Genomic DNA, 57,671 nt, shown 5'->3' with positions numbered 1-57,671 from the left:
TCGTACCGGATCCGGACACCGTGCTTCTCGGCGGCGTCGGCCATCGCCCGGGACACCGCGTGGATGCCGCCGCGCGGGAAATAGACCCCGGCCACCGAGTCGAGGTAGGCGATCACGGTGTAGATGGCGAGCGCGTCGTGCGGGGCGAGGCCGGCGTACATGGCTTGGAACGAGAAGATCCGACGGGTGCGGGGATCGGTGAAGAACTGGTCGATCTTCGTCTGCAACCGGCAAAAGGCGCCGGCGGCCATCAGCCGGAGGAGGTTCGCGGTCAGCAGGTCGGTCGGGCCGTCCAGGTTGCGGTCGATGAAATCGTCGCGTTCCAGCTGCCAGAGCCGGCGGGCGTAGTCGACGAACCGCAGGTATCCGTCGGCCTCCCGGGGGCCACAGACCCGCGAGATCTCCCCGGCCATCCGGACCGTGTCGGTATGCACGTCCAGGGTGGACCCGTCCGGGTAGTGCGCCCGGTAGGCCGGATCCAGCGGGACGAAATCGAGCCAGTCGGTCAGTTCTTCACCCACCGCGGCGAGCGCCTCGGCGATGAGGTCGGGCATGGTCAGCACGGTCGGGCCGGTGTCGAACTCGTACCCGTCGAGGCTCAGTCGTCCGGCCCGGCCACCGGGTCCGGACTCGCGCTCCAGGATGGTGACCTGCCGGCCGGCGCCGGCCAGGTGCAGCGCGCAGGCGAGTCCACCGAGCCCGGCACCGACGACCACCACCCGATCGGTCCGTCCAGGAACGGTCCGCACCCGCCACCTCCTCCACGCCGTCCTCATGATGCGCTCTTGGTCACCGTGACCTCGGCAACCGCCTCGCCGGATGGATGTGGCGGGCCGGGAACCGCTTCCTCGGACCCGTGGTCGAGCGTACCCTAGGACCACGAGTTGCGTCGATTGATGCGTCGATCAGTCCAGGAGGGTCGGTGGACACCAGCCTCGGCAGGTCCTACGAGCGCTGCCGTGAGCTGCACAGACGGCATGGCCGGACCTACTATCTCGCGACCCGGCTGCTGCCCGCCTGGAAACGGCGACATGTGCACGCTCTCTACGGCTTCACCCGGTACGCCGACGAGATCGTGGACCAGACCGACGAACTGCCACCGGAGCGCCGGGCCGCCCGGCTCGCCGACTGGTCCGACCGGTTCCTCGCCGGGCTGGCGGGCGCGCCGGTGGACGACCCGCTGCTGCCGGCGGTCCTGCACACCATCGCGGTCTTCGACCTCGACCGGGCGGACTTCGCGGCGTTCCTGCGCAGCATGGCGATGGACCTGACCGTCACCAGCTACCCCCGCTACGCCGACCTGCTCGACTACATGGACGGCTCCGCCGCCGCGATCGGCACCATGATGCTGCCCATCCTGGGCAGCGTCGATCCGGACGCCGCCCGCGAGCCGGCCCGGCAACTCGGCTTCGCCTTCCAGTTGACCAACTTCATCCGGGACGTCGCCGAGGATCTGGAGCGGGGCCGGCTCTACCTGCCCGCCGAGGACCTGGCGACGTTCGACGTCACCCACGCCGACCTGGTCGCCGCCGCCGGGCGGCGGGCCGTCACGCCCCGGATCCGGGAACTGATCGAGTACGAGGTGGATCGCGCCCGGAAGCACTATCTCGCGGCGGCGCCCGGCGTCACCCTGCTGGCCCCCGCCTCGCAGTCCTGCATCCGCACCGCCTACGTGCTGTACGGCGGCATCCTCGACGAGGTGGCCGCCGCCGGGTACGACGTCTTCGCCCGGCGGGCCGTGGTGCCCCGGCGGCGCCGGGCGGCGGTCGTCGCCCGAGCCCTGCTGACCCCGACCGGCACTCCGGTGGTCGTGCCCGGGTCACGGCCCGAGGTGTGGCGCGGCAATTCCTGCGGAGGGACGCCGGACCGCGATCACCGGAGCACCACCCAGCCGACCGCCACCCCTTAGCCGCCGGCTCCACCGAGTCGACGACCGCCGGTTTCACCGAGTCAGCCGCCGCCGGCTCCACCGAGTCGACCGCCGCCGGCTCCACCGAGTCAGCCGCCGCCGGCTCCACCGAGTCGACCGCCGCCGGTTCCACCGAGGCTGTGGATCGCGCGGTCGAGGTCCCGGCCGCACAGCGGCGGCGGCAGGGCGCCGAGCAGGAAGCGGTCCGGGCGTACGACGAGAACGGCTGGACCGCCGCCGAGCGCAGCGGCGCCGTCCTCGATCCACCGGCTGCCCGGCCGGCGCGGCTCCGCCGCCCGATCGGTGGTCAGCGTCACCGCGTCGCGGGCGTCGACCCAGTCCCGCGCCGCCGCGTCCGCCCCGGAGAGGGGATCGCAACCGAGCCCGATCACCGCCCAGCCGGGCCCGAGCAGTTCATCGAGCCGGACCGGCCCGCGGTCGGCGGTCCCCACCAGCGGATTGGGCAGCATCCGACCGCCGTCGGGCAGCTCGCCCCCGGTGCCCTTCGGCAGCGCCGGCCGTGGTCGGCCCTGTCGAGCGGCGCGGGCCGGCACGCCGGGGATCGCGGCCACGGCCCGGATCAGCGACCGGAGTACGGCCGACAGGCCCCGGTTGCGGGTCTGCAACACCCGGCCGACCCCGAGGCTCACCCGGATCAGTTCGGCGATGTGTGGCCGCCGCTCCCGCTCGTACCCGTCGAGCAGCCCGTCGTCGGCGAGCCCACGGAGCACCTCGGCGAGCCGCCAGGCGAGGCTCTGGACGTCCCGGATGCCACTGGCCAGGCCCTGGCCGGCGAACGGCGGCATGAGATGCGCCGCGTCACCGGCGAGCAGGATCCGGCCCCGGCGCCAGTGCGTCGCCTGCCGGGAGTGGAAGGTGAAGACGGTCACCCGGCGGATCCGGATCATGTTCGGGTCGACCCAGTCGGCGACGAGCCGGCGGACGGACTCCGTACCGCTGAGTTCGGCGGAGTCCTCGTCCGGATGCAGCATCCACTCCCAGCGTCGCCAGCCGGGGCTGACCATCGTGACGAGCGGCCGGCGCGGATCGAGCACCATCGAGGTGGACGCCTCGACGTCGGTCTCGTCGGTCTCGGCGTCGACGACCAGCCACGGCACGGCGTACGTCTGGCCGTCGAAGGGCAGGTCGGCGAGGCGTCGTACGGCGCTGGACGCCCCGTCGCAGCCGACGACCCAGCGGGCCCGCACCGTCGTACCGTCGTCGAGCCCCACCCGGACGTGGTCGTCGACCGGTTCGAGGGCGGCCACCGAACGGCCGAGCCGGACCGCCACGGCGGGCAGCTTGTCGATTCCCTCCCGCAGCGCCGCCTCCAACTCCGGCTGGTCGATCAGCGCGGCGGCGGGGAGCCCGAACCCGCTGGCCACCGGCGACATGCTGATCAGCACCCGGTGGTCGGGGCCCAGGAACCGGGAGTGGTGCACCTCGACCGCCCACCGGTCGAGATCGGTGGCCCCCGGCAGGCCGACCAGGATCCGCAGCACCTCGGCGTCGAGCACGGCGGCCCGGGGCAGTGGATACGGTTCGCCACCGGGGTCGACCACCATCGTGGATACGCCCCGTCGGCCCAGCAGCGAGGCCAGGACGGCGCCGACCGGACCGTACCCGGCGACGACCACATCGACATCGACATCGGTCATCGGCAGGCGCCTCCCCGTGGCGTGGGCCGGTCGGCGCCCGCGACGTCGATCCGGCCAGCCCGACCAGCGTAGGCAATGGGGCGCAAGTCCGAAACGCCGTACGCCGATGATCCGATCCACCTGGCCGGTCGGGGGTGGATGAGGAAAGCTGGCGTCATGGCGGAACCAGAGCAGATGCACGTGGATGTCGACGGAACCGTGGGCGCGGACGTGACCGCGGACGTGGACGTCGTGGTGGTCGGATTGGGCGTGGGTGGCGAGGAGACGGCGAACCGGCTCGCCGCCGCCGGTCTGTCGGTCGTCGGCATCGAACACAACCTCGTCGGCGGGGAGTGTCCGTTCTGGGGGTGCGTGCCGAGCAAGATCATGATCCGGGCCGGCAACGCCCTGGCCGAAGCGCGCCGGGTCGACCACCTGGCCGGTCGGGCCCAGGTCGAGCCGGACTTCACCACCGTGGCCAAGCGGATCCGTGAGGAGGCCACCGCCGGCTGGACCGACAACGCCGGGGCCGAACGGTTCACCTCGAAGGGCGGCCGTCTCGTCCGCGGTACCGGCACGCTCGCCGGCCCCGGCCTGGTCCAGGTCGGCGACGACGTCTACCGGGCCAGGGTCGGCGTCGTCCTGGGTACGGGAACCACTCCGGTCATCCCGCCGATACCGGGGCTGGCCGGCACCCCGTACTGGACCAACCGGGAGGCGATGGAGCTGGCCGAGTTGCCCGAATCGCTGGTGGTGCTGGGCGGCGGGGCGATCGGTGTGGAGCTGGCCCAGGTCTTCGCCCGGTTCGGCGTACGGGTCAGCGTGATCGAGGGCGGTGCGCGGGTGCTGGCCCTGGAGGAGCCGGAGTCGTCGGAGCGGGTCGCCGCCGCGCTGCGTGCGGACGGGGTCACGGTGCACACCGGGGCGCATGCCGAGCGGGTCGAGCACGACGGCACCGGCTTCACCGTGCACCTGGCCGGAGGAGACCAGTTCCGCGGCGAACGGCTGCTGGTGGCGACGGGTCGGCGGGCCGTACTGGACACGCTCGGCCTGGAGACCGTCGGGCTGGATCCGACAAAACGGTTCCTGGAGACGGACGACCGGATGCGGGCGGCCGACGGGATCTGGGCGGTCGGCGACCTGACCGGACACGGCGCCTTCACGCACATGGCGATGTACCAGGCCGGGATCGCGATCGACGACATCCTGCGGCAGGCGGGCGTCGGGACCGGTCCGGGCGGTGCCGGCCCGGCCGGCGGCGGCGACGGTGATGGCCGGCGGGCCGACTACCGTGCCCTGCCCCGGGTCACCTTCACCGATCCCGAGGTGGGTGCGGTCGGGCTGACCGAGCGGCAGGCCCGGGACCGGGGACTGAACGTCCGGGTCGGCTTCACCCCGCTCTCCGACTCGACCCGGGGCTGGATCCACGAGGTGGGCGACGAGGGCTTCATCAAACTGGTCGCCGACGCCGACCGTGGGGTGCTGGTCGGCGCGACGTCCGCCGGCCCGGTCGGCGGTGAGGTGCTGAGCGCACTGGTCGTGGCGGTGCACGCCGAGGTCCCGGTGACCACCCTGGCCGGGATGATCTACGCCTATCCGACCTTCCACCGGGCGATTGAGACGGCGGTGCGCGGTTTGTTGCAGTAGCGCGACGAACTTTGGTTCGGTTTTTGCAAGCCCCTGTCGTACGATCGCGGCCGTGACCAGAAGACTCACCGAGGTGGCCCGAAAGGCCGGGGTCAGCGAGGCCACGGTGAGCCGGGTGCTCAACGGCCGGGGCGGCGTCTCCGAGAGCACCCGGGTGGCCGTGCTCACCGCCCTGGACGTGCTCGGCTACGAGCGGCCCAGCAAGCTGCGCGGCGAACGGGCCCGACTGGTCGGGCTCGTCCTTCCGGAACTCCAGAACCCGATCTTCCCCGCCCTGGCCGAGGTGGTCACCGGTTCGCTCGCCCAACGCGGGTTCACCCCGGCACTCTGTGCCCGGACCATCGGTGGAATCTCCGAAATGGACTATGTGGAGATGCTGCTGGACCACCAGGTCTCCGGGGTGATCTTCGCCGGTGGCTCGTACGCCCTGGCCGACGCCCAGCACGACCACTACCGGCGGCTGACCGATCGGGGACTGCCCGTCGTACTGGTCAACGCCGGCGTCGACGAGCTGGGCTTTCCGTGCGTCTCGACCGACGACGCGGTGGCGGTCGAGCAGGCGTACGGGCACCTGCGGTCGCTCGGACACGAGCGGATCGGTCTGGTGCTGGGTCCGGCCGACCACGTGCCGTCGCGCCGGAAGTTGTCCGCGATGGCGAACGTCGCCGGTTGGGCCGAGGGCGAGGAGTGTGTCGAACGCTCCAGCTTCTCGATGGAGGGCGCCCGGGTCGCGGCGAGCAAGCTGATCGAACGTGGTGTGACCGGGGTGATCTGTGCCAGCGACGTCATGGCGCTGGGCACGATCCGGGCCGCCCGCAGGCTGGGCCGGTCGGTGCCCGGGGACGTCTCGGTGGTCGGCTTCGACGACTCGGCCCTGATGACCTGCACCGACCCGCCGCTGACCACCGTCCGGCAGCCAATCGAGATGATGGGTCAGGCCGCGGTGGACCTGCTGGTCAACCAGATCGAGGGTGTCGGGGTGCTCACCGACGAACTGCTCTTCGAACCCGAGCTCGTGGTACGCGGCTCAACCGCGCCGGCACCCGGCCACTGACCGCCGGCACCCGGCCACTGACCACTCTCCTGCCCTCGCGTCGCCGCCGGCCCCGTCCCTCGGCCCGCGCGCTGACCGGCCCTGCCGGTCGGCCTGCCCCGCATCGGCATTCGCACCCTCGCTCGCACCCTCACCCGCGCTGACGCTCACGACTCCCCAGCTCAGTCTGGACGCGGTCGCGGGCTGACCGGCCACTGTCCCGACCCCGGGCGGGCAGACCGCAAGCTCCCGGATTCCCCTGCTCGACGCTCACCGCCACCCGTACCCAGGCTCGCCAGCTCTAGTCGTTATCTTTCAGAGTGCTGTCGGGTTATTGCAGTCTTCCAATCGGGTTTGTATCGTCATCGGCACGAAACAAGACACGCGAGAAACCCCACACCACACTCCCGCGCGCCACCCCAGGGAAGGGTGTCGTCATGAAGAGATCGAGGCCGGGCAGCGCGCTGCGGCTGTCGCCGGGCCAGATGACGGCCGGACCGGCGGTTTGTCGGCGGGCCGCATGAAGGGCTGAGCCGATCGTGGCCGTATCCGGCTGACAGAACCTCACATCCGTGGGGGTCAGGTTCCTCATCCGATCGGTGGTCAACGACGACCGCTTGGACTCCAGCGCGCAGGTGCCGGTGGCATCGACACCGGACCGATCCAGAGAGCAGGTACTCGTGTCCACATCAGAGCGCCCCCGGTGGTGGCGAGACGCGGTGATCTACCAGGTCTATCCCCGCAGCTTCGCCGACGCCAACGGCGACGGCATCGGCGACATCGCCGGCATCCGGAAGCGGCTGGGCTACCTGTCCGAGCTCGGCGTCGACGCGATCTGGTTCGGCCCCTGGTATCCGTCGCCGATGGCCGACGCCGGCTACGACGTTGCCGACTTCCGGGCCATCGAGCCGGTCTTCGGGACGCTCGCCGAGGTGGAGGAGCTGATCACCGAGGCGCACGGACAGGGGCTGCGGATCATCGCCGACCTGGTGCCCAACCACTGCTCGGACCAGCACCCCTGGTTCCAGGCCGCGCTCGCCGGCGGACCGGGCGCACCGGAGCGGGACCTGTTCTGGTTCCGGCCGGGACGCGGTCCGGACGGCGACCAGCCACCGACCGACTGGATCGGCGAGTTCGGCGGCGGGACCTGGACCCGGACCACCAACCCGGACGGTACGGCCGGCGACTGGTACCTGCACCTCTTCGCCGCCCAGCAGCCGGACTTCAACTGGGACCACCCGAAGGTACGCGCCGAGTTCGAGGACATCGTGCGGTTCTGGCTCGACCGGGGAGTCGACGGAATCCGGATCGACTCGGCGGCGCTGCTGCTCAAGGACGCCACCCTGCCCGAGGTCGTCGCCGACGCGCCGCACCCGTTCCACGACCTGGACGGCGTACACGAGATCTACCGGAGCTGGCGGCGGATCGCCGACAGCTACCCGGAACCGCGCGCGTTGATCGGCGAGGTGTGGCTGCCGGACCGGCAGCGATTCGCCAACTACCTCCGCCCGGACGAGATGCACACCGCGTTCAACTTCGACTTTCTCAGCTGTGCCTGGGACGCGGCGGCGCTGCGCGAGAGCATCGACGGAACCCTGGCCGAGCACGCCTCGATCGACGCCCCGGCCACCTGGGTGCTCTCCAACCACGACGTGACCCGGGTGGTAACCCGGTACGGCCGGGCGGACACGACGTTCAGCTTCGCCAGCAAGCGCGAGGGGACGTACACCGATCTGGAACTCGGCACCGTCCGGGCCCGGGCCGCCGCGCTGCTCTCGCTGTCGCTGCCCGGCGCCGCCTACGTCTACCAGGGGGAGGAACTCGGCCTCTGGGAGGTCGAGGACATCCCACCCGCGCTGCGCCAGGACCCGATGTTCCCCCGCTCCGGTTTTGTCGACCCGGGCCGGGACGGGTGCCGGGTACCACTGCCCTGGAGCGGCGACGCGGCACCGTTCGGGTTCAGCCCGGACAACGCGACGGCGGCTCCCTGGCTGCCGCAGCCGGCCGCCTGGAAGGACCAGACCGTGCAGACACAGACCAGCGACCCGCACTCGATGCTGGAGCTGTACCGGCAGGCGATCCGGATCCGCCGCGAACTACCGGCACTCGGCGACGGAACGCTGCACTGGCTGCCGGCCCCGGACGGCGTACTGGCGTTCACCCGCGAACCCGGGTTCGCCTGCGTCGTCAACCTCTCCGACACACCCGTCCCGATCCCGCCGCACCAGCACAAGCTGCTGGCCAGCCGCCCGGTCGACGGGGACCTGCTCCCGCCGGACACCGCCGTCTGGCTCCGCATGTAAGGAAGGGCCCCTTCTTATCGCTTTTTGCATAAGAAGGGGCCCTTTTTAACACTTCAGGCACACGCACGGGGGGACCTGGCCGACTCGACAGAGGGAGAGCACCGCTCATGGCCAACCACCAGCACCGCACCGGCGTACCCACACCCGGTGCCACCACCCCACCCCGCCGCAGCCGAACCAGAGCCGGTCTGGCCGTCCTCGCCAGTACCGCGCTCGCCGCCACCGCCGTCTCGGTGGTCACCCTGACCACGGCCACCCCGGCCGAGGCCGCCGGACTCTCCCCGTTCGACATCGTCGGTCGGGGCGCCACCGTGCCGTTCGTCGAGCACGAGGCGGAGGAGGTCGCGCACAACGGTACGAAGATCGGACCGAACCGCCTCTACGGCACGCTGCCGTCCGAGGCCTCCGGCCGGGAGGCGGTCACCCTCGACGCCGTCGGCGAGTACGTCGAGTTCACCCTCAGCAGGCCGGCGAACGCGATGACGTTCCGGTACAGCCTGCCGGACAACGCCGCCGGCACCGGTCGGGACGCCACCATCGACGTACGGGTGAACGGGTCGCTGCTCAAGGCCGTGCCGGTCACCTCGAAGTACGGCTGGTACTACGGCGGCTACCCGTTCAACAACAACCCGGGCGACACCAACCCGCACCACTTCTACGACGAGACCCGCACCATGTTCGGCTCCACCCTGCCCACCGGTACGAAGATCCGGTTGCAGGTCAACTCGACCGCGCAGTCACCCAGCTTCACCATCGACCTGGCCGACTTCGAGCAGGTCGCCGACCCGATCACGAAGCCGGCCAACGCGATCGACGTGGTCACCGACTTCGGTGCCGACCCGACCGGTGGCACCGACTCGACGGCGCGGTTCCAGCAGGCGGTCGACGCCGGGCGTACCCAGGGCCGGCCGGTCTGGATCCCGCAGGGCAACTTCACGCTCTGGGACCACGTGATCGTCGACCAGGTGACGCTGCGCGGCGCCGGACCGTGGTACTCGGTGCTCGGCGGCCGGCACCCGACCGACCGGTCGAAGGCGGCCGGGGTCTACGGCAAGTGGGCCAACCAGGGCGGCAGCCGTAACGTCACGCTGCGCGACTTCGCGATCATCGGTGACATCCGGGAACGGGTCGACGACCACCAGGTGAACGCGATCGGCGGCGCGCTGTCGGACTCGGTCGTCGACAACGTCTGGATGCAGCACACCAAGTGCGGCGCCTGGATGGACGGCCCGATGAACAACCTGACCATCCGGAACAGCCGGATCCTGGACCAGACCGCGGACGGGGTGAACTTCCACTACGGGGTCACCAACTCGACCGTGACCAACACCTTCGTCCGGAACACCGGTGACGACGGCCTGGCGATGTGGGCCGAGAACACCCCGAACGTCAACAACTCGTTCACCTTCAACACCGTCGGCGTGACGATCCTGGCCAACAACATCGTGTCGTACGGTGGCCGGAACATCACCATCAGCGACAACGTGACCGCCGACTCGGTGACCAACGGCGGCGGGATCCACGTCGCCAACCGCTATCCCGGCGTCAACTCCGGGCAGGGTACGGCGGTCGCCGGCACCTGGACGGTGGCCCGGAACACCCTGATCCGCAACGGCAACAACGACTACAACTGGCGGTTCGGCGTCGGGGCGATGTGGTTCAGCGGTCTGAACGAGCCGATCCAGGGCGCCACGATCAACGTGACCGACACCGACATCCTGGACAGCTCCTACGCGGCGCTGCACTGGATCGAGGGCGCCACCCACGGGGTCAACTTCTCCAACGTCCGGATCGACGGCGCCGGGACGTACGCCCTCCAGGTGCAGTCCCCGGGCTCGGCGAGCTTCACCAATGTCCGGGCCACCGGCATCGCCCAGTCCAACCCGATCCACAACTGTGTCGGCTCCGGCTTCCAGATCAACCAGGGCGCCGGCAACTCGGGCTGGTACACCGCGACACCGTTCTGCGGCCCGTGGCCCGACCCGCAGTGGGGCGGCGGTCCGACCACCCCGCCGAGCACCGGTCCGCCCCCGACGACCCCGCCGACCACCCCACCCACGACCACCCCGCCGCCGACCACGACACCACCGCCGGGCGGAAACCTGGCGCAGGGCCGGAGCATCACCGCGTCGAGCGTCTCCGGGCCGTACGGGCCGACGAACGCCAACGACGGCAACGCCGCGACGTACTGGGAGAGCGCCAACAACACCTTCCCGCAGCAGTTGACCGTGGACCTCGGCGCGGCCGTGAACGCCGGCCGGGTGGTGCTGAAACTGCCGCCGGGCTGGGAGACCCGTACCCAGACGCTCTCGGTGTCGGGTTCGACCGACGGCTCGGCGTACTCGACCCTGGCCGGTCCGGCCGGGTACACCTTCAACCCGGCCACGGGGAACAGCGCGACCGTCACGCTGCCGGCGGGGAACCGCCGGTACGTCCGGCTGACCTTCACCGGCAACACCGGCTGGCCGGCGGGCCAGGTGTCGGAGTTCGAGGTGTACGCCGGCAGCACCGCACCGCCGACCACCCCGCCCCCGACCACCCCACCGCCCACCACTGCGCCCCCGTCCGGCGGGAACCTCGCCGCCGGACGCCCGACGGTGACGACCAGCAGCACCCAGGGGTACGTCGGCGGCAACGTGGTGGACGGCAACGCCAACACGTACTGGGAGAGCGCGAACAACGCCTTCCCACAGTCGGTCACGGTGGATCTCGGCTCGGCCCGGTCGGTCTCCCGGGTCGTGTTGAAGCTGCCGCCGTCGGCGGCCTGGGGCACCCGTACCCAGACCCTGTCGGTGCTCGGCTCCACCGACAACGCCACCTACGTCACGCTGCGACCCTCGGCCGGTCATCAGTTCAACCCGGCGTCCGGTAACACCGCCACGCTGACCTTCCCGGCCGCTTCTCACCGCTACCTACGCCTCACCGTCACCGGCAACACCGGCTGGCCCGCCGCCCAGCTCTCCGAACTCGAGGTCTACCCCTCCTGAAGTGTTAGGAAGGGCCCCTTCTTATGCAAAAAACGATAAGAAGGGGCCCTTCCTTACACCCCAGCTTTTCCAGGGTCGGAGCAGCGGGGGAGGATCGTGGCGTGGGGAAAACTTACGATCGGATCGACGGCCGGCTCCGGTCGTTCATCGACGCGCAGAAGGTCTTCTTCGTGGCGACGGCGCCGCTCTCCGGCGACGGGCATGTGAACCTCTCGCCGAAGGGCCTCGCCGGCTCGCTGGCGGTGCTCGACGAGCAGACCGTGGCGTACCTCGACTTCGGTGGCAGCGGCGCGGAGACCGTGGCGCACCTGCGGGAGAACGGCCGGATCACGCTCATGTGGTGTGCCTTCGAGGGCCCGCCGAACATCGTCCGGGTGCACGGCCGGGGCGAGCCGGTCTTCCGGGACGACCCCCGGTGGCTGGACCTGATCCCGCACTTCCCGGAGCAGGCCGACGCACCGGGGCTGCGGGCGATCATCGTGGTGACGGCCGAGCGGATCGGCGACAGTTGCGGATACTCGGTGCCGTTCATGGAGTACCGCGAGGAGCGGACCCTGCACTCCGACTACTTCGGCCGTAAGACGGACGAGGAGTTCGCCGCGTACTGCGAGCGGAAGGACCACGTCGGCGTCAGCCTCGACGGGCTGCCCGCGCTGCCCCTCCCGTTGCCGCCACTGCCCGCCGCCTGACGGATCGGTCAGCGGGTCGGGTCGGTCACGCCGGTGAGGCGGGTGATGCCGGTGATGCCGAAGAGTTGTAGGCGCCGTGCCGGCCCTCGCCGGACGTGAACCGGGCCACCCCGTCCGACGCGTCGATGGCCAGGGAATTCATCCCGTACGCCAGTTCGGTGCGCATCGCCTCGTCCTCCGGCCGCCCGGCCGAGGCCAGTACGGCCAACCGGTCGTTGCGCAGGCAGGTCTGCGGGAACCCGGCGATCTCGGCAGCCATCGCCTCCGCCGCCGCGCGCGCCTCTCCGGGTGCCACGAGCCGGTTGACCAGCCCCATCTCGTACGCCTCGGTGGCCGGCACGGGACGGCCGGTCAGGATCAGGTCCAGGGCCCGGCTCTCGCCGATCAGCCGGGCCAGCCGTACCGTTCCGCCGTCGATCAACGGGACGCCCCAGCGGCGGCTGAACACCCCGAACACGGCGTCGGACTCGGCGACCCGCAGATCGCACCAGAGGGCCAGTTCCAGCCCGCCCGCGACCGCGTACCCGGAGATGGCGGCGATCACCGGCTTGCCCAGGCGCATCCTGGTCGGGCCCATCGGACCATCGCCCTCTGGCTCGACCCGGTTGCTGCTGGACGTGGTGATGGCCTTCAGGTCGGCGCCGGAGCAGAACGTCCCGCCCTCACCCCAGAGCACGGCGACGGCCGCCCGCTCGTCGCCGTCGAAGTTCCGGAAGGCGTCGGCCAGGGCCCGCGCGGTCGGCCCGTCCACCGCATTGCGGGTTTCCGGCCTGGACAGTACGACCGTCTGCACCGGACCGGATTCCTCGACTCGTACGCCCATCGGACCAGGATGCCCGCCGACACCCCACTCCCGCACCCCCCAAACATCCGCTACCGGCCCTGGGTCAGCCGGCCGGGCGTTTGAGGATCGCGCCCAGCGAGGCCCCGACGACACAGGCGATGCCGAGTAGTTGGAGCCAGCCCAGCGTTTCGTGCAGCAGGGTCACTCCGACCAGCGCGGCGACGGCCGGCTCCAGGCTGAGCAGCACCGCGAACACCCGCGCTGGCATCCGGCGCAGCGCGGCCATCTCCGCCGAGTACGGCAGCACCGACGACAGCAGCGCGACCCCGAGCCCGAGCGTCAGCGTCCACGGGTCGAGCAGCCGCGTACCGCTGTCGGCGATCCCGAAGGGCAGTACGCAGACCGCACCGACCGCCATGCCGAGGGCCAGTCCACGGCCGCTGCCGAGCTGGCTGCTCACCACCTTGCCGAGCAGGACGTAACCGGCCCAGCCCAGCGCGACGACCCCGCACAGCAGCAGTGCCACCCCGTCCAGACCGGCGCCTGCGTTCCCGGCCCCGGCCCCGGGTCCGCCGACGATGCCGGCGAGCAGTGCGACTCCCGCACCGGCGAGTACGACCCAGCCGAGGTCCCGGGTCCGGCGACTGGTGATCAGCGAGACCAGCAGTGGACCCGTGAAGCCGATCGTGACCGCGACGCCGAGCGGCACCCGTTCCAGCGCGGCGTAGAAGGCGAGGTTCATCCCGGCCATCGCCACCCCGAACCCCGCGACGACGCCAGCGGTACGGAGTCCGAGCCGCAGCGTCGGCCGGGCCACCGCGAGCAGCACCAGGGCGCCGAAGCCGAGCCGCAGCGCGGTCGTACCTCCGGAGCTGGTGGCCGTGAAAAGCTGTTTGGCGATGGCCGCGCCGACCTGGGTGGAGACCATGCCGAGCAGCATCAGCAGCGGCGGCGGCACCGCCTCGGGCCCGACGGCGGCGGCCAGCCGGGCCGGCACGGTCGCGGCTGGCCGCGCCGCCGACGGCCCCGAGGCATGGGCGTATGTTCCGAACATGGCGCCCATCCTGCGGGCAGTCCGCCCCCGAGCGCGACCGAGTTAGATCGGATCGAATCCCCGGTGGGATCGGGTGGAGGCGGCGGTCAGCTCAGGTGGAGGCGGCGGTCAGCTCAGGTGGAGGCGGCGGTCAGAGCAGGTGGAAGCCTCGGGGCAGGTCAGGTTGGAACCCGGCGTCAGACCGTGCGGAAGCCCTCGGCGGCCAGGTCCGCCAGTTCGTCGAGGGCCCGACGGGCCTGGGCGGCCGCCACCGGATCGCGCTCGGTCAGCCCGCTGTCCAGGAACTCGTCCTCGTCGAGTCGCAGCACCTGGCTCCGGTCGGCCGACGCCCACAGGTCGAGGTCCAGATCCGGCACCACGAGTACGCCGTCGTGTACCTCGGCCGGCCGGGTCACGTCGCAGTACCAGCCCTTGAACCCACCGGCCGCGTCGTGGACCTCCTTCACCGAGTACCACCGGTCCCGCCAGTAGTGCTCGGTGAAGACGTCACCCGGCTCGAACCGGACGAAGCCCATGTCCCGGGTCACCGGGTCGGACCAGGGCGCGCGGACCACCACATGGACGCCGTCGTCGGAGAGCACCGACGCCGGGTACGACTTGTCGGGGCGCGGCGCCTTGACCAACCGCACCGTGACCGTGTCGCCCGCCGTGAGGGTCCCGCCGCTGCCGTGTCGCATCACGCCGTGCCGCCCGCCTTCCGGTTCTTCGTCGCCGCCGGTTCCTTCCTCGGAGCCGAGGTTATCGCCTGCCCGTACAGGTCAGTGGGCCACCCGCTCGCCGACTTCATCACCTCCGGCAGCTACGACCGGCACATCCGCCGGATGCGGCAGCGCTACCGGCAGCGGCGCAACCTGCTCGTGGACACCCTCGCCGAACACGCTCCACACGTCACGGCCACCGGCATCGCCGCCGGCCTCCACTCAGTCCTGCGTCTGCCGCCCGGGACCGAACGGACCACCGTCAATGCCGCCGCCTGGCTGGGCATCGCCCTCGACGGCCTCGCCACCTTCCGGCACCCGCAGGCCACGGTGCCGGCCGAGGACGCGCTGGTCGTCGGATACGCCACTCCGCCGGACCACGCCTACCGGGCGGCACTGGACGCGCTGCGCCGGGCGCTGCCGCCGCGGCCCTGATCGCCGACGAGCCGCGATCAGGAGACAATCGCGTCCCCTAGGTGCCCAGTTCCGGGTACGTCGGGGGACACGTCCCTGATGTCCGGCTGGTCCGGCCACGGACAGACTGACGGCATGAAGATCAGCAACGGGTGGACCCGTGTCGTCGCCGCACTGGTCGGCGTCGCCCTCGCCGGCACCGTCGTCTCGCCGGCCCTCGCCGGCACGTCCGCCTCCGGCAGTGGTGGCGCCGGCACGTTCGCCTCCGGGAGCGGTGGCGCCGGCCGGCCGAGAGCCGCCGCGTGCACCGGTGAGGGTGTGGACCCGGCCGCGATGGTGGCGGCGATCCGGGGCCTGCCCAGCGCGGAGGCGACCGCCGCCCAGGTACGGGTGACCACCGGCGCCGGCTGCTGGACCGGCCGGTCCGGGGCGCGGGACCTCCGTACCGACGCGCCCGTACCGGCCGACGCGAGATTCCGGATCGGCAGCGTGACCAAGGCCTTCACCGCGACCGTGGTGCTGCAACTCGTCGCGGAGGGTCGGGTCGGCCTCGACGTCCCGGTTCAGCGTTACCTGCCCCGACTGCTGCCCGCCGACTATCCGGCCGTGACCGTACGGCAGCTCCTGGACCACACCAACGGCCTGCCGAGCCCGACCCTGCCGGACACGGTCGAGTGGCAGCTCGCGCACCGGTTCGACCGGTGGACGCCCGAACAGATCGTCCGGGCGGGGCTGCGCAACGAGCGGACGTTCGAGCCGGGGGACAAGCAGCACTACACGAACATGGGCTACATCGTCGCGGGGATGCTGATCGAGCGGATCACCGGCCACTCGTACGCGCACGAGATGCGGGAACGGATCTTCGAGCCGCTCGGACTGCGCGACACCTACGTACCCGGCTCGGATCCCACGATCCGTGGCCCGCACGCACTCGGCTACCAGACCGTCAGCCGGAACGGGCGGACCGCGCTGGTCGACGTGACGAACTGGAGCCAGACGATGACGCCGGCCGCCGGTGACATGATCTCCACCCTCGCCGACCTGGACACCTTCCTGCGCGAGCTGTTCGCCGGCCGGCTGCTGCCCGCCGCCCAGCTCGACGAGATGTTCACGCTGCCGGACGTGTCGGACGTCGACGGCGGGCGGGCTCTCTACAGCATCGGCCTGACCGCGTTTCCGCTGCCGACCGGCGAGGTCCTCTGGGGCAAGTCCGGCGCCCGGTGGGGCTACTCCACCGCCATTGCCGCAAGTCGGGACGGCACCCTCCGGGCGGCCTACTCGGTGAACTCGACCGACGCGAAGGGCGAGACGCAGCCGGCGATCACCGAGAGGATCATCGGGGCGGCGCTGGGCATGCGCTGACCGGCCGGAAGGATGGTGGAGTGCGGGGCGTGGGGCGCCGGATCAGCGCGGTGGCGAGAACGGCCACTCCTCGAACGACGTACACCGGCCGTTCGCGTCGAATCGCATGATCCACAGATCGCGGAACTCCTCCCGGCCGGGCGGGTCGCCGTAGTGGACCTCGATCCGGGCCACCGCGACGTCGCCGTCCACCGCGACGATCTCGCTGGTCATCGTGAACACCTCGTCCGGGCCGTCGCGTTCGGTCTCCCACATCCGGGCGATGGCCGGCAGCCCGACCACCGGATCACGGTACGGACCCTGGAGGTAGCTCGCGTCGACGGAGAAGAGTTCGGCCAGTGGCTCGGCGCCCGGCGTACGCCAGGCTCGTTCGTAGCCCGCGACCCAGTCCCGTACCCGCGCGATGTCCATAAAGGTCCACTGTGCCACGTCGCCCCGCCGCCGACAGCCGGATCAGTCCAGATCGCCCGCGCGAAGCCGCCTTCCCGATCAGGCCGCCTGGTGGCGGCCGGTGGTCCGCCCCTTCGGGCGCATCGGCGGGCTGTCCGTGCCGGAGCCGGTGGCGATGCCGGAGAGCAGGTCCCGGAGCGCGTCGCGGGCATCACGCCGGGGCCGCCAGCCCAACTCCCGCTCGGCCCGGGAGCAGTCCATCAGCGGGACCGCCGCGCTCAGCTCGAACCAGCCCTCGTCGGCGGGTACCAGGCGACTCCGCCAGGCGGCCCGGGTCAGCATCCGCAGCAGGGTCAGCGGCAGCGGCGCCGCCCAGCCGCCCCACTCCGCCGCGACCAGCGGCCCGTCGAGCACCGGCTCGGTGGCGATGTTGAACGCGCCGGTCAGGTCACTGCGCAGGGCCCGCAGGTACGCGTCGGCGACGTCGTCGGCGTGCACCACCTGGACCCGTAGCCGTCGGTGCCGGGGCACCACCGGCAGTCGACCCGAGCGCAACAACAGGGAGACCGGGACGAACCGGCCCAGGAAGTACCGGGTGATCTCGGCGCCGGCGTCGCGCTGGAGGACCAGGGCCTTACGGAGCCGGGTCACCCGCAGTACCGGATAGTCCCGCTCGGCCCCGTCGAGCATGGCCTCCACCGCCGCCTTGTCCACGCTGTATCCGGACCGTCCGACGCCGGTGACCGGCCAGCTCTCGTCGACCCGGTGGTCCTTCGGGCCGGGCGCGTACGTCCCGACCGAGGAGGCGTGGACCAGCTTCGACACGTCGGCGGCCAGCATGGCGTTGAGGACGTGCCGGCTGCCGTTGAGATTGGTCCGGCGGAGTTGGGCCCGCTGGTGACTGGGTTGGATCTGCCAGGCCAGGTGCACCACCGCGTCGACGCCGGCCAGCCGGTCGGCCAGCGGTTGCAGGCAGGCCGGGTCGCCGAGGTCGGCGGCGTGCCACTCCACCCGGTCGTACGGCGCACCCGCGTCCGGCGCCGGGCAGCGCCGGGCGATGCCGATCACCTCGATGTCCGGCTCGCTGGCCAGCCGGCGCAGCAGCGCGGTGCCGACGTTCCCGGTGGCCCCGGTGATCGCGATCCGCATGTCGGCCGGTCTACCCCGCACCGGCCGAGGCATGCCGTAATCCGTCCGGGGAGTATCGGGGTGCCGAGGGTTTGCCTGGCCAATCGTCGGGAAGTCCTCGCCGGTGCGAGCCTTTTTGACCAGACTTGAGCAGGCATCCGGCCTGGACCGGGCGGCGGACCGGATCCAGCACGTGGTCGCCGCGGCGATCCGCCCGCAGTGGGCCCGCGACCTCCTGCACGGGGTGTGGCTGGGACATCCGCTGCATCCGGCGATGGTGCAGGTGCCGGTCGGTGCCTGGGCCTGCACGGCGATCCTCGACCTGCTACCCGGCCAGCGCCGCGCCGCCACCACCCTGGTGGCGGTCGGTACGACGTCCGCACTGCCCGCCGCCGTCGCCGGCTGGAACGACTGGGCGTCGTTGTCCCGGGAGCAGCAGCGGGTGGGCCTGGTGCACGCCGCCGCGAACGGCGTGGGCATCCTGCTGTACGCCGGCTCGCTGGCCGCCCGGCTCAGCGGGCGGCACGGCATCGGTCGTACCCTCGGATTCGCCGGCCTGACGGCGGTCAGCGGCGGCGCCTTCCTCGGCGGGCATCTCGCCTACAAGCAGGCGGCCGGGGTCAACCAGGGCGTCCCCGACCTGCGCCGGATCGAGGAGGGCTGGCATCCGGTGGCGGACCTGGACGCCCTGCCGGAGCACACCCTGCTGACCCGCCGGATCGACGAGATCGCGGTCGTGGTCTACCGGGACGGCGACGAGGTATCCGTGATGCTGGAGCGGTGCGCCCACCAGAGTGGTCCGCTCGGCGCCGGCGAGGTGACCAGGGTGGATGGCCGGACCTGCGTCAAGTGCCCCTGGCACGGGAGCACGTTCGAGCTGGGCGGCGGCGAGGTGGTGCACGGCCCGGCCGGCACCGACCAGCAGGTACTACCCACCCGGATCGTGGGCGGCATCCTCCAGACCCGCCTCCCCTGACCGCAATCGGGCACTGCCGGGATCATCGGTGCGTCGTCGACCGTGCGGCCGGCCATCGGGACCCTCGCCGCACGATCTCCACGCGCTCAGCCGCGTAGCCGGTGCCGACCACTGCCGATCGCGGGACGTCGGCCGGACCTGCCCCGGAGGCCGAACACCGCGCCGACCTGCGCCCCCACGATGCTGGCCACCGCGATGACGGCGGACACCGCGAGCGGCCGGTTGAGTTCGTTCACCGGGCCGGCCTGGGAGGCACTGATCGTGTACGTGGCGTCGTCGTCGGCCGTATTGGGCGGTTGGGCCGGCGCCGGCGCGGTCGGCTGCTGCGAGGCCGTCGGCTGTTGCGAGGCCGTCGGCTGTTGCGAGGCGGTCGGCCGCTGTGGCGCGGCGGACTGCTGCGGCGCGACCGGCCGTTCCGGGGCGGCGGACCGCAGCGGTGGCGCGGACTGTTGCGGTGCGACCGACTGTCGCGGGGTGACCGGGTGCGGTGGTGCGACCGGCTGCTGCGGGCTCGTCGTCGGACCGGTCGACCGTGGTACGGCGTTCTGCGGCGGCGCCACGCTCTCCGGCTGCTCGGCCTGCGGTTGCTCGGCCTGCGGTTGCTCGGCCTGCGGTTGCTCGCTCTCCGGCTGCTCGGCCTCCGGCGTGTCCTGCGGCCAACCGCCCGGCGGTGGTGGCACCGCGACCAGGCCGGTGGCGTGCTGGCGTACGCCCCGGTCCTCGGCGGCCGACGGCAGGTGCAGGAGCTGGCCCGGCCGGATCCGGTCGGGATCGCGGATCTCGTTGAGCCGGGCCAGTTCCGGATAGCGGTCGAAGTCGCCGAGATAGCGACCGGCGATGTGGCCGAGGTAGTCGCCCTTCTCCACCCGGTACACCGGTACGGGCTCCTTGGCCGGGTTGTTGGACGGCGCCACCAGCCAGTGCGGCGCCGGTCCGGAGGCGGGCTCCGCCGCCACGGGCAGACCGGCCACGCTCGGTTGACCGGTCATGAAGGGGGCGGCGGCCACGACCGGTGCGGCCGGTAGCGCGGGTGTCCCCACGGTGGTCGTGGCCACCGCGCTCGCCGCGGTGGCGGCGGGGCTGACGGCGAGGACCAGCGCCACCGAACCGATCAGCGATGCCGCCCACCGCTGTTGGCGGCCGAGTCCGGGCAGCCGGATCGCCGGCCGGCGGAGTATCCGGGCGGGCACCTCGACCAGGACGGAGAGGGCGAACGTCGCCCAGCCGGCCCAGCCGACGACGGCCAGTGCCCGCAGGAAGAGTCGTCCGTCGTCCCGGCTGGTCAGCGTGGTGCCGATCTCGTCGAGGCTGGGCACGTGGTCGGGTAGCGGGTTGCCGGCGAGGGCCAGCAGGGCCAGCGGTGCTCCGGCCAGCAGTCCGATCAGGACGGTCAACGCCCCGAGGCCGGTACAGAACTGACCGGCCCGCCGGGCCGTCCGCGATGCAGGCATGGCAATGCCCCCTATTCAGCGGTTCGTCGTAGTGAGGAGTGTCGCGGTGGCCGTACCGGGCACCGTGATGTTGTCGGCGAAGCCGAAGAGGTCGAGGAAAACGGTGTCGTAGTCCAGTTCGAGGCTGACCGTCAGGGCGGGGTTGTCCCCGGCGGCGTCGAAGCGCACCTCCGTGAGCCTGACCCCGTCCACGCTCGCGAGGTAGTTGTCGACCGCGGTCTCGACCGCGGCCGGATCGAGCACGGTGGTGCCGTCGTCCAGCAGTTGGTCCAGGTCGATCGCCTGGCCTCCGGCGCGGGCCGCCTCGGCCGCCAGGTTGTCGGCGCGTTGCATCGAACGGAGCTGGCCGGCGCCGTCGTACGACAGCCCGATGATGGCCAGTACCCCGATCAGCGCGACCGCGAGGAAGAGGCTCACCCGCCCCGAGTCCCGCCCGACCGGGTGCCCGCAGCGCAACAGTCGATCATCCCGACCTGGCTGGGGCCGATCCTCAGTGGTCCGTCCGGCATAATCGCCGTAGCCGCGTCCACTGAACGTCCGGCGGGCCAGCGTCATGGCGCGCCCACGGCCGGCCGAGGGAGCGCGATCCGGGCCCGGTGAAGGAGGAGTGGACTGTCGATGAGACGCCCCTCCCCCTGGCTTGCCGGGACTCTCCTCGCAGTCGCCTTCCTCTTCGCCTTCAGCGCCTTGGTGGTCATTCCGCTGGTGCTGCATCCGAACCTGTCGAACGCCGAACTCCGAGGCGTAGCGGACGCGCAGACGCGCATCACGTTGCAGCAGGCACAAGCCCAACTGCAGAACAACGTCCGGTCGACCCTGTTGCAGGGCTTCGCCGGTCTCGTTCTGGTGGCGGGCGCCGTCGCAACCTGGCGGCAGGTCCAGATCAGTCGGCTCGGGCAGATCACCGACCGCATCACCCGAGCCGTCGAACAACTGGCCAGCGACAACACCCACGTACGGATAGGTGGCCTCTACGCGCTCGAACGGGTCGCCAGGGACTCCTCCGAGGACCGGCAGACCATCACCAGGATCCTCACCGCGTTCATCCGGAACCGATCGCCCTGGACGCTCCCGCCGCAATCCGATCACCAGCACCCCACACCGGCCCTGGACGACGGCATGCTGCGGCTGGGACTGCGGGCCGAGGATGTCCAGATGGCGCTGTACATCCTGGGGGACCGACCTCGCCCCGGCGATGAACGACCGCTCTACCTGTCCTTCGCGGACCTCCGGATTGCCAGCCTGGCCGGGCGCGACCTGCGCGGACTCATCTGCCAGAACGCCAACCTCGCCGGCGCGTGGCTGCAACGAGCGCAACTCAACGACGCTTACCTGAAGGGAACCGACCTGCGGCAGGCTCGCCTCGAAGGCGCCCGGCTGGTCAACGCCAAACTCAACTTCGCCCACCTCAAAGACGCCGATCTCCATGGTGCGGATCTCCGCGGCGCGGATCTCACCGGTGTATGCCTCGACGGCGCCAACCTGGCCGGAGTCGATTTCGACCAGCGCACCAGATGGCCGGAGGGGATCAACCCGGACCAGCCGTACGAACCAACGCGGAGCGGTTAGGCCAAGAGACGGACCGTTCCACGCCACGTGGCAAGTTCGCGAGCCGGCGCCACCCCGTACGCTCACCACGCACCACTTCCTCTCGGGTCCGTACCCGAAGTGGCTCCTGAATCCGCGAGCCCGAGAGTTCTGCCGCGGTAGCGGTCCAGTGGGGAGGCGAACGTCGCCTCGACGGTGGTGAACGTCCGCATGCCCGACAACAGCGGCATCCGCAGGTCCCGCAGCGGCACGTCGCAGGTGACCGTCACCACGACCGACGCGTCCGTGCCGAGGCCGCTGGCGTACACGGCCTCGAAGTCGGCGTCCTCGCCGTTCATCGAGCCCGCGAGGACCAGCGTCGGCTCCTCCGAACAGGAGAGCCCCTCCGCCGCCAGCCGGTCCTCCATCGCCGCCCGTGCCGCGTCCAGACCCGCCGGGGCGGTACGCGAGATCGAGGCGGCCCGGGCGGCGTCGTGCGCGGCGACCTCGATCGCCTCGTGTGCGACGGCGGTCCGGCCGGCGACCCCGGCCAGTGCCACCAGTGCCAGAAAGGCCGGCGCCAGGATCGCCGTCTCCACCGAGACGGAGCCCCGGTCCCGGGCGGTCACGGCTGGTCCTCGTCGGCGAACCGTTCCACCGTGCCGAAGGCGGTCTCGCTGATGTCCGGAAGCGAGATGAACGGCATGATCCGGAGCGGCCTGCCGGTGACGGTCGCGCTGACCTGCGTGTCCTCCGGCTCCGGGACGGTGACCGTGACCTCCCAGCCGACCAGCCAGTCGCCGGCCCGGACGAGGAAGTCCTCCGCGCGCTCCTCGCCCACCCCGGGCTCGGCCTGGTACGCGCGCTGTGCGCTGACCGCCGACTGGGCGGCGTTCAGCGCCGTGGCCCGGGCGATGAACCAGGCGGCGGCCTGGATCGAGGCGAGCAGCAGCAGAAGGATGGCCGGCATCAGCACGGCCAGCTCGACCGGGTTGGCACCCCGGTCCCGCCGCGCCCCGATCGCCCGTCGCCGGTAGGGACGACCGCGCGGTGGTGGCATGACTCAGTCGAGTCCGGCGGGGTCCGCGCCGGTGTCCGTACCGCCGCCGCCCGGCTCGGGGATCGCGTCCATCCAGTCCGAGACGCTTCGTGACACGGCCACCGTGACCGCCAGGGCCGCTGCCACCAGGCCGAAGATGATGACGGCGGTCGGCACCGGGCTGTCGCCCCGGTCCCGCGCACCGTCGCGACGCAACTCGGCCAGCCGGATCAGCAACGCGGTGTGCAGGTATGCGATGACTGACATTGCGGCACTCCCTTCTCGTGATATCGGGTCTGTCGAGGTCAGATGCGGGCCACGAACGGATAGAGGACGAAGCCGACGAGTACGAAGACCAGCAGCGCGCCGGGTACGTCGAGTCGGCTGGTGACCGCCTCGGCACGGGCCAGGTTGTCGGTGCGGATCTGGTCGCGCAGCGAGTCGGCCCGCCCGCGCAGGGAGTCGTGCACCTGGGCGCCCTCGGTGCCGGAGGACTGCATGATGGCGCCGACGTCGCCGAGTTCCGGAATGCCGATCTTCTCCGCCAGGTCGCGGAGTTCGTCCCAGGGAGAGTGCATCTGGAGCTGGGCCATCCGGAGTGCCTCCCGGATCCGCTCGAAGACCCAGCCGTCGCAGACCTCCGCGGCCCGCTCCAGGGCCTGCACCGGACCGTGTGCGGCGGACAGTTGCAGGGCGACGAGATCGAGGTACGCGCAGACGGCCTGGCTGAACTCGCGCCGGGCCCGCTCCGCCTTGACCAGTACGCTTCGATGCGCCAGCAGTACGCAGACGAGCGCGAAGCCGAGCGCGCCGACGGTGGGTACCACGATCGGTGGCCGGATCCCGGCGAGGAACAGGATCGCGGTCGACACTGCCGGGGTGGCCAGGCCGATCAGGCCGGAGAGCACCAGCGACAGGGTGTACTGCTCGGGCGTCTGCCCGAGCAGCGCGAGCTGCCGATGCGGTGGACGCAGCCACCGGGACAGCCCGCTCAGCCAGTCGAGATCGCGGCCGGCGGTTCGGGCCGGTCGGCTCAGCCCCGGAGGCTGGTGCAGCCGGCGTAGCGCCGGGCCGAGCGCCGGGGTGGCCGGAAGTGCCTCCCGAACCAGCAGGAACAGCCCCAACCCGACGGCGGCGCCCGCGAGCACGCCGATGGTGAGATGCCCGTTGAGGATCACGTCAGCACCTCGTCGGCCTCGGGTGGGGCGAGGAACCGGGCCGGCCGGGGCGGCAGGCTCATCGACCGGACCCAGGCGAGCAGGGCGACGAAGGCCGCGCCGAGCAGCACCATCACGAGCTGCCCTTCCGGTGTCCCGTACGGCCGCATGTAGTCCGGGTTGACCAGCCCGTACGCCAGGACCAGCAGGGTCATCCCGGTGAGGAAGCGGACCGCGAACCGGGGCTGGGCCCGCTTCGCCTCCACCTCGCGCCGGGTGACGACCTCGGCCGCCGCGGCGGAGGCGATCGCGCCGAGTACCTCGCCGAGCCGCTCGCCCCGATCGGTGAGATGCAGGATCAGCGCGGCCACCACCTGGTCGCCGACCGGGTCGCCGATGTCGTCGGCGAACGCGAGCAGCGCAGCCCGGGCCTGCCAGCCGGCCGCCAGGCGGGCGGCGAGCAGGCGTACCTCCTCGTCGATCCGGTCCGGCGCGGTCGCGACCGTGCCGATGATGGCCTGTTGGAGGCCCTGCCCGGTGCTGGAGACGTCCTTCAGCCGGCGGGTCCACTCGCCGATCGCCTCGATCCGGTTGATCGCCCGGCGTTCGGCGCGGCCGGCGGTGAGCAGCCACGGTGCGCCCGGCACCGCGATCACGACCAGCAGGCCGACCACGGGCAGGCCGGTGAGCAGGAACGCCACCGCTCCGGCCAGGACGGCGCCGACCACCAGCGTCTGGTGGGTCCGCCGTTCCCGGGCGGTGGTGCCGCTGCCGACCCAGAGGCGGCGCAGACCGGACCTGCCCCGGGGCCGGGCCGGCAGGGTCGTGCCGACGAACGCGGCGACCGCCAGCACCAGGCCGGTGACGCAGGCGATTCCGGAGAGTACGGCGATCAGCTCGATGTTCGAGGGCAGGTTCATGGCGGCGTTCTCATGCCGGTGGGCCGAGTCGACTGTGCCGGGGGCGGCGCCACGCACCCGCCCCCGCCTCGATGTACCGGGTCAGCAGCCGGGCGTCGTACCCGACCCGGAGCAACTGGTCGCGGACCCGTTCCGGCAGATGGCGCGGGACCGCCCGGCCGTCCTGGCCGGGGCCGAAGACCGTGGTCGTGGTGATCCGGCTGCCCTCGCCGACCCCGATGACCTCCTCGACGTGCGAGACGAACCGGTGCTTCCGGCCGCCGATCGCGGTCTCGTCCTCGATGGTGACGTAGACGATCAGGTCCAGTGCGTTGCCGGCCATCCGGCGGGCCTGCTCGACGGTCATCTCCCGGCCGTGCGAGAGGGCCAGTTCGATGATCCGCTCGCTGACCCCGGCCGGGGTACGGGCGTGGATGGTGCACATCGAGCCCCGGCTGGTGGTCATCGCCTGGAGCATCGGAACGATCTCCCGGGACCGGACCTCGCCGACGATGATCCGGAGTACGCCCATCCGGAGCGCGACCGGAATCAGGTCGGCGATGTTGACCTCGCCGGCCGGTCGACCGTCCATGCCCCGGTCGCCGTGCCCCTCCCGGGACTCGAAGCTCATCACCGCGCGGTGCTTGCGCCCACGCCGGGTGGGCAGCAGTTCCCGGCTCTCCTCCAGCAGCACGTAGGGCTCGTCGGCCGGGATCTCGTCCATCAGGGCCCGGATCACGGTGGTCTTGCCCGCTCCGGCCAGCCCGGCGACCATGATGTTGAGCCCGGCCCGCATCGCCGCGCGGAGGAAGTCCCGGATCAGCACGTCGAGCATCTCGTCCAGGTCGGCCCGGGCACCGGTGATGTCGTCGAGGCTCACCTCGATGGTGTTGTGCTTCCGGATCACCGCGTACGGCCGGTGGCTGACCAGGAAGACCGCGGCGAGCCGGCTGCCGTCGGGAAGCTGGAGGTCGAGGGTCGGCTTCGAGGTGGAGAGCGACCGTTCGGTGGCACCGGCCCGGCGGGCGGCCGCCTGGAGGATCTCCACCATCTCCTCGTCGCTGTCCGCGATCGGCTCGGCCCAGTCGACGCCGCCGCCGCGCCGGCTGATCCGGACCAGGTCGCAGCCGAGGATGTGCACCTCTTCGATCGTGTTGTCCACCAGCAGGGTCTGCAGCCGGCCCAGCCCGACCAGTTCGGCGTTGACCTGGTCGAGCAGCATCCGCTCCTCGGTGGCCAGCATCGGTGTACCGGCCCGGCGGGTGGAATCGGCGTACTCGGCCACCACGGCGACGGCGAGCCGGGCCCGCTCGACGTCCTCCTCCTCCGTGCTGAACTCCCGACCGCGCTGCCACAGGGTGAGCCGTTCGCTCAGTTGTCGGCGGAGTTCCCGGACCACCGCGAAGTCGACCCGGGCCCGGGTCGGGGCGGCCGGCGGTGCCGGGTGCGGCGGTGCCGGATGGTGCGGCGGTACGACGTACGGCGGTGCGGAGCCGTTGGCCACCGGAAGCGCCGGCTGCTGGTGTCCGTTGTGCGGGATGACCTGCCAGGCGGGCGCCGTGGTCGGGTCGCCGTGTCGCGGGTCGTGGTAGACCGGCTCAAACCGCATCCGGCACCCCCTCGATCGCCGGCCAGCGGAGCCGGGCACGGCGGCGGTCGAGCATCGCCCGGATCGGCACCTCCAGGCCGCTGGCCGCGCGCATCAGCGGCCGGTTGCCGCGTACCGTTCCGCCGTTGCTGAGCACCTCGGCGGTACGCGGGTCGTGCGGCAGTTGTGCGATCACCGGTAGCCGGAGGGCCTTGCCGACCTCGTTCTGGCCGTGTCCGGCGCCGACCAGCAGCAGTCGCAGCGTCCCGGCCGGCACGCGGTGCTCGGCGAAGTCCCGCTCGATGGTCCGGACCGTGGCCTGGGTGCTGGACAGGTCGGGCAGCCGGGCCGAGGTGACGACCAGGACGATGTCGGCGGCCCGCAGGATCGGCCAGGGTGGCCCGACCACGTGCAGACGTCCACAGTCGACGATCACGTCGTACGCCGGCCGGCCCCTGTCCAGTCCGCCGAAGAAGTCCGCGAACCGTTGCCACAGCGGGATCACGCTGCCCGCCTGCGCCGGGTCGACGACGCCGGGCAGCAGCAGCCGCTCCCGCGCGGGGGCGTCGAGGTCGACCAACTGGGACCAGAACGCCTGCTCCAGGTTTCCGTCACGCAGTTCGCCGACCGCGAGTTCGCCGATGCCGCGCGGACCCGGAAGCGCCCCCGACAGGTAGCCGGCCAGCACCGAACCGCCCGCCGGGTCGCACTCGGCCAGCACCGTCCGGTGGTGCCAGGACAGCGTGCAGGCCAGCGCGGCCGTGGTGACTCCGGGCGATCCCTTGGCCGAGACGAGGGCGATGATGGCCACGGTCAGGCTGCCGCACTGAGTACGACCGCGATCCGGTCACCGGCGGCCAGCGCCACCACCGCCGGGACGTCCTTGGCCGCCAGCGCGAGGTAGAGGACCACGGAGTTGGCGGCCGGGGTGGCCATGTCGATGACGACGGCCTGGAACCGGGTGGCCGGTGCGGCCGCGCTGTCGCCCTCGCCCCGGGTGCTGAACAGCAGCACCTTGTCGCCCGGGCGGAGCCGTTTCGCCGGTACCTCGCTCGGCTTGAGGCCCACCGAGACCTGCTGCTGCCCGGGGGCCAGCAGCGGCTTGTCGGTGAGCTGGGCCATGGTCAGCAGGGTGCCGGGGGTCAGCGTCACGGCCGCCCGCTTGCCGATCACCTCGGTGACCCGGTCCGACGGCACCGGGTCGAGGCCCTGCCCACCGGCGACCTGCACGGCGACCACGTCGTCCGCGCCGAGCACGGTGCCGACCGGTACGGCCCGGGCGATCGCGAGATAGCTGCCGGTGGCGCGTACCGAGGTGATCGCGAACGCCGAGCCGAGCCCGCCGAGCGCGATGAGCAGTACGGCGAGGCCGAGCAGGCCGGGCCGCATCCGGCGCTGCCGGACGATCCGGGGCGGGGTGATCGGCGCGTCGATCGGCCCGCCCAGGGTGGGAGTGGTCGCCACGGTCACCTGGTCACCACCTGGAGTTCGTCGATCTGGATCGAGGCCTCGGTCGTCAACTGGGCGGCGAGCGGCTCCTCGTCGTCGTCACCGGTGCTGCTGCTCCACGGCACCGTCCAGTGCTTGGTGGCGGTGATCGGGTACTTCCCGCCGTCCAGTCCCAGGCTGGAGCGCGGGTAGCCGTCGTAGGTGCAGGCGCCGTCGGGCGGCCGGCGCGGGTCGTGCTGGCCGGCCTTGAACGGAATACCGGCGGAGGTGCAGGTCACGGGCGGTTCGCCGTTGCCCATGTCCCAGACGATCTTCGTCGGGATCGCCTCGATCTCGACCGTGACGTCGCCCTCGGAGTCGTCGGCCACTACGGAATCCCAGCTCGACGCGTCGTACAGCCAGACCGGCACGCCGACCAGGCCGGGTGCGCCGCTCGGGGCGGTCCGGATCTGCGGTGCCGGCAGGTCCAGACCGGCGAGCAGGTCGAGGGCCATCTCCCGGGGGTCCGGCGGGTCGAAGCCGGCCGGCGGGTCGGCCAGGAAGTCCGGCTCGGCCGTCGCCGGCCCGCCACAGGTCTTCAGGTAGCTGGTCATCCCGGCCGGTGTTTCCGGCGACTGGGGCTCCATCCGCTTGTAGTAGCAGTCGTCGGCGCTGTTGAACCAGCCGCGCAACTCGTCGTAGCACGGCACTACCGTGCCGTCGTCCTTCTTGCAGACCCGGTCCCCGCCGCCGGAGCCGTCGCCGCCGGGGTTGGACGAGCCGCCGCCGTCGTCGTCGTCCGGATCGCCGGGCAGGTGCTCCCAGACGTCACAGTTGCCCTGCCCGGGTGGGCACTCGGCGACCGGATCCCGGGCGGTGGCGGGACCACCGGTCAGCACGAGCGTGGCCGCCAGGACCAGTACGCCGGCGGCAGCGGCACCGAGCACCCGCCGGGTCAGCACGGCTGGTCCTCGTGAATGGCGCCGGCATTGATCAGCCATCGTCCGTCCGGATACCGGGTGGCGGTGGCGGTGGCGAGATGGCGCCCGCCGGCCGAGCCCGGTACCACGGCCCGGTTCTTCTTGTAGATCAGCCGATAGCCGGTGGCGTCGATGCAGTCCTGGATCGAGACGGTGGCCGGATCGGAGACGAGATCGACTCCGGTGACCGTCGGATTGGAGACGAGCTTTCCGGTGCGCATCGCGCCGTGCTCCTTCGCGTCGCGAATGGTGAGCCTGACTCGGGTCAGCAGTGGATCGGCAAGATATTTCCGCAGATCCGGATCAAGTGGATTGCCGGCCGACTCCGCTTTCCGGGAAGCGTTGAGATAGCCGGCATAGGCGGCCAGTGCGGATTTCTCCGCCGCCGCGGCCCCGGCATCGGGGCTGGCTGCGGCCTCGGCCCCGGTACCACCGGTTGGCGTGCCGGCCTCCGTCCGGTTCCCGCAGCCGGTCCCGGCGGCCACCGTGACCGCCACGAGCAGCGCGGTCGAGAGGGTGGCCAGTTGCCGCCTTCGCAACGGTGTCTCCTCCTCATGCTCCGCCACTTGCCGGCCAGGTGACTGCGAGCAGCCGGGTTGCCCCGCCGGATCGGCGGGACGTGGGCACGGCCGCTCCGCCCCGGAGGCCCTCGACCGGGCCCGGCGCCGCTGCGTCCACATTTGGTTGAGTCGATCTAGTTTTTCGGCGCCGCTATTGCCAGCCGATCATTCCGTCCACTGTTCGCCGGCAGTTGTGCGTCGTCCAAGGGGCGAGCATAGGCTGACCGGCGACGATGCAACAGGGGCTAATTCAGGGAATACGCACGGTAGCGATCTTTGCGGGCGATCAACAACGGAGTCCTATGGTGCCAATCGATGGGTTGAATGTGATCAATGGTTTTCCGCCCCGGATGGACGGTGGGGCGTTCTGGTCAGATTGTGCCGGACCGGTGGGGCGAATTGCGGCGGATGACGATGATCTGACAGCTTCCGTACTCCTGATGCTGCGGCGCAATGCCGGCCCTCGTGCCGCCGGTCGGCGATCCACTCCGGCTAGCCGACCCGACGGCCCCGAAGCGCCCCGCACGCTGCGAAGATCAGTTGTCGGCGATCATGAAGTTACTCTACGTATCTGGAGCCCGCTCCGACCCCGACCCGTCGGGGCAGCGTCCGACAGGAGGTCGAGGTGCGGATCACCACCTCGCGGCACGAACCGGTGACCGGGCCGAGCGAGGTCGCGTCCTGGCCGGCCCGGGGTCTCGCCGCGCTCGCGATCGCCCCGGCACTGCGCTGGCTCGTCGCGACCGAGTCGGTCCCGTACGGCCAACCGCGTCGATCCGGCTGCGACACCTGCGGTACGCCGATCGGGCCCGTCGGTCCGATTCGGACACTCTCGCCGCGAGCCCGCTGCGCCAACTGCGGAGCCCGGGTCGGCGCGCCACCGCTGACCGTCGAGTTCCTCTTGCTCCTCGCGGTGGCGGTACTGGTCGTGGCGGGTCGGCCACTGCCCGAGTCGATCGCGTTCACCTGGTGGGTGGGCTGCGCCGTACCGCTGTTCTTCGTCGACGTGGCCGTACACCGGTTGCCGGACCGGCTCACCTTCGCCGCCGCCGGTGGCACCCTGGCCCTGCTCGGGGTCGCGGCCCTGGTCACCGGTGATCCTTCGGCCTGGTGGCGGGCCGTGCTCGCCGGACTCGGCGCGGGCCTGTCGTTCGGGGTGAGCACCCTGCTGCTGGGGCAGCGTGGGTTCGGGCTGGGCGACGCCAAGCTGGCCCTCAGTTCCGTCGCGCTGCTCGGCTGGCTGGGCTGGCCGGCGGTGGTCCTCGGGTTGCTGCTCGCCTTCACGGGCTCGGCGCTGTGCGCGTTGGTCCTGCTGGCGACCCGGCGGATCGGCTGGCGCGGCCACCTCCCGTTCGGCCCGTTCCTGATCCTGGGCACCCTCGGCGCCCTGGCCCTCATCCGAGGTTAGGAAGGGCCCCTTCTTATACAGAATCCGATAATAAGGGGCCCTTCCTTGCACTTCTGTCAGCTTCGGGCGGCCCGGCCGGCCCGGTAGGCGCGCATCTTGGCCCGGCTGCCGCAGATACTCATCGTGCACCAGCGACCGCGTCCGGCCGGGCTGTGGTCGTAGTACACCCACTGGCAGCGGTGTGCCGCGCAGGACTTGAGGCGCGGCCAGGTGTCGGCGGCGACGGCGTCGAGGATCGCCGCCGCGATCGTGGCGATGAGCGCGGCCGACCCGTCGAGCCGGGCCGCCGGTACGGCTCGCGCCGCCCCGGCGTCGTCGATGGTCAGCACCAGCGGGGCGGTGCCGAGCGTGTAGCGCAGCACGGCGGCCGACGCGGCCGGCACCTTGCTGCCGGTGTGTCCCCGGCAGGCGTCCCGTAACGCCTCCCGGAACCGCCGGGTCTCGGTCACGTCCGAGTCGGTGAAGGTGAGTCCGGCCGAGCCGTGTGCGGCGGCGAATGCGGCCAGTTCCGCGATGGTACGCAGCCGGTCGCGGTCGGCCTCGATGTCGACGGTGTTCAACAGATCCTGCACCAGCGCGAGCCGTCCGGGTGCGGGCGTACGGTCACCGGGCTGCTTCATGGCGCCACGGTACGCACCTTCCGCCAACCGGCGGCAATGTTTATCGATATATTCCCGCCGATCTGTCCCGGGGCTCCGGCGCTGCCCCGCTCCCGGAGGCCGCGACCAGCGCCATCCGCAGCCCGGTGCGGAAGTCCGGATCGGCGAAGCAGCTCGCCGGGATCGTCCGGAGCTGGAGGCCGAGCAGCATCAGCCGGTCGATTCCCCGCTCGTCGTCGGATCGGACCGGTGGACCAGCCCGCTGCCGGTCCCGGCGGAGGAGGTCGTGTCTTCTCGGCCGGAGAATGTCGCGGAGCACGTCTGCGAGCCGGACCGCCCGCCGGTGCGCCACGGTCCACCATGGCCGCGCCGGTCCGAGCGGCGCCAGCCTGGCGAGTGCCCGGACGGCTCGGTGCTGTAGCGCCCTGACCGCGCCTTCCGACCGGTCCATCGCCCGCGCCGTCTCCGGTACGGAGAAGTCCTGGAAGAACCGGAGGATGACGCAGTCGCGCTGGTCGGGTTCGAGGTTGGTGACGGCGGTCAGCAGTGCGGGATTCGTGATCCGCTCGATGACCGGCACCGGCGGCGGCCCGGGCACGAGGTCTGGTGCCGGCGCGGATACGAGGTCCGGCGCCGGGATGCCGGCCTTCGACCGGGGCGCGGCGCGGGCCGGGTCGGGTACGGTCCGGGCGATGCCGACCAGCCAGGCAGCCAGGTCGCCCCCCTGCGGAGGGAGGCTGCCGAGCCGACTTCGGGCGTGCCGGAAGGTGTCCGAGGTCAGCACCTCGGCGAGGCGTCGATCGCCGGACCGGAGGTAGGCGAACCGGAAGACGGTGTCCAGGTACCGGTCGTAGATCAGGCCGAAGAACTCGGGGTCGCCTGCCCGCGCGCGCTCGACCAGCGTCCGGACCTCTGCAACCGGGCCGGCCCGGGTCGATCGCCGGGCGGGATCGGCGGCCGCGGCGGAACCGGTGGCCGCGGCGGGTTCGGCGGGACGGCTCCAGCGGCGGTTCGCGTACCAGTCGTCGGCGGTGGTCAGCGGGTCGCGCAGTCGTACGACGTCGGGGTGGGTGCGGGGCAGGCGGGCCGTCAGGTGCTGGGTGGCGAGTTCCAGCAGTTCGATCGCTGCCTCGGCGAGGTCGGTCCGGTTGCGTCGCATCGCCAGCGCGAGTTGCGTCTCGGCCAGCTCCGCCAGTTCCTCGGCGGTACGCGGCGGGTCGGTGGCCGTCGCTTCGATCGCCAGCAGGGCGGTGGACTCGGCGCTGGCGAGGAGTTCCGGCGGCCAGTCGTCCGGGCGGTCGGAGGTCAGCGCGGCGGTCAGTGCGGCGGTCGCGTGCCGGGCGGCCCTGGCGCGCTCGTCGACCTCCAGGTACAGGACGGCCAGGTTGGTGTGCAGTTTGGCGCTCGTCACCGAGATCACGGTGGTGGTACGCAGGGCCAGGTCGAGGATGACGATCGCCCGTTCGGGCTCGCCCCGGGACTCGGCCAGGATCGCCCGGACGTTCTCGGTGGTCAGCCAGGCGTCACTGCCCCGGGACGTACGCCAGGCCATCCAGTCGAGCAGTCGCTCGGCCTCGGCGTGCAGCTCCAGCCGGCTGAGCAGTACGGCGAGCCGGTAGACGCCGTCCGGGTTCCGCTTGGCGTCGAAGGTGGCCATCGTGTTCAGCGCCGCCCGGAGCCGGTCGACTCCGGTCCTGTTCCGGCTCGGTCGCCGCAACGTCGCCTCGGCGGTGGCGATGGCGTTGGGGAGCAGGTCCTCAAGTAGTGATTCGGTCACGGTCGCTCCCGGCTATCCGGTGCCGAAGGGTCCACTCGAGGACCCGGTGGAACACCCGGCGGGCTTTCCGGCGGCCGAGCAGGCCACGACCGATCATCACGTCGAGTTCGTCCCCGACGGCGTGGAGTTGCCGGAGGTCGCGGGCCAGCGCGACCGGTTCGGCGGCGTGCGCCCGTCCCAGCGCGGTGGTGTTGTCCCGGGCCAACTGCCGGGCGTCCTCCAGGACGTCGAGCTCCTTCAGCGCGAAGTCGGCCCGTACCGCGATGAGGACGTTCGCGGCCTCGCCGGCGCGACTGCGGCTCGGCACCTGCTCCACCAGCATGCCGAGTACGGCCGGCGGGTTCGGCTCGTCGGACCGCCGCCCGGCCCGCTCGACCGGCCCGCCGCTGTAGCCGCGGTAGTCGCCGATGGTCTGTTCGACCTTGAGTTCCAGCGCGTCGATCTCGTTTCCGCCGGCACACCGGTGTCGCAGTTCGGCGTTCAGCACCGAACCCTTCAGCCGGTGCGGGCTCGCCGTCGGGCGCCACGGTGCCACCCACTCGTCGTCGTCGACGCAGCGGACCAGGATCGGCCGGACCACGTCCCAGGGCAGCGTTCCGCGTACGCAGATCAGCGCCAGATCCGACTCCCGGGCGATCCGGACGATCCGTCCGTCGACCGTTCCACCGTGGACGGAAGAGATGGTGACCTCGTCGTCCTCGTCGAGTTCGGCCACGCAGTGCCCGGCGGTGACGACCCAGCGACGGCTGATCAGGAACCCGGCCGACGCCCGTGTTCCGGTGGACGACCCTGGTTCGTCGCGCGGCCGGATCCACACCAGGTACGACTCGTGCGGCACCTCGTGACCTAGGCGCGTTCGATGGTCAGGGTGACCTCGAACGAGACCTCCGCCGACGCCTTGGTCACCACGACGCCGCCGGTGGTGGCGAGACTGAGCCCGAAGGTCGAGGTGACGGTCGAGATCTGCCAACCGTCGTCGGCCGGCCTGTCGGTCGACTCGTCGGCCACCGCGTTCCGCAGCATCGTCGAGATCTCGCGGACGGCGGTGCCGATCTCGTCGGTGCGCTCGCGGAGCAGGGTCGTGACGCGGCGGCTCGGTCCGATCTGGCGGAAGTCGTCGTCCGGGGCGAAGACTTCGACTCTGACCGGTGCTGGTGACATTCTGACCGGTGTCGTTGACATGTGGTCCATCCGAGGGTTCGGGGTCGCGGGAACCAGTGGATCGTGTGCGGGCAGAAGACCCAACGAGACATCGATGCGTTGGGCACGCCACCGAAATGCCCATCGACAGTCCTTATCGGCATTTTTACGGGTCTATCCGCTGACATCGGGTGCGTGATTCACGTCACAGGCGGTAGTCGCTCGACCATCCGGGCAGCAGGCCGATGCCGTCGCGGACTACCGGAGGCCGGGGGTGCTGAGCCGGTGGGTGAGCGCGGTGTGCCGGCGACCGGTACCGGCGGTCCGTACCGCGATGGCGAGGGCCTTGCGGGAACCGGCCAGCACGACGAGTTTCCTGGCCCGGGTGACCGCCGTGTAGAGCAGATTCCGTTGCAGCATCGTGTACGAGCCCATCGTCACCGGGATGACGACGGCGGGATACTCGCTGCCCTGCGACCGGTGCACGGTGATCGCGTACGCGTGCTGGAGTTCGTCGAGCTCGTCGAAGTCGTACTCGATCTCCTCGGCCTCGTCGGTGCGGACGGTGAGTTGGCGGTTCTCCAGGGAGAGGTCGGTGACGACCCCGACGGTGCCGTTGAAGACCCCGGCGGCGCCCTTGTCGTAGTTGTTCCTGATCTGGATCACCTTGTCGCCGACCCGGAAGACCCGCGCGCCGTGCCGGCGTTCCGGTCGGCCCTCCCGGTACGGGGCGAGCGCCTGCTGTAGCGCGGTGTTCAGGCTGCCGGCCCCGGCCGGGCCCCGGTGCATCGGCGTGAGAACCTGGATGTCCTGTGAGCGCAGCCCGAACTTCCGGGGTACCCGACGGGCCACGATGTCCACCACGAGTTCGGCGGTGGCCTCCGGCTCGTCCACCGGGAACAGGAAGAAGTCGGGATACTGGCCGAGGACCGGCGACTGGCCGGCGTTGATCCGGTGCGCGTTGACCACCACACCGGACTCCTGGGCCTGTCGGAAGATCTTCGTCAGCCGGACCCGCGGAACCGGCTCGGCGTTCAGTACGTCCCGGAGCACCTCGCCGGCACCGACCGAGGGAAGCTGGTCCACGTCGCCGACCAGCAGCAGGTGGGCACCCGGCGCCACCGCCTTGATGAGCTTGTTCGCCAGGATCAGGTCGAGCATCGAGGCCTCGTCGACGACGATCAGGTCCGCGTCGATCGGGTTGTCCCGGTCGTGGGTCGGATCGCCGCCGGGACGCAGTTGCAGCAGCCGGTGCACGGTGGCGGCCGGATGGCCGGTGAGTTCGGTCAGCCGCTTCGCCGCCCGCCCGGTCGGCGCGGCGAGCACGATCTTCGCGCCCTTGGCGGCGGCGAGCTGGATCACCGAGGAGACGGTGAACGACTTGCCGCAGCCGGGGCCGCCGGTGAGCACCGCGACCTTCGCGGTGAGGGCGAGCCGGACCGCCGCCTCCTGCTCGGGCGCGAGATCCGCCCCGGTGCGGGTACGCAGCCAGGCCAGCGCCTTCGCCCAGTCCACCGTGGCGAACGCCGGCATCCGGTCACTCTTGTGATGCAGCAGCCGGAGCAGGCTCGCCGCGAGCGCGGACTCGGCCCGGTGGAACGGCACCAGGTAGACCGCCGGGATCGTGCCGCCCTCGGTGCTCGGATTCGGCACCTGCTCGTGGACCACGCCCTCGTCGGCGGCGAGGTCGGTCAGGCAGCTCCGGACCAGTTCCACCGGCACTCCGAGGATCTCGGCCGCGTCCGCCACCAGGTTCGGCTCGGGCAGGTAGCAGTGCCCGCCGTCGGCCGCCTCGGACAAGGTGTACTGGATGCCGGCCCGGACCCGCTGGGGGCTGTCGTGCGGGATGCCGACGGCCTGCGCGATCGTGTCGGCGGTCTTGAAGCCGATGCCCCAGACGTCGGCGGCCAGCCGGTACGGCTCGTTGCGGACGATCGAGATGGAGCCGTCGCCGTACTTCTTGAAGATCCGTACGGCCAGTGAGGTGGAGACCCCGACGCCCTGGAGGAAGACCATCACCTCCTTGATGGACCGTTGCTCGGCCCAGGCGGTGGCGATCATCTTCGTACGCTTGGGTCCCAGTCCCGGCACCTCGACCAGCCGGCCGGACTCCTCCTCGATGATCCGCAGGGTGTCGACGCCGAAGTGCTCGACGATCCGGGTGGCCATCTTCGGGCCGATCCCCTTGATCAGCCCCGAGCCGAGATACCGCTCGATGCCCTGGATCGTCGCCGGCAGCACGGTCGTGTACGACTGCACCTCGAACTGCCGCCCGTACTTCGGATGCGACCCCCACCGCCCGACCAGCCGGACGCTTTCGCCGGGTTGCACTCCGAGCAGCGAGCCGACCACGGTGAGCAGGTCGGAGCCGGACCGGTCGGTGGCGAACCGGGCGATGGTGTAGCCGGTCTCCTCGTTGGCGTACGTGATCCGTTCCAGCACCGCTTCCAGCACCGCCCCGGCGGGGCGGTCGGTGGGGGGTCGCTCCGCGATCGGTGCCTGCTGTGCCGTCACCACAGCATCATGCAGCACACCTCTGGCAGACATTGCGCAGCAGCCACTCCAGGCCCGTCGGCCCCGACCGTCGCCACCTCGGGTGATCCGGGTCCGGGGCGGCCCGGTCCGGCCTAGCGTGAGGCCATGGACGACGGGGAGCGGGCGCTGGTGATCGACGGCGAACTGCACGACCTGCTGGTCATGCTCGCCAGCAGCCGGGGCGAGACGGCGGGGGAGACGGCGACCCGGCTGATCGAGGCCGAGTTCGACCGGATCAACCCGGGCATGCTGGACGACATCCGCCGGCCCGGCGCGGCGATCAAACGCCTGTACGCGGCGACCGGACGGCCGATCCCGGAGGTGTTCCGGGAGTCGGTCGAACCCGAGTTCGGCCGGGCGGCGGCGTTACGCGAACTCGACGACACCGGAGAGTTCCACCGCGTCTAGTTCGAAACCGGACCGGCTACGGCTTCGAAACCGGGCCGGCTACGGCGAGGCAAGGACCGACCGGGAGGGGGATCCTGAAGCGGCAAGCCATCGTTCACGATAAATGCCTTGGTGTCCGGGGGAGCATCCCCGGCGCCGGCAGTCGAGAGCGAGGGGTCCACCGTGCATGACCGTCCGTCCCGACCGGCCCGATGGTGGGCCCGTACCCTGATCCTGCCCGTCCTTGCCGTCGCCCTGATCGCCGGGAGCGGTACCGCGGCGTACGCCGCCGAGGACACGGAGCCGCCGAGCACCCCGGGGCCGATCACCGTCGCCGGAACCACCGCCAACTCGGTGCAGCTCACCTGGGCCGCCTCCACCGACAACGTCGGAGTGGCCTCGTACCAGGTCTCGCAGATCTTCACCGATGTCGGGGTGATGCGGACGACCACCACCAACAGCATTCTGATCACCGGAATGCTGCCGTCCCGGACGTACACCTTCAGCGTCTGGGCCGTGGACGCGGCCGGTAACCGCTCGACCGCGCCGCCGGCGCTGCGCTTCACTCAGCCTCCGGGCGACAGCCAGCCGCCGACGGCACCTTCCGCACTGGCCGTGCGGACGGTCGGGGAGACCAGCGTCAACCTCGGCTGGGACCCGTCGACCGACAACGTCCTGCTCGCCCAGTACGACGTGCTGTCGGTCACCCCGACCGGCAACACCGTCGTGGCCCGGGTCTGGCTGCTGCCGCCCGCCTACCCCTCGACCTCGGTGACGGTCACCGGGCTGACCCCGGGTACCACCTACACCTTCGCGGTGCGTGCCCTGGACGAGGCCGGCAACCACTCGGCGCTGTCCAACCCGGTCACCGTGACCACCGGCCCGACTCCCGAGCCGACGCCCGCCTGCGTCGTGCGGCACCGGGTCGTCGCGCAGTGGCACGGCGGGTTCCAGGCCGAACTGGCGATCACGAACACCGGCCCGACGACGATCAGCGGCTGGACGGTGACCTGGTCCTTCCCGAGTTCGCAGCGGATCGTCTCGATCTGGGGAGCGGCGCTGGTCAGCCAGACCGGGGATACCGTCGCGCTCCGCGACGCCCGGTACAACGCGACGATCCGACCGGACGGCACGGTGGTCATCGGATACGTCACCAGCGGGTCCGTCCCGCCGACCGCGTTCGCCCTCAATGGCCAGTCCTGTCGGGTCGGATAGGGCGGGCCAGGGTCCCGGACCCGCTCCCGCCACCCGGATACGCCGGTCGGGCTAGCTCCTGCGAGCTAGGCCGATCGGCGGTGTCCGGGCCTGCTATCCATCGCTCATGATAAATGCCTGGGTGTCGGGGGTGCCCCCGGCGCCAGCAGCCGAGAGCGAGGGATGCGTCGTGCGTAGTCGTCCGTCCGGACCGCTCCGATGGTGGGCCCGGTTCCTGAGTGTTCCCGTCCTGGCCATCGCCCTGACCGCCACCGCCGGCCACGCCGGGTACGCGGCCGAAGCCGAGGACACCGAGCCGCCGAGCGTTCCCGGGCAGGTCACCATGGTCGACTACGGCCCCGACGGCGTGCTGCTCACCTGGGCGCCCTCGACCGACAACGTCGCGGTGACCAGCTACCACGTCTCGCAGCAGGTCTCCGACGTCGTCACGATCCGGATCACCAGCACCAACAGCATCGGGATCCCGGCCGCGCCCTCCCGCACCTACCCGTTCAGCGTCCGGGCCGTCGACGCGGCCATGAACATGTCGAGCTGGGCACCCTCGGTGCGCCTGACCATGCCGCCGGGCGACAGCGAGCCGCCGACCACGCCGTCCGGGCTGCGGGTGGGGACGGTCGGGGAGACCGGCGTCGGCCTCGGCTGGGGCGCGTCGACCGACGACATCGTGCTGACCGGGTACGAGGTGCTGTCGGTCACGCCGACCGGCAACACCGTGGTCGCCCGGACCGTGGCGTACCCGCCCTTCTACCCCGTACCCGCGACCTCGGTCTCGGTGAACGGGTTGACACCACGCACCACGTACACGTTCGCGGTGCGCGCGGTGGACGAGGCCGGCAACCATTCGGCGTTGTCCGACCTGGTGACCGTGACCACCGGGCCGGTGCTGGAACCGCCACCGACCTGCGCCGTCCGGTACCGGAGCGCGGCGCAGTGGCAGGGGGGCCGGCGGGCCGAGTTGCTGATCGGGAACCTCAGCCCGACGACGGTCACCGGCTGGACGCTGACCTGGTCCTTCCCGAGTTCGCGGCGGATCGTCGCGGTCTGGGGAGGCGTGCTGGTCGGTCACACCGACGGCGTCGTCACGGTCCGCAACGCCCGTCACAATGCGACGATCCGACCGGGCGGCACGGTCACCATCGGGTACGCCGCCAACGGTTCCGCCTCGCCGACCGGCTTCGAGTTGAACGGCCAGTCCTGCCAGGCCCGGATAGCGCCGGACCGGTCCGGCGCCTAGCCACCGACGCCGGACCGGTCCGGCGCCTAGCCACCGTCTTCTGTCGATATATCGGCGTCGGGTGGACCGATGCCGGAAGCCGAAAGCGAGGAGACATCGTGCGTGACCGTCCATCCCGAACAGCCCTGTCCGGGGCCCGTCGGATCCACTCCGTCCTGGTCATCGTCCTGGCGGTCGTCCTGGCCGCCACGAGCGCCGCCCCGGCGTACGGCGCCGCCGAGGACACCGAGCCGCCGAGCGTTCCCGGCCCGATCGCCATCGCCGAGATCACCGAGACCTCGGTCGTGCTCACCTGGGCCGCCTCCACCGACAACGTCGGCGTCGTCCAGTACGCGGTCTCGTACCTCTACCTCGACATGGGAGGGTCGGCCGCCACGAGCACCAACAGCATCCGGCTCGACAACTTCCGGCCCTCGGGCAGCTACACCTTCAGGGTCACGGCGGTCGACGCGGCCGGCAACCGGTCCCAGTCTCCGCCGACCCTGCTCGTGACCATGCCGCCCGGCGACGACCAGCCGCCGACCACCCCGGGCCGACCGGTCGCGTCGGAGATCACCGACAGGACCGTGAAGCTGAGCTGGGTCCATTCGGTCGAGAACATCCAGCTCGACATCTACCAGATCTTCCGGGTCACCGACGCCGGCAACACCTTCGTCCGCGACGTCAACCAGATACCGAGAGGGCCGAACGAAACCGTGATCGGAGGGCTGACCCCGAGCACGACGTACACCTTCGTGGTGCGGGCCCGGGACGAGGCCGACAACTACTCGGCGTTCTCCGAGCCGGTCACCGTGACCACGCTGCCGGCGACGGAGCCGGACCCGATCTGCACCGTCCGGTACCGCGTCGGCGGACAGTGGCCCGGCGGTGCGCAGGTCGAACTGGTGATCGTGAACCACGCCACGACGGCCATCGACGGCTGGACATTGACCTGGAGCTTCCCGGCCGAGCAGCGATTGCACGCCCTCCGGGGTGCGGTGCTGATCGGCCGGGGCGACGGCACCATCACGGTGCAGAACGCCCGGAACAACGCCACGATCCGACCGGGCGGCACCACCACGGTCGGTTACTTCGCGTCGAGGTCCGGGACGCCGACCGACTTCTGGCTGAACAGCAGGAGGTGCCAGGCCGGATAGCCCGGCGTTGGAATCCTGATCAGCCCGATCGGCCCCGGACAGGGGTGTGGAGGGCGCGCCGGAGCGTGCGCGCCCTCCACTATGGCTGCCCCAGCGCCACCCGACCGGTCGGAACTAAGTTCCTTTCGTACGGGTCGCCGCGTCCTGGGGCATCACTCGCCGTTTTCCTAGATAAACGCACCCGCGCGTTTTTGTCGATTGACAGGTCTACCGATACGGCGAGGGAGTGGATCGCAATGTTGGATCTTCGACGTGTCGGAAGAGGGGATGGCTGACCTCCCACCCCGCGCGGCAGAGATCGCCGCCGAGGTGGAGCGGATCACGGCACTACCGGGTGACGCGGCCGACCGGGTGCCGGAACTGATGGCCGTCCTGCACCGGCTCGTGCCGTACACGGGCTCCGTGATGTTCGTGCTCAATCCGGAACTTCGGGAGTTCGGACTACTGGGTGAATCAGGCTACGCCGAGCCCACTCTCGCCTACCTGCGTAGTTCGGAGCACTACGACGAGATGGAGTTGCTCGGGATGGATCGGGATCGCCCACCGATGTGCGTCCGTGACGCCCCGGTTCCTCCGGCGGAACTGCAGTCCTGGGCGGAACACCTGGAGCCGGCGGGCTTCCGCGAGGGGGTCGGCGTCACGCTGTTCAGTCCGGACGGCCGGCATCTGGGACTCATCACCCTGCACACCGACCATCCGGCGTACCCGAGCGACGAGGCCCGCGACTTTCTGGGGCTGCTCGCCCCGTTGATCTCCGACGCCGTGGACCCGATGCGCTCCATCGTGGTCCTGTCGAACATCGTCGCCGACGCGGAAGCGGGAGTCGTGCTGACCCGGGCCGGCAACGTACTGCCGCTGCCGGGGCTGGCGGGGCATCCGGCGCTGCGACCCGGGTCGGTGGTGCTCGAGGTGGCGGCGTCGGGTCTGGCCGAGGGCGACCTGCACACCTCGTTCCTGTGTCCGTACCAGCCGCCGGACGGGGCCGAAGGTCACATCCGGATCACCGTACTGTCCTGTCCGGCCTCGGTGCCGGCACACCTGCTCGCGGTGGTGCTGACCTCTCCCGCCGGCGACCTGCGCGGACTGACCCGGCGGGAGTTGGAGATCCTCGGTCTGCTCGTCGACGGTTGGTCCAACCAGCGGATGGCCAACCGGTTGCTGATCGCCCAGCGCACCGTGGCCGCGCACATCGAACACATCCTGAGCAAGCTGAACGCCCCGAGCCGCACCCTCGCCGCCGTCCGGGCGCTGCGGCTGGGTCTGTACGTACCGCGGCCCCTGGCCCGGATCCGCCGTTGACCCCTGCGCCTTGTACCGGCGTCTCTCGTTTCGGAGTTGACTGATGAGAAGGCTTCCCCCGTCCGCGTCGGGTGTCGCTCGTGAACTGGCAGGGATCGCCGCAGCACCGAACCTGGGCGATCAGGCGGAGGAGTCACTGGCCCTGATCCACCGGGTGTTCCCCTTCCAGGCAGCCTGGCTCGGGCTGCGCGACGACGAGCATTCCCGGTACATCGGACTCGCCACCACCGGATACGACGACCGCACCCGTCGGTACTTCGGTACCCCTGAGTTGGCGGATCAGATCGACCTGTGCGGGCTGAGTGAGACGCCGGCCCCGCAGTCTGCCCGGGACTCGCCGGTCCCACTCGACGAACTGCCGGTGTGGCCGGAGTACTACCGGCCGGCCGGGTTCCGCGGAGGTCTGGCCGTCGGCCTGTTCACCCGGGACCGCCGACATCTCGGGGTGCTCGTCTTCAACACCGAGAAGTGGGACCATCCGACCAACGAGGAGCGTGACCTGATCGGCGTCCTGGCGTCCCGGATCGCCACTCTGGTCGATCCGATCCGGTCGGTGGCGATGCTGGCCCGGATCGTCCGAGACGCGGTGGGCGGTGTCGTGCTGACCCGGGACGGCACGGCCGTGCCGCTACCCGGCCTGCGGGAGCATGCCCTGCTGGCTCCGGGCTCGGCGTTGCTCACGACAGCCGCCCGGCAGCACGCCCTGGGCAACGGCGGTGGGTCGTTCCTCTGGCCGGTCCGGCCACACACCTGCAACGACGAGAAGGACGAGTTCATCCGGGTCGTGGTGCTGGCCTGCCCTCCGGAACCGTCGCACCTGGTCGCGCTGGTGCTGGTATCCGTCGTGCCCAGCGGCCGGCCCGTCCTGAGCCGGGACGAGCTGATGATCCTGGGCATGCTGCTCGAAGGCTGGTCCGACCAACGGATCGCGGTTGCGATGGATCTTCCGGCCCGCGCCGTCGCCGAGATGACCCACCGGCTCACCATGCGGCTCGGTGCGCCGGACCTGCACACCGCACTGCTGCGCGCGGCCCGGTGGGGCTGGTTCATCCCGCACTGACTCGGCGGCCCGTCGATCTGACCCCGACACCCCGGCCCGGCTGCTCGGGTCGGTACCTGCCTGCCGGTTGTCCGATGGCCGCCGTACCGTTGGCGGGCGCGTGCCCAACTCCCTGGGCGCGGGGGGAGGTGGCGGCGTGGAGCCGATCGTCGAGCTGCGCCGGCTGCTCGCCGACGTGCCATGTGCCGGGCTGGACGATCTGCCCCAGTCGGTGATGGCGGTCGCCCCGGCGCTGGGTGCCAGCGAGATCGTCATCTACGTGGTCGACTACAACCAGACTTTCCTCGTTCCCCTGGACGGGCCAGGCGTGCCCCGCCGCCGGCCGCTGCGGGTGGACGGGAGTCTGGGCGGACGGGCCTTCACCGCCGGCCGTACGCACCGTCGTGCCGGGCGGGTGGGCCGGGCGGGCCGGTTGTGGGTACCGCTGGTGGACGGGTGCCACCGGCTGGGCGTGGTGGAGATCGCCACGACCGGGTCACCCGGGCAGCTACGGGACGCTGCGGACGAATTGGCCGCCGTGGTGGCGCAGCTCCTGATCAGCCGCCGGGCGTACGGCGACAAGATCGAGCGGATCCGGCGACGGGAGCCGATGCAGCTCGCCGCCGAGATCGTCTGGAGTCAACTGCCGCCGCTCAGCTTCACCGCCAGCCGTGCCATGGTGACCGGCATCCTGGAGCCCTGTTACGACATCGGCGGGGACGTGTTCGACTATGCCCTCAACGGCGACCTGCTCTCGGTGGCGCTGTTCGACGCCGTCGGGCACGGCACCGAGGCCAGCCTGCTGGCCACACTCTGCCTGTCGGCCTACCGCAACGCCCGGCGCTGTGGGCTCGACCTGCGGGACACGACGCGCAGCGTGGACAAGCTGATCCATGCGCACCGACCGGGCAGTTTCGCCAGCGCCGTACTCGCCGAGTTGGACTGCGGGACCGGGGCGCTCCGGATGGTCGTCGCCGGGCACCCGGCGCCGCTGCTGCTCCGGGGCGGCCGGCTGGGCCGGGTGCTGCCGGCCCCGACGGCGCTGCCGCTCGGGCTGGGCTACCTGTCCGCCGACGGCCCCCGGGTGGTCGAGGAGATGCTGCATCCGGGCGACCAGTTGCTGCTCTACACCGACGGGGTCATCGAGGCGCGCTCCTCCACCGGCGAGATGTTCGGCGTCGATCGCCTGGTCGACCTGGTCACCCGGGCGCTAGCCGACGGCCTGCCGACGCCGGAGAGCATGCGCCGGCTGGTCGGCGCGATCCTGCGGCACCAGAACGACCAGCTCCAGGACGACGCGACCGCGCTCTTCGTGGAGTGGACTCCGGACGAATCCGGCCTTCGGAGGTCCTGAACAGGACAATCGCCGCGGTTGGTCGATTCGGAAGGTGGCCTGGGTCACATGCCGGAACACGGAGCACCATTTGTTACTTGAGTCGTACAAGCTCAACTAATCGATGGCAGGTGTGTGATGGCAACTCTTCCGGTTCTTCCTCTGACCGACGCTGTCCTGCTGCCCGGCATGGTCATCCCGGTGACCCTCGACGCGACCACCCAGTCCGCAGTCGACGCCGCCCGGGCGACGGGCGACAAGAAGCTTCTGGCCGTGCCCCGGGTCGATGGCGAGTACGGCTCCGTCGGCGTCGTCGCCGCGATCGAGAAGGTCGGCCGACTGCCCAGCGGTGAACCCGCCGCGGTGGTCCGTGGCCTGTCCCGGGCCCGGGTGGGGTCGGGCGTGCCCGGTCCCGGTGCGGCGCTCTGGGTCGAGACGATCGAGATCGACGAGCCCGCGCCCGCCGGCCGGGCCAAGGAACTCGCCCGGGAGTACCGGGCGCTGGTGACGTCGCTGCTCCAGGACCGTGGTGCCTGGCAGGTGATCGACGCGGTGGAGCGGATGACCGACCTCTCCGAACTGGCCGACTCGGCCGGCTACGCGCCGTGGCTCACCCTGGAACAGAAGATCGAACTGCTCGGCGCTCCGGACGTGACCAGCCGGCTCGAACTGCTGGTCACCTGGGTCCGGGACTACCTGGCCGAGCAGGAGGTCACCGAGCAGATCAACTCCGACGTGCGGGAGGGGCTGGAGAAGTCCCAACGCGAGTTCCTGCTCCGCCAGCAGCTCGCCGCGATCCGCAAGGAACTGGGCGAGGACGAGCCGGACGGCTCGGCCGACTACCGGTCCCGGGTCGAGGCCGCCGAACTGCCCGAGAAGGTACGCGAAGCGGCACTGCGCGAGGTCGGCAAGCTGGAGCGGGCCAGCGACGCCTCTCCGGAGGCGGGCTGGATCCGTACCTGGCTCGACACGGTGCTGGAGATGCCGTGGAGCACGCGTACCGAGGACAACACCGACCTGGTCCAGGCCCGGGAGGTGCTGGACGCCGACCACGCCGGCCTGTCCGACGTGAAGGACCGGATCCTGGAGTACCTGGCGGTGCGCAACCGGCGCGCGGCCCGCAACCTCCAGGTGGTCGGCGGCCGTGGCTCGGGTGCGGTGCTGGCCCTGGGCGGTCCGCCCGGAGTCGGCAAGACCAGCCTCGGCGAGTCGGTCGCCCGGGCGCTCGGTCGGAAGTTCGTCCGGGTCTCGCTCGGCGGCATCCGGGACGAGGCCGAGATCCGTGGCCACCGCCGGACGTACGTCGGCGCGCTGCCCGGCCGGATCGTCCGGGCGCTGCGTGAGGCGGGTTCGATGAACCCGGTCGTGCTGCTCGACGAGGTGGACAAGATCTCGGCGGGGTACGCCGGTGACCCGGCCGCCGCCCTGCTGGAGGTGCTGGACCCGGCGCAGAACCACACGTTCCGGGACCACTACCTGGAGGTCGACCTCGACCTGTCGGACGTGCTCTTCCTGGCGACCGCCAACGTGGTCGACGCGATCCCCGGTCCGCTGCTGGACCGGATGGAACTGGTCACCCTCGACGGCTACACCGAGGACGAGAAGGTCGCGATCGCCCGGGACCACCTGCTGCCGAGGCAGTTGGAGCGGGCCGGACTGACCGCCGACGAGGTGAGCATCGCCGACGAGGCGCTGGGCCGGATCGCCGCCGAGTACACCCGCGAGGCAGGAGTACGGCAGCTCGAACGCGCGCTGGCGAAGATCCTCCGCAAGGTCGCGGTCGCGCTGGCCGGGGCCGAGGGACCGGTCCGGGTCGACACCGACAACCTGGCCAGCTACCTGGGCCGGCCCAAGTTCACGCCGGAGTCGGCGGAGCGGACGGCGGTACCCGGGGTGGCCACCGGGCTCGCGGTGACGGGTGCCGGCGGTGACGTCCTGTTCATCGAGGCGACCAGCATGGAGGGCGAGCCGGGGCTGACCCTGACCGGACAGCTCGGCGACGTGATGAAGGAGTCCGCGCACATCGCGCTCTCCTACCTCCGGTCGAACGGCCGGGCGCTGGGGCTGGACCCGAACGCGCTGGCCGGGCGGCGGATCCACCTGCACGTTCCGGCGGGTGCGGTGCCGAAGGACGGCCCGAGCGCGGGCATCACGATGGTCACCGCGCTGGCCTCGCTGGCCAGCGGCCGGCCGGTACGCCCGGAGTTCGGGATGACCGGTGAGGTCACCCTGTCCGGTCGGGTACTGCCGATCGGTGGGGTGAAGCAGAAGCTGCTCGCCGCGCACCGTGCCGGCCTGACCGAGGTGATCATCCCGGCCCGCAACGAGCCGGACCTCGACGACCTGCCGGCCGAGGTGCGGGAGCAGTTGACCGTGCACACCCTGGCCGACGTCGCGGACGTACTCGCGCTGGCCCTGCGGCCGGCCGAGGACCTCGGCGAGTTCGGCACCGTCGACGGCCCGGCGCTCGCCGCGGCCTGAGCGAAGCGGTACGCGAAGGGGCGTCCTCCGTCCGGAGGGCGCCCCTTCGCGCTGTCCACCTCCCGACTCACCGGCTAATTGCGTTGACCTGAACATTGCTTGAGGTCCTAGTGTCGGTGGCTGTCGGTACGGTTCGCGTGTCCGACCGGTGGGGGTGCGTGCGATGGACATGGAAGTCACGGCGTGGATGTCGATGTACAACTCGATGCACGCCCAGCAGGACAAGCGGCCGTTCTCGATGGCCACGCTGCGGCGCATCGCCGGCTTCGCCCGGCGACATCGTCGACGGCTGACGACCTACCTGCTGCTCAGCGTGGTGATGGCCGTGTTGGCGGTGGCCACCCCGGTGCTCGCCGGCCGGGTGGTCGACGCGATCGTCAACGGCGCCGACTCCGACCTGGTGATCGGGCTCGCCGTGCTGATCGGGGTCGTCGCGCTGGCCGAGGCCGGTCTCGGGCTGCTCACCCGGTTCATGTCGGCGAGCATCGGTGAGGGCCTGATCCTCGACCTGCGCACCACCGTCTTCGACCACGTGCAGAAGATGCCGGTCGCGTTCTTCACCCGGACCCGCACCGGGGCGCTGGTGAGTCGGCTGAACAACGACGTCATCGGCGCGCAGCGGGCGTTCAGCGACACCCTCTCCGGCATGGTCGGCAACCTGGTCACGCTGCTCCTCACCCTGGTGGTGATGATCGGGATCTCGTGGCGGATCACCCTGCTCGCGCTGGTGCTGCTGCCGGTCTTCGTGCTGCCGGCCCGCCGGATGGGCAACCGACTGGCCCGGCTGGAGCGGGAGGCGGCCAACCACAACGCGACGATGAGCACCCAGATGACCGAGCGGTTCTCCGCACCCGGGGCGACGCTGATCAAGCTCTTCGGCCGACCGGCGCACGAGTCGGCCGAGTTCGCCGAGCGGGCCCGCCGGGTCCGGGACATCGGGGTACGCACCGCGATGGTCCAGTCGGTCTTCATCACCGCGCTCACCCTGGTCTCGGCGCTCGCGCTCGCCCTCGTCTACGGCCTCGGCGGCTTCTACGCCCTGCGCGGCCAGTTGGAGCCCGGAGCCGTCGTCGCGCTCGCCCTGCTGCTCACCCGCCTCTACGCCCCGCTGACCGCACTGGCCAGCGCCCGGGTCGAGGTGATGAGCGCACTCGTGAGCTTCGAGCGGGTCTTCGAGGTGCTCGACCTGAAGCCGCTGATCACCGAGAAGCCGGACGCCAGGCAGGTGCCGGACGGACCGGTCTCGGTCGAGCTGGACGGGGTGCGGTTCGGCTACCCGTCCGCCGACAAGGTGTCGCTCGCCTCGCTGGAGGAGGTGGCGAACCTGGACACCCGGGGCGGTGTCGACGTGCTGCACGAGGTGTCGTTCAAGGTCGAGCCGGGCCAACTGGTGGCGCTGGTCGGCTCCTCCGGTGCCGGCAAGTCCACCATCGCGCAGCTCGTACCCCGGCTCTACGACGTCGACTCCGGAGCCGTACGCCTCGCGGGGCAGGACGTCCGGGACCTGTCCGCCGACTCGATCCGGGACACGCTCGGCCTGGTCACCCAGGACGGGCACCTGTTCCACGACTCGATCCGGTCCAACCTGCTGCTGGCCCGACCCGAGGCGACCGAGGAAGAACTCTGGGACGCGCTGCGCCGGGCCCGACTCGCCGACCTCATCGGCGGACTTCCCGACGGACTCGACACCGTGGTCGGCGAGCGTGGGTACCGGCTCTCCGGCGGTGAACGTCAGCGGTTGACCATCGCCCGGCTACTGCTGGCCCGCCCCCGGGTGGTGATCCTGGACGAGGCGACCGCACACCTGGACTCGACCTCGGAGGCGGCGGTGCAGGCGGCACTCGGCGAGGCGCTGGCCGACCGTACCGCCCTGGTGATCGCACACCGGCTCTCCACCGTACGGGCCGCCGACCAGATCCTGGTGATCGAGGACGGGCGCATCCTGGAGCGCGGCACCCACGACGAGCTGCTCGCCACCGGTGGCCGGTACGAGGAGCTGTACCGGACCCAGTTCGACCAGGGCGACCGGGCCGAAGCCGACCGGGGCGAACTGGTGCCCGGTTGAGTCGGTGGGTGGTCAGTCGGGGACGCGTACGGCGGAGATGTCGAACTCCAGACCGATCTGCTCGGAGACCATCACCCCGCCGGTCTCCAGCACGGCGTTGAAGCTGACGCCGAAGTCCCTACGGTTGATGGTCGCCGTGCCCGAGAACCCGACCCGCTCGGCGCCCGTCGTGTCGACGGCGGAGCCGTTGAACTCGAACTCGATGGTGATCGGCCGGGTGATCCCCTTGATGGTCAGGTCGCCGGTCACCAGGTAGTGCACGTCGTCGACCCGCTGCACCGCCGTAGTGGCGAAGGTGATCAACGGGTGGTTCGTGGCATCCAGGAAGTCGTTCGTACGCAGGTGGGCGTCCCGCTGCTCGTTCCGGGTGTCCACCGACGCCACCTCGATGGTGACCTGGGCGGTCGACCTGGTCGGGTCGTCGGCGTCGAGGTGGCCGGTGCCGTCGAAGGCGTTGAAGCCGCCCCGGACCTTGGTGACCATCGCGTGCCGGGCGACGAAGCCGAGTCTGCTGTGCGCGGGATCAAGGGTGTAGGTGCCGGTCCGTACCCGGCCGGCGGTGCCGGTTGAGTTCATCGAGCCCTCCGGAGTGTGGTGGGGCGCAGCCATTTTGCTGACGTGTCAGCAATCTATGGCCACCTTTGCTGACGTGTCAACAATTCACCTGGATAGGATTCGGGCGTGACCGCACCGAGGTGGCTCGATGAGCGCGAGGGTCGGATGTGGCGCGCGTACGGCGAGATGCAGCGCCGGTTCGCGACCGCGATCGACCGACAACTGGTCCGGGACGCCGGGCTCTCGGTCGCCGACTACGAGCTGCTGGTGCCGCTCTCCGAGTCGCCGGAACAGCAGATCCGGGCCAGGGACCTCCGGCAGATGCTCGACTGGGACCGCAGCCGCCTGGCCCACCAGGTACGTCGGATGGAGGGCCGGGGACTGGTCACCCGCGCCGAGTGCCCGGGTGACGCCCGGGGCATCATCATCCAGCTCACCGCCGCCGGCCGCCGGGCCATCGAATCCGCCGCGCCGGGACACGTCGCCACCGTGCGCCGGCTCTTCGTGGATCTTCTCAGCGAGGAGGAGATCGCCACATTCACCGCGATCTCCGAACGTGTGCTCGACCGGCTGGCCCAGGAGGAGACCGAGGGCACCCCGACCGCCGTGGCAGGCCGCCGAGGTACGGCCGGACAATGACATCCGTGACAAGTGAGCCACCCCGTTCCGAGTCGCCGCCCAACGCGTCGCTCCCCGTCCAGCCGTCGCCCAGTGCGTCGCCCAGCGCGTCGCTCCCGGCCCAGCCGTCGCCGCCGGAGACCTCGCCTCCGCCGGAGCAGCCGCAGCCCCCGGAGCAGCCGCCGTCTCCGGAGACGGTGCCGCCCCCGGAGCAGCCGCCGCCCCCGGAGACGGTGCCGGAGCCGTCACCGCTGCCCGAGTCGCCGGTCCCGCCGGCCGCCGGCGATCCGTCGCACCCGGTACCGGCGCCCTCGGCGTCGTCAACGTCCGACTCGGGATCGTCGCTGGGAAAGTCGGAGCGGCCGACCTCGGCCAGCGGCAGTTCGTCGCATCCGACCAAGGTCCGGATCGACACCCCCGGCGCCAGCATCGAGATCGAGGCCAACGAGTCGCTGGCCGAGGTCGTGGCGACCGCGATGCGGCTGTTCCACGAGGCCGGTGGCTGGCCACAGGTGGAGAGCCGGTCCGCCGGGTTCGCCCAGGCCGAGCGCCGGGAGACCTACCCGGTGCAGCCCAGCTCGATGCCGTACGGCCCCGGCTCATACCCCGTACAGCTGCCCTAACCGACGCCCCGGGGGCACCCCCGGTGGCTCCGTGACTGGAACACCAGTGAGGTTATCCGAGGAGTTTGACAGCACTGGTGTTCCACTGACCGCCTCCGGCTCACCGTTGACGCGGTTAGCGGCGGGGAGAGGGGGCGTCAGCCGGGGAAGTCCGTGTACCACGGGTAGGTGAAGGCCGCTGGGCCGCCGAAACGGTCGATCATCGGCCAGAGCTGGTCCTCGCCGTTCGAGATGTGCCGTTCGAGAGCGTGCATGCCGTCGTTCTCGGCCCAGCACCAGTCTTCGACGATGTAGACGGGATCCCACTCGCGGACCTGCCAGTAGAGCGTGAGGTCGCGGTTGCGCCAACCGGGGCCGGCGTCGTTGCTTGAGGGTCCGGACACGCAGACCCAGGCGCGCCAGCCAGGCCGTACGGCTGGACAGGGTGCGACGAGCAGCGTGCCGCGCCTAAGTGCTGCGATCAACTCTGGCCGTTGCACCGGGGCTCCTCGTGGGCGCCGCTAGGCCGGATGCTGGGCCGCTGCTCGGAACGTCTCCCGAGGCCGGAGCAGGAACACCTTCGGAGCGACCCGTTCCATGGCGCCGTCGCGGCCGACGACCAGGCCGGCGGCGAAGTCGACCAGTGGCATCGCGTCCGCGTCCGTCAGGCTCGTCAGGTCCATCACCACCGCGAAGCCGTGGCAGAAGTAGTGCCCGACGTGGATCACCTCGTCGTAACTCCGAGGATGCAGCGTCTTGACCATTGCCCCAGTCTCCTCCACCTGGGGGCAAACTCCAGGGCCACGCGGCGCGACAATCCCTGGCATGGGCTACACCCACTACTTCTCGTACGCCCCGGAGAGCGCGCCGTTCCGTCAGGCCTGGCCCCGGATGCGGGTCGACGCCGCGCTGATCCTCGACCGGGTGGAGGCGACCGGGGTACGGCTCTGCCGGGATCCCTTCGAGGGGACGATGCCGCCCGAGTACGAGGTGATCGCCGTCAACGGCAGCGTGGACGACGAGCAGTACTGCGAGCCGCTGGTGTTGGCGCCACGCTGGCCGGGCAGCCGGCACCTGACCAGCGACGGTCGGGTGGTCGGGTTCTGTAAGACCGGTCGGCACCCCTACGACCTCGCGGTGACCGCGATCCTGCTCCGCTGCCACCGGCTGCTTCCAGACGGGTTCGCGATCCACAGCGACGGCGCCTGGGATGCCGAGTGGCGTTGGGGGGACCGGGTGCCGAGCCGTGGTCTGCCGAGTCCCCGGTTCCTCGTCGCCGAGCTGTTCGGAGACGACGCCCCCGACTGTCCGTTCGACCGGGACCGGGTCTTTACTGGCGGCTGACCCGCTAACGAAGGCGGCGGAAGAACGCCCGGATGTCGTCGACGAGCAGTTCGGGCGCTTCCAGGGCGGCGAAGTGTCCGCCCCGGTCGAACTCCGACCAGTGCACGACGTTGTGCTCCCGTTCCGATATCCGGCGGATGGCGGGATCGGTCGGGAAGACCGCGACTCCGGTCGGCACCGTGGAGCGTACGACCGGCCCCGGCGAGGCCGCCCGGGTCTCGTAGTAGAGCTGGGCCGAGGTGGCACCGGTGCCGGTCAGCCAGTAGAGCGTGGCGTTGGTGAGCAGGACGTCCCGGTCCACCGCCTCGTGCGGCAGCTCGTGTGCCGGATCCGTCCACTCCTTGAACTTGTCGAGGATCCAGCCGAGCTGGCCGACGGGCGAGTCGGTCAACGCGTACGCCAGGGTCTGGGGTCGGGTGCCCTGGATGTCGGCGTAGCCGGTGCCGTACCGCCGGACCTGCTCTGCGGCGGCGATTCGGGCCTGTTCGGTGTCGGTGAGTCCGACGAGGTCCGCCGGATCGGCGGACGGGAACGCCAACCCGCCGTTGAGATGCACTCCGACGACCCGCTCCGGGGCCAGCCTGCCGAGCAGGGGTGAGACGACCGAGCCGGTGTCGCCGCCCTGCGCGCCGTACCGGTGGTAGCCGAGCCGGGCCATCAACTCCGCCCAGGCTCGGGCGATCCGGTCGTGGTTCCAGCCCGGCTCGGACAGTGGGGTGGAGAACCCGAACCCGGGCACCGACGGGGCGACGACGTGGAACGCGTCGGCCGGATCGTCGCCGTGGGCGCGTGGGTCGGTGAGCGGTCCCATGACGTACAGGAACTCGACTATCGATCCTGGCCAGCCGTGCGTGAGGATCAGCGGCATCGCGTCCGGCTCGGGTGACCGGACGTGCAGGAAGTGCAGGCGCTGACCGTCGATGTCGGTGGTGAACTGGGCGAACTCGTTCAGCCGCGCCTCCCAGGCCCGCCAGTCGTACCCGTGCAGCCAGTGCCGCACCAACTCGGTCAGGTAGTCGACCGGTACGCCCCGGTCCCAGCCGACGCCCGGCAGCCCGGCCGGCCACCGGGTTCGGCGTAGGCGTTCCCGCAGGTCGTCCAGGGCGGGGTGGGGGATGTTGATCCGAAAGTCGTGGACATCTGCCATGTGGAGGTCTGCTGCCCGTTCCGGCGCCCAGGTACACCGGATATAGCGTGGTGCCGTGGGCAACCCCTTGCAGATGCTGTCGTTGGAGGATCTCCGCCGCCGTACGAGTGAGAAGTGGCGGCGGTACCCGCCGGACGTCCTGCCGGCCTGGGTCGCCGAGATGGACGTACCGCTCGCCGAGCCGGTCGCCCAGGCGCTGACCGACGCGATCGCGCTCAGCGACACCGGGTACCCGAGTGGTACGGACTACGCCGAGGCGCTCGCCGAGTTCGCCGGTCAGCGCTGGGGTTGGACGCCGAAGATCGAGCACACCGCGATCGTGCCGGACGTGATGCTGGGCATCGTCGAGGTGCTGAAGCTGCTCACCGGGCACGGCGACGCGGTGGTCATCAACCCGCCGGTGTACCCGCCGTTCTTCGACTTCATCGCCGGGATGGACCGACGGGTCGTCGAGGCGCCGCTCCGCGCAGACCACCGGCTCGACCCGGAGGCGCTGGACCGGGCGTTCGCCGAAGCCGTCGCTGGCGGGCGGCGGGCAGCCTTCCTGCTGTGCAGCCCGCACAACCCGACCGGCACCGTGCACACCGCCGACGAACTCGCGATGGTGACCGAGCTGGCCGACCGGCACGGCGTACGCGTGGTGGTGGACGAGATCCACGCGCCGCTGGTCCATCCCGGGGCGACGTTCCTGCCGTACCTCTCGTTGCCCGGCAGTGAACGCGGCTTCGCGCTGCTGTCCGCGTCGAAGGCGTGGAACCTGGCCGGGGTGAAGGCCGCGGTGGCGGTCGCCGGCCCGGAGGCGGCGGCCGACCTGGCCCGGATGCCGAAGGTGGCCGGCGACGGTGCCTCCCATCTCGGCGTGATCGCGCACGTCGCCGCGCTCCGGTACGGCGTGCCGTGGCTCGACGGTCTCCTGGCGGGCCTGGATCACAACCGTCGACTGCTGGGCACCCTGCTCGCCGAGCAACTGCCCCAGGTCCGGTACCGGATTCCGGACGGCACCTATCTGGCCTGGCTGGACTGCCGGGAGTTGGAACTGCCCGGCGGCGGGGCCGACGACCGGCGCGCGGACCCGGCCGGGGTGTTCCTGGAGCGTGGCCAAGTCGCCGTCGTGCCGGGAGCGGTCTTCGGCACCGGCGGGACCGGACACGTCCGGTTCAACTTCGGCACCTCCAAGGAACTGGTCACCGAGGCCGTCCGCCGGATGGCCGCCGCACTGCGCTGAGTCGACCGCCGCCGCTCAGAAGTCGCGCCACTCGTCGAACCAGGAATCGGCCTGCTCGGCCGGCACCCCGGCTCGCCGGGCCAGGCCGGCGAACGCGTCCCCGGCCTCCTCCCGGTTGACGGTGTCGATGAGCCCGTACTTTTCGTCGGCCCTGTTCAGGGCGTCGACCAGGGTCTTCAGGATTCGTTCGACCTCGCCGGTACGGGACGGGTGGTCGGTGGGCAGCCGGTCGACGGCACGCAGTGCGGCGGCGTACGCCCGGCACGCGGCGGCGCCGCCGCGCGGATCGTCGTCGACCCAGTCCCGGAACGGGTTGCCGACGTTGGCGGCCAACCAGGTGTCGGCCTTCGCGCCGCGCACCGTGAGGCCGACTTCGGTGTTCCGGTAGCGGGCCTTGAGCGGGGCGACGACCGAACGGGGAAGCCCGTCGACCTCCAGACGGCGAAGCCGTGGCAGGTCGGGCAGGGTTGCCGCGTCGCAACCGTATGCGTTGCCGAGTCGCAGGGTGTGCAAGCGGTGCAGCGACGCCATGGCATCCGGGTCGACGAGCCGGCCCGGCGGCTTCTGCCAGCTGATGCTGAGCGTTTCGAGTTCGGTGAGTACCCCGAGAGGCGCCGCCAGGATCACCCCGTCGCCGCGCAGCACGAGGTGTCGTACCGCACGAAGTCCTTCCGGTAGCGGGGCCGGCACCGCCGGAACCTCGGCGGTGAGGTCGAGCCAGCGACCCCGCTCGGCCACCAGCACGGTACGCGGGAGGCCGCCGAGCAGGGTGAGACCGAGCAGTTCGGGTGGCAGCCGTACGGTCCGGAGGTCGGAGCCGGACAACGCCAGGTCCGTCAGGCCGGAGTCGCCGAGGTTCACCTCCGGCGGCGCGTCCCGCCAGCCCAGATAGGAAATCATCGGTCGGGTCGCGAGGAAGTCGGACAGGCCCCGGTCCGGTCCCGACCAGAAGAGGGTGGTGCACCGGGGCAGGGCGTCCAGCCCGGCCCACCGGACGTCGCCCGACGTCGGCACCAGGGGCGACCGGGTCAGGTCGAGCTGTCCGACGCCCGCGCCCATCTCCGCCGGCTGTCCGCCGAGGTTTACCCGAACCGGGCCACGACCGGCCCCCGCCCGGTACGCCGCCTTCGAGGCCGCGGGCAGTCGCTCCCAGCGGCGTTGCGCGACGACCTGGCGCGGAAGGTACAGCCATTCGGCGTACCCGTTCGGCGTCGTCGACACCTCCGGGCGCACCGGTTGGACGCCCAGCCAGGTGAAGTCGGGTGGGACGGGGTGGTGCGCGAAGACTCCCACGCCGTCCGGCCGCCCGTCGTGCGCGTGGTGGTCGAGGCGCAGCGGCCCGGCCCCGGCGAGCTGCGCCAACGTGGGCGTCTCCGCCGAGTACCAGTCCAGCAGGTGGACCAGCGCACTGTCCGGCGCGACGCTCGCGACCTGGCAGGCGCCGTACCCGCCGAGCGGCAGGGGCATCGCGGCGACGCTGCCGGGTCGGACCTCGGCGGGGAAGGCGGCGGTCGGCACTGCGCGATGCTACGTAGCCGGTACGACGACTCCCGGTGGCAGACTGCTCGGCATGAACGACGGCGTAGCGACCCGGAACGGCGTACGGGTGACCGAGGGTGGTGCCGGGCAGCCCGTACTGCTGCTGTTGCACGGGATGGGCGCGACCGGTGACGTCTGGCGCGGCTGGTGCGACCTGCTCGGCAAACGGTGGCCGGGCCGGTGGCTGGCGCCGGACCTGCCGGGACACGGCGGCTCGGCACCGCTCGACCGGTACACGTTCGAGTCCTTCGCCGCCGCGATCGCCGGGTTGCTGGATCCCGGCGACCGGGTGGTGGTGCTGGGACAGTCGCTGGGCGGTGCGGTCGGACTGGCCCTGGCCGGCATGGTCGGTGCCCGGTCTCCGGCCGGCGTGGGCGGTGCGAGGGCTTCGGCTGGTGTCGGCGGTGCGGGGCCTTCGGCGGGTGCCAGGGCCGGCTGGTCGGTGGAGGCCGTCGTCGGGATCGGCGTGAAGGTCGCCTGGACCCCGGACGAACTGGCCAGGACCGGTGTGCTGGCCGAGCGGCCGGTGGCCTGGTACGACTCCCGGGCCGAGGCGGCCCAGCGGTACCTGCGAATCTCCGGGCTGACCGGCCTGCTCGACGCCGACGACTCCGAAGTGGACGCCGGGCTGGTGGCCGCGGCGGACGGGCGGTGGCGGCTGGCCATGGACCCCCGCGCCTTCGCCGTCGGGGCACCGGTGATCGCCGACCTGCTGCTGGGCGCCGTACCGGCTCCGGTGCTGCTGGCCAGGGGAGAGCGGGACCCGCTGGTCAGCGACGACGATCTCGCCCGGCTGGGCGTACCGGCGACGACACTGCCCGGACTGGGACACAACGCCCACGTCGAGGACCCGGCGGCGGTGGCGGGCCTGCTGGAGCCGTACGGTCTGACGCCCCGGGACTGAGCCTGCCTCGCCGGACCGGCCCTTGATCCGAGTACTGGTGTGGCCATCTCGCGCCGGATCGGGCGGTTTCTGGCCCGATGTCCGGATCTCGGCATGATCAGTTTGGTGGATGGGCCGGTTGGCGGGAACACCCGGGGGCCCGCCACGGTTGTACCCGGCGTAGGTCCGCAGCAGCCCGCCCCCGGCGCAGGTCGGGGTCTGGGGTTGTCTGTCGGGTTGGGGCCCGGTTCGGGTCCCCGGGTCCGGTGATCCGCCCGTGGTCAGACACGGTCGGGTGGCCGGGAACCCGGGAATGCCGACCGCCGGCCCGTGGTTACATCTCCCGTACGCCCGGAGCACGCACAGTAGTGCTGATCGCCTGGGCGCCCGGCGGGGATCTCCCCGCTGTTTTCCTTTCTGACGAGCCGTTGATGGTGACGCGCACCCCCGCGCGTCGCGTGGATCGCGGT

General features: G+C 71.4%; 54 protein-coding genes (1 of these 54 running past the window's edge). 25 read left to right on the top strand and 29 right to left on the bottom strand.

What is annotated here, in order from left to right; translation table 11 throughout:
- Positions 1-749, bottom strand: partial view of a phytoene desaturase family protein gene (crtI, locus tag ACFP2T_RS21960; RefSeq protein ID WP_377424609.1) — the 5' portion only. It extends 739 nt beyond the left edge of the window; the window shows 749 of its 1,488 coding nt (coding positions 1-749); it begins with the start codon at positions 747-749; the stop codon falls past the left edge of the window.
- A 173-nt stretch (positions 750-922) separates the two neighbouring features.
- Between crtI and ACFP2T_RS21955 the strand changes: the two genes are divergently transcribed.
- A complete protein-coding gene (locus ACFP2T_RS21955) occupies positions 923-1,909 on the top strand; it encodes a phytoene/squalene synthase family protein (protein WP_377424608.1) in 987 nt (328 codons plus the stop codon).
- An 89-nt stretch (positions 1,910-1,998) separates the two neighbouring features.
- Here ACFP2T_RS21955 and ACFP2T_RS21950 read toward each other — a convergent pair whose 3' ends face one another.
- On the bottom strand, positions 1,999-3,567 hold the full coding sequence (locus tag ACFP2T_RS21950; RefSeq protein WP_377424606.1) for a bifunctional 3-(3-hydroxy-phenyl)propionate/3-hydroxycinnamic acid hydroxylase: 1,569 nt from the start codon (positions 3,565-3,567) through the stop codon (positions 1,999-2,001).
- A gap of 174 nt (positions 3,568-3,741) precedes the next feature.
- On the opposite strand from ACFP2T_RS21950, the gene ACFP2T_RS21945 reads away from it, so the two are divergent.
- From ACFP2T_RS21945 to ACFP2T_RS21925, 5 genes are all read left to right on the top strand, one after another.
- Positions 3,742-5,193 carry a dihydrolipoyl dehydrogenase family protein gene (locus tag ACFP2T_RS21945; protein WP_377425181.1) on the top strand — a complete coding sequence of 484 codons (1,452 nt, stop codon included), beginning with the start codon at positions 3,742-3,744 and terminating at the stop codon, positions 5,191-5,193.
- Positions 5,194-5,245: 52 nt separating this feature from the next.
- A complete protein-coding gene (locus ACFP2T_RS21940; RefSeq protein ID WP_377424605.1) occupies positions 5,246-6,247 on the top strand; it encodes a LacI family DNA-binding transcriptional regulator in 1,002 nt (333 codons plus the stop codon).
- 659 nt (positions 6,248-6,906) lie between these two features.
- Positions 6,907-8,529, top strand: a complete 1,623-nt coding sequence (locus ACFP2T_RS21935; RefSeq protein ID WP_377424603.1) for a glycoside hydrolase family 13 protein — start codon at positions 6,907-6,909, stop codon at positions 8,527-8,529.
- 107 nt (positions 8,530-8,636) lie between these two features.
- Positions 8,637-11,516, top strand: coding sequence for a discoidin domain-containing protein (locus tag ACFP2T_RS21930; protein WP_377424602.1), 2,880 nt, complete (start codon positions 8,637-8,639; stop codon positions 11,514-11,516).
- A 101-nt stretch (positions 11,517-11,617) separates the two neighbouring features.
- Entirely contained in the window at positions 11,618-12,205 is a 588-nt protein-coding gene (locus tag ACFP2T_RS21925) for a pyridoxamine 5'-phosphate oxidase family protein (protein ID WP_377424600.1), read from the top strand.
- A gap of 25 nt (positions 12,206-12,230) precedes the next feature.
- Here the strand turns inward: ACFP2T_RS21925 and ACFP2T_RS21920 are convergent, their stop codons facing one another.
- The 3 genes from ACFP2T_RS21920 to ACFP2T_RS21910 form a co-directional block, all read right to left on the bottom strand.
- Positions 12,231-13,028, bottom strand: coding sequence for a crotonase/enoyl-CoA hydratase family protein (locus tag ACFP2T_RS21920; RefSeq protein WP_377424599.1), 798 nt, complete (start codon positions 13,026-13,028; stop codon positions 12,231-12,233).
- 64 nt (positions 13,029-13,092) lie between these two features.
- Positions 13,093-14,043: an EamA family transporter gene (locus tag ACFP2T_RS21915; RefSeq protein WP_377424598.1), complete on the bottom strand. Its 951-nt coding sequence runs from the start codon at positions 14,041-14,043 to the stop codon at positions 13,093-13,095.
- A 176-nt stretch (positions 14,044-14,219) separates the two neighbouring features.
- Positions 14,220-14,720 (bottom strand): ribonuclease FAU-1 family protein, encoded by a 501-nt coding sequence (locus tag ACFP2T_RS21910; protein ID WP_377425180.1) that lies wholly within the window; start codon positions 14,718-14,720, stop codon positions 14,220-14,222.
- Between the two features lie 6 nt (positions 14,721-14,726).
- On the opposite strand from ACFP2T_RS21910, the gene ACFP2T_RS21905 reads away from it, so the two are divergent.
- Positions 14,727-15,176 (top strand): aminotransferase-like domain-containing protein, encoded by a 450-nt coding sequence (locus ACFP2T_RS21905; protein ID WP_377424597.1) that lies wholly within the window; start codon positions 14,727-14,729, stop codon positions 15,174-15,176.
- Positions 15,177-15,290: 114 nt separating this feature from the next.
- Positions 15,291-16,517: a serine hydrolase domain-containing protein gene (locus ACFP2T_RS21900; protein WP_377424596.1), complete on the top strand. Its 1,227-nt coding sequence runs from the start codon at positions 15,291-15,293 to the stop codon at positions 16,515-16,517.
- A 42-nt stretch (positions 16,518-16,559) separates the two neighbouring features.
- On the opposite strand, the gene ACFP2T_RS21895 is transcribed toward ACFP2T_RS21900, so the two are convergent.
- Complete coding sequence (locus tag ACFP2T_RS21895; protein WP_377424595.1) at positions 16,560-16,946, bottom strand: YybH family protein; 387 nt, start codon at positions 16,944-16,946, stop codon at positions 16,560-16,562.
- Between the two features lie 60 nt (positions 16,947-17,006).
- Positions 17,007-18,056 (bottom strand): NAD-dependent epimerase/dehydratase family protein, encoded by a 1,050-nt coding sequence (locus tag ACFP2T_RS21890; RefSeq protein WP_377424593.1) that lies wholly within the window; start codon positions 18,054-18,056, stop codon positions 17,007-17,009.
- Between the two features lie 103 nt (positions 18,057-18,159).
- Between ACFP2T_RS21890 and ACFP2T_RS21885 the strand changes: the two genes are divergently transcribed.
- Positions 18,160-19,011 carry a Rieske (2Fe-2S) protein gene (locus ACFP2T_RS21885; protein ID WP_377424591.1) on the top strand — a complete coding sequence of 284 codons (852 nt, stop codon included), beginning with the start codon at positions 18,160-18,162 and terminating at the stop codon, positions 19,009-19,011.
- 86 nt (positions 19,012-19,097) lie between these two features.
- Here ACFP2T_RS21885 and ACFP2T_RS21880 read toward each other — a convergent pair whose 3' ends face one another.
- Together ACFP2T_RS21880 and ACFP2T_RS21875 are read right to left on the bottom strand one after the other, a co-directional pair.
- Complete coding sequence (locus ACFP2T_RS21880) at positions 19,098-20,462, bottom strand: LysM peptidoglycan-binding domain-containing protein (RefSeq protein ID WP_377424589.1); 1,365 nt, start codon at positions 20,460-20,462, stop codon at positions 19,098-19,100.
- A 15-nt stretch (positions 20,463-20,477) separates the two neighbouring features.
- Positions 20,478-20,918 (bottom strand): hypothetical protein, encoded by a 441-nt coding sequence (locus ACFP2T_RS21875; RefSeq protein ID WP_377424587.1) that lies wholly within the window; start codon positions 20,916-20,918, stop codon positions 20,478-20,480.
- A 162-nt stretch (positions 20,919-21,080) separates the two neighbouring features.
- Between ACFP2T_RS21875 and ACFP2T_RS21870 the strand changes: the two genes are divergently transcribed.
- Positions 21,081-22,031, top strand: coding sequence for a pentapeptide repeat-containing protein (locus ACFP2T_RS21870; RefSeq protein ID WP_377424586.1), 951 nt, complete (start codon positions 21,081-21,083; stop codon positions 22,029-22,031).
- A 62-nt stretch (positions 22,032-22,093) separates the two neighbouring features.
- Here ACFP2T_RS21870 and ACFP2T_RS21865 read toward each other — a convergent pair whose 3' ends face one another.
- The 10 genes from ACFP2T_RS21865 to ACFP2T_RS21820 all read right to left on the bottom strand — a co-directional run bounded on the left by ACFP2T_RS21865 (position 22,094) and on the right by ACFP2T_RS21820 (position 29,619).
- Entirely contained in the window at positions 22,094-22,618 is a 525-nt protein-coding gene (locus tag ACFP2T_RS21865) for a TadE/TadG family type IV pilus assembly protein (RefSeq protein WP_377424585.1), read from the bottom strand.
- Positions 22,615-23,049, bottom strand: coding sequence for a TadE/TadG family type IV pilus assembly protein (locus ACFP2T_RS21860; RefSeq protein WP_377424584.1), 435 nt, complete (start codon positions 23,047-23,049; stop codon positions 22,615-22,617). The genes ACFP2T_RS21865 and ACFP2T_RS21860 overlap by 4 nt, the downstream gene beginning before the upstream one ends.
- A 3-nt stretch (positions 23,050-23,052) precedes the next feature.
- Positions 23,053-23,295, bottom strand: a complete 243-nt coding sequence (locus ACFP2T_RS21855) for a hypothetical protein (RefSeq protein WP_377424583.1) — start codon at positions 23,293-23,295, stop codon at positions 23,053-23,055.
- Between the two features lie 38 nt (positions 23,296-23,333).
- Entirely contained in the window at positions 23,334-24,203 is an 870-nt protein-coding gene (locus tag ACFP2T_RS21850) for a type II secretion system F family protein (RefSeq protein WP_377425178.1), read from the bottom strand.
- Complete coding sequence (locus tag ACFP2T_RS21845; RefSeq protein ID WP_377424581.1) at positions 24,203-25,105, bottom strand: type II secretion system F family protein; 903 nt, start codon at positions 25,103-25,105, stop codon at positions 24,203-24,205. The genes ACFP2T_RS21850 and ACFP2T_RS21845 overlap by 1 nt, the downstream gene beginning before the upstream one ends.
- Before the next feature lie 10 nt (positions 25,106-25,115).
- A complete protein-coding gene (locus tag ACFP2T_RS21840; RefSeq protein ID WP_377424579.1) occupies positions 25,116-26,693 on the bottom strand; it encodes a CpaF family protein in 1,578 nt (525 codons plus the stop codon).
- Entirely contained in the window at positions 26,683-27,483 is an 801-nt protein-coding gene (locus tag ACFP2T_RS21835; protein WP_377424577.1) for a ParA family protein, read from the bottom strand. The genes ACFP2T_RS21840 and ACFP2T_RS21835 overlap by 11 nt, the downstream gene beginning before the upstream one ends.
- A gap of 2 nt (positions 27,484-27,485) precedes the next feature.
- A complete protein-coding gene (locus tag ACFP2T_RS21830; RefSeq protein WP_377425177.1) occupies positions 27,486-28,061 on the bottom strand; it encodes an SAF domain-containing protein in 576 nt (191 codons plus the stop codon).
- 77 nt (positions 28,062-28,138) lie between these two features.
- Positions 28,139-29,062, bottom strand: coding sequence for a hypothetical protein (locus ACFP2T_RS21825; RefSeq protein ID WP_377424575.1), 924 nt, complete (start codon positions 29,060-29,062; stop codon positions 28,139-28,141).
- On the bottom strand, positions 29,056-29,619 hold the full coding sequence (locus ACFP2T_RS21820; protein WP_377424574.1) for a hypothetical protein: 564 nt from the start codon (positions 29,617-29,619) through the stop codon (positions 29,056-29,058). The genes ACFP2T_RS21825 and ACFP2T_RS21820 overlap by 7 nt, the downstream gene beginning before the upstream one ends.
- Positions 29,620-30,295: 676 nt before the next feature.
- On the opposite strand from ACFP2T_RS21820, the gene ACFP2T_RS21815 reads away from it, so the two are divergent.
- Positions 30,296-31,048: a prepilin peptidase gene (locus ACFP2T_RS21815; protein WP_377425176.1), complete on the top strand. Its 753-nt coding sequence runs from the start codon at positions 30,296-30,298 to the stop codon at positions 31,046-31,048.
- A gap of 56 nt (positions 31,049-31,104) precedes the next feature.
- On the opposite strand, the gene ACFP2T_RS21810 is transcribed toward ACFP2T_RS21815, so the two are convergent.
- The 5 genes from ACFP2T_RS21810 to recD2 all read right to left on the bottom strand — a co-directional run bounded on the left by ACFP2T_RS21810 (position 31,105) and on the right by recD2 (position 37,057).
- Positions 31,105-31,668: a CGNR zinc finger domain-containing protein gene (locus tag ACFP2T_RS21810; protein WP_377424572.1), complete on the bottom strand. Its 564-nt coding sequence runs from the start codon at positions 31,666-31,668 to the stop codon at positions 31,105-31,107.
- 40 nt (positions 31,669-31,708) lie between these two features.
- The gene (locus tag ACFP2T_RS21805; RefSeq protein WP_377424570.1) at positions 31,709-33,424 is read right to left on the bottom strand and encodes an RNA polymerase sigma factor; all 1,716 of its coding nucleotides are present in this window, start codon (positions 33,422-33,424) and stop codon (positions 31,709-31,711) included.
- Positions 33,405-34,262, bottom strand: coding sequence for a trypsin-like serine protease (locus ACFP2T_RS21800; protein WP_377424569.1), 858 nt, complete (start codon positions 34,260-34,262; stop codon positions 33,405-33,407). The genes ACFP2T_RS21805 and ACFP2T_RS21800 overlap by 20 nt, the downstream gene beginning before the upstream one ends.
- Before the next feature lie 8 nt (positions 34,263-34,270).
- A complete protein-coding gene (locus ACFP2T_RS21795; RefSeq protein ID WP_377424568.1) occupies positions 34,271-34,585 on the bottom strand; it encodes a CU044_2847 family protein in 315 nt (104 codons plus the stop codon).
- Between the two features lie 237 nt (positions 34,586-34,822).
- A complete protein-coding gene (gene recD2, locus ACFP2T_RS21790; RefSeq protein ID WP_377425174.1) occupies positions 34,823-37,057 on the bottom strand; it encodes an SF1B family DNA helicase RecD2 in 2,235 nt (744 codons plus the stop codon).
- Between the two features lie 147 nt (positions 37,058-37,204).
- Between recD2 and ACFP2T_RS21785 the strand changes: the two genes are divergently transcribed.
- The 9 genes from ACFP2T_RS21785 (at position 37,205) to ACFP2T_RS21745 (ending at position 49,288) form a co-directional block, all read left to right on the top strand.
- The gene (locus ACFP2T_RS21785; RefSeq protein WP_377424567.1) at positions 37,205-37,507 is read left to right on the top strand and encodes a hypothetical protein; all 303 of its coding nucleotides are present in this window, start codon (positions 37,205-37,207) and stop codon (positions 37,505-37,507) included.
- A gap of 162 nt (positions 37,508-37,669) precedes the next feature.
- Entirely contained in the window at positions 37,670-38,701 is a 1,032-nt protein-coding gene (locus tag ACFP2T_RS21780) for a cellulose binding domain-containing protein (RefSeq protein ID WP_377424565.1), read from the top strand.
- Between the two features lie 169 nt (positions 38,702-38,870).
- A complete protein-coding gene (locus ACFP2T_RS21775) occupies positions 38,871-39,935 on the top strand; it encodes a cellulose binding domain-containing protein (RefSeq protein ID WP_377424564.1) in 1,065 nt (354 codons plus the stop codon).
- A 98-nt stretch (positions 39,936-40,033) separates the two neighbouring features.
- Positions 40,034-41,071, top strand: a complete 1,038-nt coding sequence (locus ACFP2T_RS21770; RefSeq protein ID WP_377424563.1) for a fibronectin type III domain-containing protein — start codon at positions 40,034-40,036, stop codon at positions 41,069-41,071.
- Between the two features lie 267 nt (positions 41,072-41,338).
- The gene (locus tag ACFP2T_RS21765; protein ID WP_377424562.1) at positions 41,339-42,370 is read left to right on the top strand and encodes a helix-turn-helix transcriptional regulator; all 1,032 of its coding nucleotides are present in this window, start codon (positions 41,339-41,341) and stop codon (positions 42,368-42,370) included.
- A 43-nt stretch (positions 42,371-42,413) separates the two neighbouring features.
- Positions 42,414-43,430, top strand: a complete 1,017-nt coding sequence (locus ACFP2T_RS21760) for a hypothetical protein (protein WP_377424560.1) — start codon at positions 42,414-42,416, stop codon at positions 43,428-43,430.
- 136 nt (positions 43,431-43,566) lie between these two features.
- Positions 43,567-44,763, top strand: a complete 1,197-nt coding sequence (locus ACFP2T_RS21755) for a PP2C family protein-serine/threonine phosphatase (RefSeq protein WP_377424558.1) — start codon at positions 43,567-43,569, stop codon at positions 44,761-44,763.
- Between the two features lie 117 nt (positions 44,764-44,880).
- Positions 44,881-47,223 carry an endopeptidase La gene (gene lon / locus ACFP2T_RS21750; protein WP_377424557.1) on the top strand — a complete coding sequence of 781 codons (2,343 nt, stop codon included), beginning with the start codon at positions 44,881-44,883 and terminating at the stop codon, positions 47,221-47,223.
- Positions 47,224-47,386: 163 nt separating this feature from the next.
- Complete coding sequence (locus tag ACFP2T_RS21745) at positions 47,387-49,288, top strand: ABC transporter ATP-binding protein (protein ID WP_377424555.1); 1,902 nt, start codon at positions 47,387-47,389, stop codon at positions 49,286-49,288.
- A 12-nt stretch (positions 49,289-49,300) separates the two neighbouring features.
- Here the strand turns inward: ACFP2T_RS21745 and ACFP2T_RS21740 are convergent, their stop codons facing one another.
- A complete protein-coding gene (locus ACFP2T_RS21740) occupies positions 49,301-49,864 on the bottom strand; it encodes a YceI family protein (protein WP_377424554.1) in 564 nt (187 codons plus the stop codon).
- A 105-nt stretch (positions 49,865-49,969) separates the two neighbouring features.
- On the opposite strand from ACFP2T_RS21740, the gene ACFP2T_RS21735 reads away from it, so the two are divergent.
- Entirely contained in the window at positions 49,970-50,482 is a 513-nt protein-coding gene (locus ACFP2T_RS21735) for a MarR family winged helix-turn-helix transcriptional regulator (protein ID WP_377424552.1), read from the top strand.
- A gap of 5 nt (positions 50,483-50,487) precedes the next feature.
- Complete coding sequence (locus ACFP2T_RS21730; RefSeq protein ID WP_377424550.1) at positions 50,488-51,084, top strand: hypothetical protein; 597 nt, start codon at positions 50,488-50,490, stop codon at positions 51,082-51,084.
- 137 nt (positions 51,085-51,221) lie between these two features.
- Here the strand turns inward: ACFP2T_RS21730 and ACFP2T_RS21725 are convergent, their stop codons facing one another.
- Together ACFP2T_RS21725 and ACFP2T_RS21720 are read right to left on the bottom strand one after the other, a co-directional pair.
- The gene (locus tag ACFP2T_RS21725) at positions 51,222-51,467 is read right to left on the bottom strand and encodes a hypothetical protein (RefSeq protein WP_377424548.1); all 246 of its coding nucleotides are present in this window, start codon (positions 51,465-51,467) and stop codon (positions 51,222-51,224) included.
- Positions 51,468-51,584: 117 nt separating this feature from the next.
- Positions 51,585-51,827, bottom strand: a complete 243-nt coding sequence (locus ACFP2T_RS21720; RefSeq protein WP_377424546.1) for a cell division protein SepF — start codon at positions 51,825-51,827, stop codon at positions 51,585-51,587.
- 61 nt (positions 51,828-51,888) lie between these two features.
- Here ACFP2T_RS21720 and ACFP2T_RS21715 point away from each other — a divergent pair, with 61 nt between their 5' ends.
- Positions 51,889-52,407 carry a hypothetical protein gene (locus ACFP2T_RS21715; protein ID WP_377424545.1) on the top strand — a complete coding sequence of 173 codons (519 nt, stop codon included), beginning with the start codon at positions 51,889-51,891 and terminating at the stop codon, positions 52,405-52,407.
- A 4-nt stretch (positions 52,408-52,411) separates the two neighbouring features.
- On the opposite strand, the gene ACFP2T_RS21710 is transcribed toward ACFP2T_RS21715, so the two are convergent.
- A complete protein-coding gene (locus ACFP2T_RS21710; protein WP_377424544.1) occupies positions 52,412-53,554 on the bottom strand; it encodes an epoxide hydrolase family protein in 1,143 nt (380 codons plus the stop codon).
- 73 nt (positions 53,555-53,627) lie between these two features.
- Between ACFP2T_RS21710 and ACFP2T_RS21705 the strand changes: the two genes are divergently transcribed.
- Positions 53,628-54,779: a MalY/PatB family protein gene (locus ACFP2T_RS21705; protein WP_377425173.1), complete on the top strand. Its 1,152-nt coding sequence runs from the start codon at positions 53,628-53,630 to the stop codon at positions 54,777-54,779.
- A gap of 15 nt (positions 54,780-54,794) precedes the next feature.
- Here the strand turns inward: ACFP2T_RS21705 and ACFP2T_RS21700 are convergent, their stop codons facing one another.
- A complete protein-coding gene (locus ACFP2T_RS21700) occupies positions 54,795-56,297 on the bottom strand; it encodes a leucine-rich repeat domain-containing protein (protein ID WP_377424543.1) in 1,503 nt (500 codons plus the stop codon).
- 52 nt (positions 56,298-56,349) lie between these two features.
- On the opposite strand from ACFP2T_RS21700, the gene ACFP2T_RS21695 reads away from it, so the two are divergent.
- Positions 56,350-57,222, top strand: coding sequence for an alpha/beta fold hydrolase (locus ACFP2T_RS21695; protein WP_377424542.1), 873 nt, complete (start codon positions 56,350-56,352; stop codon positions 57,220-57,222).
- Positions 57,223-57,671: the final 449 nt, after the last annotated feature.

The sequence above is a fragment of the Plantactinospora solaniradicis genome (assembly GCF_042658085.1).
GTDB lineage: Bacteria > Actinomycetota > Actinomycetes > Mycobacteriales > Micromonosporaceae > Plantactinospora > Plantactinospora solaniradicis.
Note: the sequence above shows the minus strand (reverse complement) of the source record. Positions and strands in the feature narration are given on the sequence as shown.

Coding starts and splice junctions, on each gene's coding strand:
- ACFP2T_RS21950 (WP_377424606.1), bottom strand. CDS start 3,567: ATGACCGATGTCGATGTCGATGTGGTCGTCGCCGGGTACGGTCCGGTC.
- ACFP2T_RS21945 (WP_377425181.1), top strand. CDS start 3,742: ATGCACGTGGATGTCGACGGAACCGTGGGCGCGGACGTGACCGCGGAC.
- ACFP2T_RS21930 (WP_377424602.1), top strand. CDS start 8,637: ATGGCCAACCACCAGCACCGCACCGGCGTACCCACACCCGGTGCCACC.
- ACFP2T_RS21920 (WP_377424599.1), bottom strand. CDS start 13,028: ATGGGCGTACGAGTCGAGGAATCCGGTCCGGTGCAGACGGTCGTACTG.
- ACFP2T_RS21915 (WP_377424598.1), bottom strand. CDS start 14,043: ATGTTCGGAACATACGCCCATGCCTCGGGGCCGTCGGCGGCGCGGCCA.
- ACFP2T_RS21910 (WP_377425180.1), bottom strand. CDS start 14,720: ATGCGACACGGCAGCGGCGGGACCCTCACGGCGGGCGACACGGTCACG.
- ACFP2T_RS21900 (WP_377424596.1), top strand. CDS start 15,291: ATGAAGATCAGCAACGGGTGGACCCGTGTCGTCGCCGCACTGGTCGGC.
- ACFP2T_RS21890 (WP_377424593.1), bottom strand. CDS start 18,056: ATGCGGATCGCGATCACCGGGGCCACCGGGAACGTCGGCACCGCGCTG.
- ACFP2T_RS21880 (WP_377424589.1), bottom strand. CDS start 20,462: ATGCCTGCATCGCGGACGGCCCGGCGGGCCGGTCAGTTCTGTACCGGC.
- ACFP2T_RS21870 (WP_377424586.1), top strand. CDS start 21,081: ATGAGACGCCCCTCCCCCTGGCTTGCCGGGACTCTCCTCGCAGTCGCC.
- ACFP2T_RS21860 (WP_377424584.1), bottom strand. CDS start 23,049: ATGCCACCACCGCGCGGTCGTCCCTACCGGCGACGGGCGATCGGGGCG.
- ACFP2T_RS21855 (WP_377424583.1), bottom strand. CDS start 23,295: ATGTCAGTCATCGCATACCTGCACACCGCGTTGCTGATCCGGCTGGCC.
- ACFP2T_RS21845 (WP_377424581.1), bottom strand. CDS start 25,105: ATGAACCTGCCCTCGAACATCGAGCTGATCGCCGTACTCTCCGGAATC.
- ACFP2T_RS21840 (WP_377424579.1), bottom strand. CDS start 26,693: ATGCGGTTTGAGCCGGTCTACCACGACCCGCGACACGGCGACCCGACC.
- ACFP2T_RS21830 (WP_377425177.1), bottom strand. CDS start 28,061: ATGCGGCCCGGCCTGCTCGGCCTCGCCGTACTGCTCATCGCGCTCGGC.
- ACFP2T_RS21810 (WP_377424572.1), bottom strand. CDS start 31,668: ATGAAGCAGCCCGGTGACCGTACGCCCGCACCCGGACGGCTCGCGCTG.
- ACFP2T_RS21795 (WP_377424568.1), bottom strand. CDS start 34,585: ATGTCACCAGCACCGGTCAGAGTCGAAGTCTTCGCCCCGGACGACGAC.
- ACFP2T_RS21785 (WP_377424567.1), top strand. CDS start 37,205: ATGGACGACGGGGAGCGGGCGCTGGTGATCGACGGCGAACTGCACGAC.
- ACFP2T_RS21765 (WP_377424562.1), top strand. CDS start 41,339: ATGGCTGACCTCCCACCCCGCGCGGCAGAGATCGCCGCCGAGGTGGAG.
- ACFP2T_RS21760 (WP_377424560.1), top strand. CDS start 42,414: ATGAGAAGGCTTCCCCCGTCCGCGTCGGGTGTCGCTCGTGAACTGGCA.
- lon (WP_377424557.1), top strand. CDS start 44,881: ATGGCAACTCTTCCGGTTCTTCCTCTGACCGACGCTGTCCTGCTGCCC.
- ACFP2T_RS21745 (WP_377424555.1), top strand. CDS start 47,387: ATGGACATGGAAGTCACGGCGTGGATGTCGATGTACAACTCGATGCAC.
- ACFP2T_RS21740 (WP_377424554.1), bottom strand. CDS start 49,864: ATGAACTCAACCGGCACCGCCGGCCGGGTACGGACCGGCACCTACACC.
- ACFP2T_RS21720 (WP_377424546.1), bottom strand. CDS start 51,827: ATGGTCAAGACGCTGCATCCTCGGAGTTACGACGAGGTGATCCACGTC.
- ACFP2T_RS21715 (WP_377424545.1), top strand. CDS start 51,889: ATGGGCTACACCCACTACTTCTCGTACGCCCCGGAGAGCGCGCCGTTC.
- ACFP2T_RS21710 (WP_377424544.1), bottom strand. CDS start 53,554: ATGGCAGATGTCCACGACTTTCGGATCAACATCCCCCACCCCGCCCTG.
- ACFP2T_RS21705 (WP_377425173.1), top strand. CDS start 53,628: ATGCTGTCGTTGGAGGATCTCCGCCGCCGTACGAGTGAGAAGTGGCGG.
- ACFP2T_RS21695 (WP_377424542.1), top strand. CDS start 56,350: ATGAACGACGGCGTAGCGACCCGGAACGGCGTACGGGTGACCGAGGGT.